At 67.2% G+C, this 55022-nt stretch carries 57 protein-coding genes (2 of these 57 only partly in view); 35 read left to right on the top strand and 22 right to left on the bottom strand.

Annotation, left to right across the window (positions count from 1 at the left end; all coding sequences use genetic code 11):
- Positions 1-855: the 5' portion of a COX15/CtaA family protein gene (locus H9Q09_RS08310; protein ID WP_187390633.1), read on the bottom strand. The gene continues 234 nt to the left of window position 1, outside the view; only the first 855 of its 1089 coding nucleotides appear in the window; it begins with the start codon at positions 853-855; its stop codon lies off the left edge, out of view.
- 176 nt (positions 856-1031) lie between these two features.
- Here H9Q09_RS08310 and H9Q09_RS08305 point away from each other — a divergent pair, with 176 nt between their 5' ends.
- The gene (locus tag H9Q09_RS08305) at positions 1032-1271 is read left to right on the top strand and encodes a DUF2842 domain-containing protein (RefSeq protein ID WP_024351313.1); all 240 of its coding nucleotides are present in this window, start codon (positions 1032-1034) and stop codon (positions 1269-1271) included.
- A gap of 10 nt (positions 1272-1281) precedes the next feature.
- Here the strand turns inward: H9Q09_RS08305 and H9Q09_RS08300 are convergent, their stop codons facing one another.
- Positions 1282-2250 (bottom strand): hypothetical protein, encoded by a 969-nt coding sequence (locus tag H9Q09_RS08300; protein WP_187390632.1) that lies wholly within the window; start codon positions 2248-2250, stop codon positions 1282-1284.
- An 86-nt stretch (positions 2251-2336) separates the two neighbouring features.
- On the opposite strand from H9Q09_RS08300, the gene H9Q09_RS08295 reads away from it, so the two are divergent.
- Both H9Q09_RS08295 and H9Q09_RS08290 read left to right on the top strand, forming a co-directional pair.
- Positions 2337-2897 carry a polysaccharide biosynthesis/export family protein gene (locus H9Q09_RS08295; protein WP_024351315.1) on the top strand — a complete coding sequence of 187 codons (561 nt, stop codon included), beginning with the start codon at positions 2337-2339 and terminating at the stop codon, positions 2895-2897.
- A gap of 297 nt (positions 2898-3194) precedes the next feature.
- The gene (locus H9Q09_RS08290; RefSeq protein ID WP_187390631.1) at positions 3195-4724 is read left to right on the top strand and encodes an undecaprenyl-phosphate glucose phosphotransferase; all 1530 of its coding nucleotides are present in this window, start codon (positions 3195-3197) and stop codon (positions 4722-4724) included.
- Here the strand turns inward: H9Q09_RS08290 and H9Q09_RS08285 are convergent.
- Positions 4718-5536: an inositol monophosphatase family protein gene (locus H9Q09_RS08285; protein WP_187390630.1), complete on the bottom strand. Its 819-nt coding sequence runs from the start codon at positions 5534-5536 to the stop codon at positions 4718-4720. The genes H9Q09_RS08290 and H9Q09_RS08285 overlap by 7 nt on opposite strands.
- 206 nt (positions 5537-5742) lie before the next feature.
- On the opposite strand from H9Q09_RS08285, the gene H9Q09_RS08280 reads away from it, so the two are divergent.
- Positions 5743-6309: a TadE/TadG family type IV pilus assembly protein gene (locus H9Q09_RS08280; RefSeq protein ID WP_187390629.1), complete on the top strand. Its 567-nt coding sequence runs from the start codon at positions 5743-5745 to the stop codon at positions 6307-6309.
- Positions 6310-6316: 7 nt separating this feature from the next.
- Positions 6317-6886, top strand: a complete 570-nt coding sequence (locus tag H9Q09_RS08275; protein ID WP_024351319.1) for a TadE/TadG family type IV pilus assembly protein — start codon at positions 6317-6319, stop codon at positions 6884-6886.
- A gap of 15 nt (positions 6887-6901) precedes the next feature.
- Here H9Q09_RS08275 and H9Q09_RS08270 read toward each other — a convergent pair whose 3' ends face one another.
- Positions 6902-7768, bottom strand: a complete 867-nt coding sequence (locus H9Q09_RS08270; protein WP_187390628.1) for a DMT family transporter — start codon at positions 7766-7768, stop codon at positions 6902-6904.
- A gap of 175 nt (positions 7769-7943) precedes the next feature.
- A complete protein-coding gene (locus tag H9Q09_RS08265) occupies positions 7944-8705 on the bottom strand; it encodes an SDR family oxidoreductase (protein WP_187390627.1) in 762 nt (253 codons plus the stop codon).
- Between the two features lie 374 nt (positions 8706-9079).
- Here H9Q09_RS08265 and H9Q09_RS08260 point away from each other — a divergent pair, with 374 nt between their 5' ends.
- The 5 genes from H9Q09_RS08260 (at position 9080) to H9Q09_RS08240 (ending at position 14729) form a co-directional block, all read left to right on the top strand.
- A complete protein-coding gene (locus H9Q09_RS08260) occupies positions 9080-10444 on the top strand; it encodes a PLP-dependent aminotransferase family protein (RefSeq protein WP_187390626.1) in 1365 nt (454 codons plus the stop codon).
- Positions 10445-10601: 157 nt separating this feature from the next.
- Positions 10602-11996 carry a circularly permuted type 2 ATP-grasp protein gene (locus tag H9Q09_RS08255; protein ID WP_024351323.1) on the top strand — a complete coding sequence of 465 codons (1395 nt, stop codon included), beginning with the start codon at positions 10602-10604 and terminating at the stop codon, positions 11994-11996.
- Positions 11997-12006: 10 nt separating this feature from the next.
- The gene (locus H9Q09_RS08250) at positions 12007-12957 is read left to right on the top strand and encodes an alpha-E domain-containing protein (RefSeq protein WP_187390625.1); all 951 of its coding nucleotides are present in this window, start codon (positions 12007-12009) and stop codon (positions 12955-12957) included.
- 142 nt (positions 12958-13099) lie between these two features.
- Positions 13100-13831: a proteasome-type protease gene (locus tag H9Q09_RS08245; protein ID WP_187390624.1), complete on the top strand. Its 732-nt coding sequence runs from the start codon at positions 13100-13102 to the stop codon at positions 13829-13831.
- Between the two features lie 136 nt (positions 13832-13967).
- Positions 13968-14729, top strand: coding sequence for a diguanylate cyclase (locus H9Q09_RS08240; RefSeq protein WP_187390623.1), 762 nt, complete (start codon positions 13968-13970; stop codon positions 14727-14729).
- A gap of 17 nt (positions 14730-14746) precedes the next feature.
- Here the strand turns inward: H9Q09_RS08240 and H9Q09_RS08235 are convergent, their stop codons facing one another.
- Positions 14747-15112 (bottom strand): DUF971 domain-containing protein, encoded by a 366-nt coding sequence (locus tag H9Q09_RS08235; RefSeq protein ID WP_187390622.1) that lies wholly within the window; start codon positions 15110-15112, stop codon positions 14747-14749.
- A 209-nt stretch (positions 15113-15321) separates the two neighbouring features.
- Here H9Q09_RS08235 and moaA point away from each other — a divergent pair, with 209 nt between their 5' ends.
- Both moaA and H9Q09_RS08225 read left to right on the top strand, forming a co-directional pair.
- Positions 15322-16311: a GTP 3',8-cyclase MoaA gene (gene moaA, locus H9Q09_RS08230; protein WP_024351327.1), complete on the top strand. Its 990-nt coding sequence runs from the start codon at positions 15322-15324 to the stop codon at positions 16309-16311.
- On the top strand, positions 16311-16793 hold the full coding sequence (locus H9Q09_RS08225; protein ID WP_187390621.1) for a hypothetical protein: 483 nt from the start codon (positions 16311-16313) through the stop codon (positions 16791-16793). Before moaA ends, H9Q09_RS08225 begins: the two co-directional genes overlap by 1 nt.
- Positions 16794-16831: 38 nt before the next feature.
- Here H9Q09_RS08225 and H9Q09_RS08220 read toward each other — a convergent pair whose 3' ends face one another.
- On the bottom strand, positions 16832-17086 hold the full coding sequence (locus tag H9Q09_RS08220) for a hypothetical protein (protein ID WP_187390620.1): 255 nt from the start codon (positions 17084-17086) through the stop codon (positions 16832-16834).
- A gap of 40 nt (positions 17087-17126) precedes the next feature.
- Here H9Q09_RS08220 and H9Q09_RS08215 point away from each other — a divergent pair, with 40 nt between their 5' ends.
- From H9Q09_RS08215 to H9Q09_RS08200, 4 genes are all read left to right on the top strand, one after another.
- A complete protein-coding gene (locus H9Q09_RS08215) occupies positions 17127-17450 on the top strand; it encodes a hypothetical protein (RefSeq protein WP_187390619.1) in 324 nt (107 codons plus the stop codon).
- 135 nt (positions 17451-17585) lie between these two features.
- Positions 17586-18446 (top strand): DMT family transporter, encoded by an 861-nt coding sequence (locus H9Q09_RS08210; protein ID WP_051141616.1) that lies wholly within the window; start codon positions 17586-17588, stop codon positions 18444-18446.
- The gene (locus tag H9Q09_RS08205) at positions 18446-19711 is read left to right on the top strand and encodes a multidrug effflux MFS transporter (RefSeq protein ID WP_246716055.1); all 1266 of its coding nucleotides are present in this window, start codon (positions 18446-18448) and stop codon (positions 19709-19711) included. Before H9Q09_RS08210 ends, H9Q09_RS08205 begins: the two co-directional genes overlap by 1 nt.
- A gap of 137 nt (positions 19712-19848) precedes the next feature.
- Positions 19849-20646 carry an ABC transporter substrate-binding protein gene (locus tag H9Q09_RS08200; protein ID WP_187390618.1) on the top strand — a complete coding sequence of 266 codons (798 nt, stop codon included), beginning with the start codon at positions 19849-19851 and terminating at the stop codon, positions 20644-20646.
- 75 nt (positions 20647-20721) lie between these two features.
- On the opposite strand, the gene H9Q09_RS08195 is transcribed toward H9Q09_RS08200, so the two are convergent.
- Positions 20722-21690 (bottom strand): MBL fold metallo-hydrolase, encoded by a 969-nt coding sequence (locus H9Q09_RS08195; protein WP_187390617.1) that lies wholly within the window; start codon positions 21688-21690, stop codon positions 20722-20724.
- Positions 21691-21807: 117 nt separating this feature from the next.
- On the opposite strand from H9Q09_RS08195, the gene H9Q09_RS08190 reads away from it, so the two are divergent.
- From H9Q09_RS08190 to H9Q09_RS08180, 3 genes are read left to right on the top strand one after another with little or no spacing between them, the layout of a single operon-like run.
- Positions 21808-22518 (top strand): ABC transporter permease, encoded by a 711-nt coding sequence (locus H9Q09_RS08190; RefSeq protein WP_024351334.1) that lies wholly within the window; start codon positions 21808-21810, stop codon positions 22516-22518.
- A complete protein-coding gene (locus H9Q09_RS08185; protein WP_246716054.1) occupies positions 22515-23321 on the top strand; it encodes an ABC transporter permease in 807 nt (268 codons plus the stop codon). The genes H9Q09_RS08190 and H9Q09_RS08185 overlap by 4 nt, the downstream gene beginning before the upstream one ends.
- Positions 23322-23345: 24 nt before the next feature.
- Positions 23346-24281, top strand: coding sequence for an NAD(P)-dependent oxidoreductase (locus H9Q09_RS08180; protein ID WP_338083207.1), 936 nt, complete (start codon positions 23346-23348; stop codon positions 24279-24281).
- Positions 24282-24367: 86 nt separating this feature from the next.
- Here the strand turns inward: H9Q09_RS08180 and H9Q09_RS08175 are convergent, their stop codons facing one another.
- The 3 genes from H9Q09_RS08175 to H9Q09_RS08165 all read right to left on the bottom strand — a co-directional run bounded on the left by H9Q09_RS08175 (position 24368) and on the right by H9Q09_RS08165 (position 26182).
- A complete protein-coding gene (locus H9Q09_RS08175) occupies positions 24368-24853 on the bottom strand; it encodes an Lrp/AsnC family transcriptional regulator (RefSeq protein ID WP_009210047.1) in 486 nt (161 codons plus the stop codon).
- Between the two features lie 80 nt (positions 24854-24933).
- The gene (locus tag H9Q09_RS08170; RefSeq protein ID WP_187390616.1) at positions 24934-25563 is read right to left on the bottom strand and encodes a uracil-DNA glycosylase family protein; all 630 of its coding nucleotides are present in this window, start codon (positions 25561-25563) and stop codon (positions 24934-24936) included.
- Between the two features lie 7 nt (positions 25564-25570).
- The gene (locus H9Q09_RS08165) at positions 25571-26182 is read right to left on the bottom strand and encodes a glutathione S-transferase (RefSeq protein ID WP_187390615.1); all 612 of its coding nucleotides are present in this window, start codon (positions 26180-26182) and stop codon (positions 25571-25573) included.
- A 229-nt stretch (positions 26183-26411) separates the two neighbouring features.
- On the opposite strand from H9Q09_RS08165, the gene H9Q09_RS08160 reads away from it, so the two are divergent.
- From H9Q09_RS08160 to H9Q09_RS08150, 3 genes are all read left to right on the top strand, one after another.
- A complete protein-coding gene (locus H9Q09_RS08160; protein ID WP_187390614.1) occupies positions 26412-27917 on the top strand; it encodes a HAMP domain-containing sensor histidine kinase in 1506 nt (501 codons plus the stop codon).
- 148 nt (positions 27918-28065) lie between these two features.
- Positions 28066-28311, top strand: a complete 246-nt coding sequence (locus tag H9Q09_RS08155; protein ID WP_187390613.1) for a DUF1289 domain-containing protein — start codon at positions 28066-28068, stop codon at positions 28309-28311.
- Positions 28304-29014: a TIGR02281 family clan AA aspartic protease gene (locus tag H9Q09_RS08150; protein ID WP_187390612.1), complete on the top strand. Its 711-nt coding sequence runs from the start codon at positions 28304-28306 to the stop codon at positions 29012-29014. The genes H9Q09_RS08155 and H9Q09_RS08150 overlap by 8 nt, the downstream gene beginning before the upstream one ends.
- A gap of 9 nt (positions 29015-29023) precedes the next feature.
- Here H9Q09_RS08150 and H9Q09_RS08145 read toward each other — a convergent pair whose 3' ends face one another.
- The 4 genes from H9Q09_RS08145 to H9Q09_RS08130 form a co-directional block, all read right to left on the bottom strand.
- Positions 29024-29848: a sulfite exporter TauE/SafE family protein gene (locus tag H9Q09_RS08145; RefSeq protein WP_009210052.1), complete on the bottom strand. Its 825-nt coding sequence runs from the start codon at positions 29846-29848 to the stop codon at positions 29024-29026.
- Between the two features lie 90 nt (positions 29849-29938).
- Positions 29939-31354, bottom strand: coding sequence for an aldehyde dehydrogenase family protein (locus H9Q09_RS08140; protein WP_187390611.1), 1416 nt, complete (start codon positions 31352-31354; stop codon positions 29939-29941).
- A gap of 52 nt (positions 31355-31406) precedes the next feature.
- Positions 31407-32423 carry a tRNA dihydrouridine(20/20a) synthase DusA gene (dusA, locus tag H9Q09_RS08135; protein ID WP_187390610.1) on the bottom strand — a complete coding sequence of 339 codons (1017 nt, stop codon included), beginning with the start codon at positions 32421-32423 and terminating at the stop codon, positions 31407-31409.
- 75 nt (positions 32424-32498) lie between these two features.
- Entirely contained in the window at positions 32499-32975 is a 477-nt protein-coding gene (locus tag H9Q09_RS08130; protein WP_187390609.1) for a MarR family transcriptional regulator, read from the bottom strand.
- A 312-nt stretch (positions 32976-33287) separates the two neighbouring features.
- On the opposite strand from H9Q09_RS08130, the gene H9Q09_RS08125 reads away from it, so the two are divergent.
- The 5 genes from H9Q09_RS08125 to H9Q09_RS08105 all read left to right on the top strand — a co-directional run bounded on the left by H9Q09_RS08125 (position 33288) and on the right by H9Q09_RS08105 (position 38311).
- Positions 33288-33569, top strand: coding sequence for an acyl carrier protein (locus H9Q09_RS08125; RefSeq protein WP_024351348.1), 282 nt, complete (start codon positions 33288-33290; stop codon positions 33567-33569).
- Between the two features lie 95 nt (positions 33570-33664).
- Positions 33665-34876 (top strand): beta-ketoacyl-ACP synthase, encoded by a 1212-nt coding sequence (locus tag H9Q09_RS08120; protein ID WP_187390608.1) that lies wholly within the window; start codon positions 33665-33667, stop codon positions 34874-34876.
- A 7-nt stretch (positions 34877-34883) separates the two neighbouring features.
- Positions 34884-36185, top strand: a complete 1302-nt coding sequence (locus H9Q09_RS08115; RefSeq protein ID WP_187390607.1) for a beta-ketoacyl-ACP synthase — start codon at positions 34884-34886, stop codon at positions 36183-36185.
- A gap of 105 nt (positions 36186-36290) precedes the next feature.
- Positions 36291-37358, top strand: coding sequence for a zinc-binding dehydrogenase (locus H9Q09_RS08110; RefSeq protein WP_187390606.1), 1068 nt, complete (start codon positions 36291-36293; stop codon positions 37356-37358).
- Entirely contained in the window at positions 37355-38311 is a 957-nt protein-coding gene (locus tag H9Q09_RS08105; RefSeq protein ID WP_187390605.1) for a lipid A biosynthesis lauroyl acyltransferase, read from the top strand. Before H9Q09_RS08110 ends, H9Q09_RS08105 begins: the two co-directional genes overlap by 4 nt.
- A gap of 48 nt (positions 38312-38359) precedes the next feature.
- Here the strand turns inward: H9Q09_RS08105 and H9Q09_RS08100 are convergent, their stop codons facing one another.
- Positions 38360-38788, bottom strand: coding sequence for a L,D-transpeptidase (locus tag H9Q09_RS08100; RefSeq protein ID WP_187390604.1), 429 nt, complete (start codon positions 38786-38788; stop codon positions 38360-38362).
- 288 nt (positions 38789-39076) lie between these two features.
- On the opposite strand from H9Q09_RS08100, the gene H9Q09_RS08095 reads away from it, so the two are divergent.
- The 4 genes from H9Q09_RS08095 to H9Q09_RS08080 all read left to right on the top strand — a co-directional run bounded on the left by H9Q09_RS08095 (position 39077) and on the right by H9Q09_RS08080 (position 44602).
- A complete protein-coding gene (locus tag H9Q09_RS08095; protein WP_246716053.1) occupies positions 39077-41056 on the top strand; it encodes a bifunctional diguanylate cyclase/phosphodiesterase in 1980 nt (659 codons plus the stop codon).
- A gap of 354 nt (positions 41057-41410) precedes the next feature.
- Positions 41411-42409 carry an ABC transporter substrate-binding protein gene (locus tag H9Q09_RS08090; protein WP_024351355.1) on the top strand — a complete coding sequence of 333 codons (999 nt, stop codon included), beginning with the start codon at positions 41411-41413 and terminating at the stop codon, positions 42407-42409.
- A gap of 245 nt (positions 42410-42654) precedes the next feature.
- Positions 42655-43542: a proline/glycine betaine ABC transporter permease gene (locus H9Q09_RS08085; protein WP_187390603.1), complete on the top strand. Its 888-nt coding sequence runs from the start codon at positions 42655-42657 to the stop codon at positions 43540-43542.
- Entirely contained in the window at positions 43535-44602 is a 1068-nt protein-coding gene (locus tag H9Q09_RS08080; protein WP_187390602.1) for a glycine betaine/L-proline ABC transporter ATP-binding protein, read from the top strand. Before H9Q09_RS08085 ends, H9Q09_RS08080 begins: the two co-directional genes overlap by 8 nt.
- Before the next feature lie 120 nt (positions 44603-44722).
- Here the strand turns inward: H9Q09_RS08080 and H9Q09_RS08075 are convergent, their stop codons facing one another.
- Positions 44723-44932: a hypothetical protein gene (locus H9Q09_RS08075; RefSeq protein WP_187390601.1), complete on the bottom strand. Its 210-nt coding sequence runs from the start codon at positions 44930-44932 to the stop codon at positions 44723-44725.
- Between the two features lie 415 nt (positions 44933-45347).
- Between H9Q09_RS08075 and bmt the strand changes: the two genes are divergently transcribed.
- On the top strand, positions 45348-46358 hold the full coding sequence (gene bmt / locus H9Q09_RS08070) for a betaine--homocysteine S-methyltransferase (protein WP_187390600.1): 1011 nt from the start codon (positions 45348-45350) through the stop codon (positions 46356-46358).
- Between the two features lie 21 nt (positions 46359-46379).
- Here bmt and H9Q09_RS08065 read toward each other — a convergent pair whose 3' ends face one another.
- From H9Q09_RS08065 to H9Q09_RS08050, 4 genes are all read right to left on the bottom strand, one after another.
- On the bottom strand, positions 46380-47960 hold the full coding sequence (locus H9Q09_RS08065) for an alanine/glycine:cation symporter family protein (protein ID WP_187390599.1): 1581 nt from the start codon (positions 47958-47960) through the stop codon (positions 46380-46382).
- A 50-nt stretch (positions 47961-48010) separates the two neighbouring features.
- Positions 48011-48442, bottom strand: coding sequence for a universal stress protein (locus H9Q09_RS08060; RefSeq protein WP_024351360.1), 432 nt, complete (start codon positions 48440-48442; stop codon positions 48011-48013).
- 314 nt (positions 48443-48756) lie between these two features.
- Entirely contained in the window at positions 48757-50316 is a 1560-nt protein-coding gene (locus H9Q09_RS08055; RefSeq protein ID WP_230785384.1) for an adenylate/guanylate cyclase domain-containing protein, read from the bottom strand.
- Between the two features lie 276 nt (positions 50317-50592).
- Positions 50593-52176: a trimethylamine methyltransferase family protein gene (locus H9Q09_RS08050; protein WP_187390597.1), complete on the bottom strand. Its 1584-nt coding sequence runs from the start codon at positions 52174-52176 to the stop codon at positions 50593-50595.
- A gap of 348 nt (positions 52177-52524) precedes the next feature.
- Here H9Q09_RS08050 and H9Q09_RS08045 point away from each other — a divergent pair, with 348 nt between their 5' ends.
- Complete coding sequence (locus tag H9Q09_RS08045) at positions 52525-53217, top strand: B12-binding domain-containing protein (RefSeq protein ID WP_187390596.1); 693 nt, start codon at positions 52525-52527, stop codon at positions 53215-53217.
- Between the two features lie 103 nt (positions 53218-53320).
- On the opposite strand, the gene H9Q09_RS08040 is transcribed toward H9Q09_RS08045, so the two are convergent.
- Positions 53321-53467, bottom strand: a complete 147-nt coding sequence (locus tag H9Q09_RS08040) for a hypothetical protein (RefSeq protein ID WP_169513634.1) — start codon at positions 53465-53467, stop codon at positions 53321-53323.
- Between the two features lie 108 nt (positions 53468-53575).
- Here H9Q09_RS08040 and H9Q09_RS08035 point away from each other — a divergent pair, with 108 nt between their 5' ends.
- A complete protein-coding gene (locus H9Q09_RS08035) occupies positions 53576-54238 on the top strand; it encodes a DUF1638 domain-containing protein (RefSeq protein ID WP_187390595.1) in 663 nt (220 codons plus the stop codon).
- A 261-nt stretch (positions 54239-54499) separates the two neighbouring features.
- Positions 54500-55022 carry the 5' portion of an exopolysaccharide biosynthesis protein gene (locus tag H9Q09_RS08030; RefSeq protein WP_187390594.1) on the top strand. It continues 122 nt past the right edge of the window, so 523 of the gene's 645 nt are visible here — the first part of the coding sequence; the start codon lies at positions 54500-54502; the stop codon falls past the right edge of the window.

The following is a 55022-nucleotide window of genomic DNA, read 5'->3' as shown; positions in this document are numbered from 1 at the left end:
AATCGCGACCACCACGAACAGCACATAGGCGCCGATCCGGTGCATGAACTGCACCGTCATGACGTTCTCGAAGAAATTCCGCCAGGCCGGGTCCATGACGAACAGGCCGCCGGGGATCAGGACGCCGTCCATCAGCGGCCAGGTGTTGAAGGTCAGGCCGGCATTCAGGCCGGCGACCAGGCCGCCCATGTAGATCTGGACGAGCGCCAGCAGCGCGATCAGCGCCGCAACGCCTGCCGACCCGCGCGACGGCGGCATGTCGAAGCGTTTCGACGCTAGCCCGCGCGCCACCCAGATGATTGCGGCGAAGATCACGCAGGCGATCGTCAGATGCGTTGCGAGCCGGTACTGGCTGACATCGGTGCGTTCGGTCAGGCCCGAGGCGACCATCCACCAGCCAACCGCGCCCTGCAGGCCGCCAAGGGCGAGAATGCCGACGAGACGGGGTTTCAGGAACGGCTCGATGCGGCCGGTCAGCCAGAAGAAGGCCAGCGGGATCGCGAAGACGAAGCCGATCGCGCGGGCCAGGAAGCGATGCGCCCACTCCCACCAGAAGATCGTCTTGAACTCGTCGAGGCTCATGCCGAGGTTGAGCTGCTGATATTGCGGAATGCGCTTGTAGAGCTCGAATTCCTCATCCCATTCGGCGGCAGAAAGCGGCGGGACGATGCCGTGGATCGGCTTCCATTCGGTGATCGACAGGCCGGACTCGGTCAGCCGGGTGGCACCGCCGACGAGGACCAGCGCGAAGATCAGGAGCGCGGTGACATAGAGCCACCAGCGGATCGCGGCGCGGTCGCGCAGACGGGGAGATCGGGCCACAGGGCCGGCGGCGGAATGGGAGATCGTCGTCATGTCGCGTGCCATGTGCACCGAAAGCGCCAGGCGATCAAGCGCAGGAAAGTCGCAGGGGCGAGGCTGGCATTGGCGGCCCGGCCGGCCTAGAGGTCGGGCACGGCGACGGCCGGCCGATGGCAGCGCGGGACGACACCCTGCCCTCGGCGCAAAGGCGCGAACAGGAGAGGCGGATCATGCCGGTCAGAACCAGAAAGCTCATCGGCGCGGTCGTGCTGATCGTTCTCGTCATCGTCTATGCCGTCGTCGCGACGGCGGTGGCGACGCTCTATCTGCCCACCGCCAGCGGCTGGGTGCATCTGGCGTATTTCTTCTTCACCGGAATTCTCTGGGTGGTGCCGGCGATGTTCATCATCTCCTGGATGGAGCGGGTGCCGCGCAAGGATCGGGCGGACGGCGACGGGACGCGCGGCTGAACGCCCCGCCTCAGTCCGGTTGATCCGGGGCGCGACGCCCCGCCCGCCGCGTGGCCGCGCACTGCATGAAAATCAGGTCGTCGACGCCCAGCGCCCGCAAGTCACCGGCGATCGTCGCGTAGCCGTCCGGCGTTGCCGCCTGCCCGGCCACCACGATGGCGGTTTCCTCGTCGAGGAGTGACGGCAGGTCGTCCATGCGCCGGGCATCGAGCGCGACGATTGTGCAGTCATAGGCCTCGGCGCAGGCGGCCAGCACCAGCGTGACGTCGGGCGAATCCGGCTCCGGCGCCGCGCCCGTCGCCAGCACCACATGGCAGCCGCCGCGGCTGTCGCGATGGATGATCTCGCCGAGCGGCGCCAGGTTCTCGGCAAATTCGTGCAGGCCGGGACTGCCCGGCGCAATTCCCGTCTCCGCGGCGATCCGCTCCTCGCCGGTCAGATCGATCAGGATGCAGGACATGCCGGCGCGCGCGATGGCACGGCCGAGTTCGACGCCGCCGAGCCCTCCCTCCCCGCCATCGGCCGACAGCATCACCAGGCGGCCGATGGCGCTGCGATGCAGGGCCATGACGAGTTCGCGGCTGGTGACCACCTCGTCGCCATGGCGCGGCGCGGCGGGAGCGTCGGCAGGGATGTCGTGCGGCATGAGAGCAGCGCTCGCTGTGCGTGATGGGACCGTCCGGTTCGCGAACCGCGCCGACGGGCGGGCAAGGCCACGGGCGACGAAATCGCTGAGCGAGGCGCCGAGGGCATGGATGCCGGCGCCCATCATCGCCGGGTCCTCGCACCGGGGCAACGGCGGCCGGGACGCATCGCGGCCGGCATGCCGGCGCGCGGCGTAAGGAGGATCGTCTGGAAACAGGGCGACATGCGCACTCCGGTGCCTGAGCTTCGCCTGCAGCCTGCCATTGGCCGGTAACTGTGCCGTTAAGGGACAGTTCGGCAGCGCTCGCCAATTCCCGCTCCCGGCGCCCGGCATTTTACGGTCGATTAACCCTAACCGTCTAACAACAGGTCATGACGGTGCGATGCCAATTGGGCCGAAGTGCCACGGGAACCTTGACCATGAAGCCGAGACTGGCCTTCATCCTCGCGATCGTGATCAGCGCCCTCGCCGGCTGCGCGTCCTACAAGCCGGTGTCGCCGGCGTTCCATGCGGCGCTCAACCAGTCCTATCGCCTGGACAGCGGCGACGTCCTGCGTGTCACGGTCTTCGAACAGTCCGGGCTCACCAATGCCTATCCGGTGGACAAGGCCGGCTACGTCTCGTTCCCGCTGGTCGGCTCGGTCCCGGCCCGCGGCCGCACCACCACCCAGCTCGAAGCCGAGATCGCCAATCGCCTGCGCGACGGCTATCTCAACGATCCCGACGTCACCGTGCAGGTCGAGACCTACCGGCCCTTCTTCATCATGGGCGAAGTCGCGACCGGCGGGCAGTACGCTTATTTCCCCGGGATGACGGTCCAGAAGGCGATCGCGGTCGCCGGCGGCTTCAGCCCCCGGGCCGAACAGGGCACCGTCGACATCACCCGCCAGGTCGGCAAGCGAATCCTGACCGGCCGGGTGCTGGTCTCCGATCCGATCCTGCCCGGCGACACGGTCTATGTCCGGGAGCGCTGGTTCTGACACGACCCGACTGCGCCGCTGCGGGGCGATCCCGCACCGGTCCGGTGAGGCTAATGGCGGTCGCCGTTCGCGGGTCACACATGCGAAACCGAGGCATCGGTTTCAGCGCGAGAAGCGGGATCAGGTATTGCGTCCCCGCCCCTCGCCGCATTTCCAGGCAGGGCTCAAGCATATCTTAGCCCTTTGCCTCCATTCTGCGCGGCCGAGAGATCAGGCGCGGCCCACAGAGGTGGGCGTGTCGGCCGCCGACCTTGCGGTCGCGGCCCGAACTGCCGGCGGAATGGGAGTCGACCAGACATGGCGAAGATCGAGTCCAGCCTGCCTTTGAACGACGTAACGGTCGTCAGCTTCCCCGAGCCCGATGCGCCGGTCGAGCTGAACGCCTTCGCGGCGCGGGCGGCGGCCCAGTACAAGGACGATTTCATCACCCCGCGGATGCTGTCGGGCATCTGGCGCGGCGTCGAGTTCGTGCTGCTGACGCTGCTCGGGCTGGCTCTCTTCGTCGGCTATGTCGGCGTTTCCACGCATCTGTGGGAATCCTACGTCGTCCTGTCGCTGGTCGGCGCGGCGCTCGGCGTCCTCGCGATCAATCTGGCCGACGGCTACGAGATCTCGGTCCTGAAGGGTCGGGCCGCCCAGCTCTGGCGGATCGCCATCGCCTGGGGCCTGACGCTCTGCTTCCTCACTGTCGGCCTGTTCTTCCTGTTCAACGACGCGGCCTATTCCCGGTTCTGGATGGGCAGCTGGTTCGTCTGCGGCCTGGTGCTCCTGTCGCTCGGCCGCCTGGCGCTGGCCGCCAAGATCCGCCGCTGGCTGCGCAACGGCCGCATGGAGCGGCGCGCCATCATCGTCGGCGGTGGCCGCGGCGCCGAAAGCCTGATCCGCAGCCTCGAGGGCCAGCCCGACAGCGACATCCGCATCTGCGGCATCTTCGACGACCGCGACGACCGGCGTTCGCCACCCATCGTCGCCGGCTATCCCAAGCTCGGCAATATCAGCGAGCTGGTGGAATTCGCCCGCCGCACCCGCATCGACATGCTCATCGTCACCCTGCCGCTGTCGGCCGAGCAGCGCGTCCTGTCCCTCCTGAAGCGCCTCTGGGTGCTGCCGCTTGACATCCGGCTGTCGGCGCATTCGGCCGAGCTGCGGTTCCGCCCGCGTACCTATTCCTTCGTCGGCGACGTACCGCTGATCGACGTCTTCGACCGGCCGCTGGCGGACTGGGACTGGATCGCCAAGCGCGTCTTCGACGTGGTCTTCGCCAGCGTGGCCATCGTCCTTCTGTCGCCGGTCTTCCTTCTCACCGCCCTCGCCGTGAAGCTGGACTCCAGGGGTCCGGTGATCTTCCGACAGAAGAGGCACGGCTTCAACAATCACATCGTCGACGTGTTCAAGTTCCGCTCGCTCTATGCCGAGATGTCGGATCCGCTGGCCCGGCAGATCGTGACCAAGGGCGACAAGCGCGTCACCCGCGTCGGCCGCTTCATCCGCAAGACCTCGCTCGACGAGCTGCCGCAGCTCTTCAACGTGCTGCGCGGCGACCTGTCGCTGGTCGGCCCGCGGCCCCATGCCGTCCACGCCATTTCCAGCGGCAACGAGGCGTTCGTGGCCATCGTCGACGGCTATTTCGGCCGGCACAAGGTCAAGCCGGGGATCACCGGCTGGGCGCAGATCAAGGGCTGGCGCGGCGAGATCGACCAGCCCGACAAGCTGCAGAAGCGCTTCGAGCACGACCTCTACTACATCGAGAACTGGTCGCTGCTGCTCGACCTCTACATCCTCGCCATGACGCCGATCAGCTTGTTGCGGACGAAGTCGGCCTACTGACGCTCGGCCGGCTGCGGCACGATCCCCGGCCGATCGAGCAAAGCGCGATCGCCGAGCGCGATGAAATGCGGATTGCCGAAGACGTCCTCGCCCGGTGCATGGGTGCGGCCATAGGCCAGGGGTGTCCCGTCCATGGTGATCGTCAGGCCGCCGGCTGCGCGCAGCACCGCGTCGCCGGCCGCCGTATCCCACTGCATCGTCCGGCCGAAGCGCGGATAGAGATCAGCTTCAGCTTCGGCCAGAAGGCAGAATTTCAGCGAGGATCCGATGGACTTCCGCTCGGCCACGTCGAGGCGGCCGATATAGTCGCGGGTCGCATCGTCGAGGTGGTTGCGGCTTGCAACGACATCCAGCGCTGCGCCCGCCTTGCGGCAGGCCAGCGGCGTCGCGGCCCCGTCGCGCTCGACCATGGCAGGCGTCCCTGCCCCGCCATGGTAGATCGTCCCGGTCTCGGGAATGCCGACGCAGCCGAAGACCGGGGCCCCGTCCTCGATCACCGCGACATTGACGGTGTAGTCGGGCGTGCCGGCGATGTAGCTCTTGGTGCCGTCCAGCGGATCGACCAGCAGGAAGCGCCGGCCGACGGCCGGGATCTCGCCGTCCGAGAAGGCCTCTTCGGCAACGATCGGCAGGGTGCAGCCGCCGCCCTGGATGACCGCGACGATGGCCCGTTCGGCGGCCTTGTCGGCCTCGGTCACGGGCGACCGGTCGGATTTGTAGTCGACGCCGCTGCCGGTCTGGGCGCGGATCGCCGCCATGCCGGCGCGGACCGCATCTATCATCAGCGCCGTGTCGATCCTGTCGTCGCTCATCGCTTTTCGTCCCTTCTGTGCTTCGGGCCCCGGCCGGGCTAATCCGGTTCGGCCGCCCGCCGCAAGGCCCTGCAGCTCGGCATGCGGTCACCTTTGGCTAACCGTGCGGGCGAATAGGCGCACTTGGCGCGACTTTCCTGAGGGAAAAGTAACCCCCGCGGGCGATGATGCCGGCTTGCGAACCAATCCGGGGACACAAGATCACCGTGCCGTTTCGACCCGCCAGTCCGAAGAAGAGCCAGCGCAAGACCTTCGGTCGCGACACGTCCGGCGCGACCGCGGTGGAATTCGCCATGGTCGCCGCCCCGCTCTTCATGCTGATCTTCGCCATCGTCGAGACCTTCGTCATCTCGGCCGCCGGCATCCTGCTCGACACCGCCGTCGACGACGTCGCCCGGCAGGTCTTCACCGGCCAGATCCAGCAGTCCGACATCAAGCCGTCGGTGTTCCGCGAGAAGATCTGCGACAAGGTCGATTTCCTCCTGAGCTGCGACAAGGTGAAACTCGACCTGCGCACCATCCCGGCCTTCGCCGATATCCCCACCGACGTGCCGATGAAGCTGAAGCAGGTGGACGACAGCCAGTTCTGTTTCGACCCCGGCGCGGCCAATTCGATCACCGTGCTGCGCGCCTATTACGAATGGCCGTGGACCGCGTCCTTCCTGCACAAGCTGGCCGCCGAAACCGACGGCAACAGCGTCATGTCCTCCATCGCCGCCTTCATGAACGAGCCTTTCGGGGATCGTCTGAACAGCAATTCCAACTGCGCCTGAGGGATCGATGACCGCCAAATTCTTCGGCCCGCTCCGCCGCGCACGCAACGCCCTTGCCGCCTTTTGTGGCGATCGCGGCGGCGTGGCTGCTCTGGAATTCGCCATCATCCTGCCCGGCCTGCTGCTGATCTATCTCGGCGGCTTCGAAGCATCGAAGGCGCTGGAGGCAAGCCGCAAGGTGGAATCGACGGCGGAGACGGTCGGCAATCTCGTCGCCCGCAACCGCACGATGACCGAGACGGGCCTTGAGAACATCTACAACATCTCCTCGGCGATCATGGTCCCCTTCTCCACCGACGGGTTGAAGATCGTCGTCACCACGGTCAGCGTCGACGACGAGGGCAAGGGCACGGTCGACTGGTCGCAGGCCAATACCGGCCCGGCGCTCGACAAGGGTGCCCGCTACGACGTTCCCTCCGAGCTGGTCTTCGGCGCCGAGACCTATCTCGTCGTGGTCAGCGTCAGCTACCCGTACAAGCCGGTCATGGATTATGGCGGGTTCTTCTCGGGCACCACCATGGCCAAGGAATACACCTTCCGGCCGCGCATCAGCAAAAGCATCGTCTGGGAGAACTGAGCCGGGTCTCGCCGGTCAGCGGCGGGTGCGGTTCTCGCGCCACCAGATCGTCAGTCCGCTGGCGATCAGGATCGCCGCGCCGGCCAGGAAGTTCCAGCTGAGCGGATCGCCGAGCAGCGTCACGCTGTAGATGCTGGCGAAGAAGACCTGCGCGTAGAGGAACGGCGAGAGCGCCGAGGCCGAGGCGTAGGCAAAGCCCTGCACGATGCAGAAATGGCCGAGCGCCCCCAGCGTGCCGATCGTCACCATCATGGCGAAAACCGGCCAGGTCGGCGTTTCCCAGACAAAGGGCACGGCGATGGTCAGGAGCAGCGCGCCGACCGCCGTCGTGTTGAACAAAGTGGCGGCGTTTTCCTCCGGGCCCGACAGGGCGCGGGTCATCAGGAAATAGCCCGACAGGATCACCGCCGACAGAAGCGGCAGCAGGAGATACGGGCTGGTGTCGGCAAAGCCCGGCCGCACGATCAGGAGCACGCCGACGAAGCCGGCGAAGACGGCCGCGATGCGCGGCACGCCGATGCGCTCGCCGAGAAAAATTACCGACAGAACCGTGACGAGGACCGGTGCGAAGAACTGCACCGCCGTCGCGTCGGCCAGCGGCACGTGGGCGAAGGACACATACATCAGCGTCGTCGCGCACAAGAGCGCCGCACCGCGCGCGAGCTGCAGGCCCGGGCGCTTGCTGTGCAGGAAGCTGGTGCCACGCGTCCGGGCGAGCCACGCCGTCATCAGGATCGTGTGGAAGAAATACCGGGCCCAGACGATCTCGAGGACCGGCAGCTCGCCGGTGAGATACTTGCCGAACGTATCCATCGTGGCGAGCAGCAGCCCGGACAGGATCGTCAGCAGGATGCCGGCCAGAACGCCGCTCGGCCGGGTCATCGAAGGCTGCGCGATAAGTGATGCATACGATCACTTCTGCCTTGCCGGCGGCGCGAAAGCGAGCCCGCCGGCATCAGGCCCACCGGTTTGTCCCCCGGCCGATCGGCCCCGCCATGTCCCGAAGCCTTGCCGGCAGCGGGACTGGCGGCCGGGGCTGAGGACACCGGCACGCCGATTAGATCGATCCGGCTTCGACCATGTAGTTGTTGGCGCTGCACATGGCGGCGTCGTCGGAGGCCAGGAACAGCACCATCCGCGCCACATAGACCGGCTCGATCAGGTCCGGCAGGCACTGGCGCGCCTTGTGCTTGTCAAGCGCCTCCGGGTTGGCCCAGAGCTGCTTCTGGCGCTTGGTCATGACCCAGCCCGGCACCACGGTGTTGACGCGGATCCGGTGCGGGCCGAGATCGCGCGCGAACGAGCGGGTCATGCCGTGCACGGCCGACTTGGCGGTGGTGTAGGCGGGCATGTTGCCGGCTGCCTCCCACCAGGAGTTCGACCCCATGTTGATGATCGAGCCCTTGCCGGCCGCGATCATCCCCGGCGCGGCCGCCTGGATGGCGAAGAACATGTGGCGGAGATTGGTGGCGATCCGCTCGTCGAAATAGTCCGGCGTCACGTCTTCCCAGCCGTGGCGATCGTCGCGGGCGGCATTGTTGACCAGCACCGTGGCCGGCCCGTTGGCCTCGGCAAGGGCCGCGAAGGCGCGTTTCAGATCGTCGATGTCGCGCAGGTCGCAGGCCTCGAAGCGGACCTGCCGCCCGGCGCCCGTCAGCTCGCCGGCCAGCGCCGTGCCGGCATCGCGGTCGAGATCGACGAAACCGACGTGGGCGCCCTGTTCGGCGAAGGCCCGGACCATGATCTCCCCGATGCCCGAGGCCCCGCCGGTGACGATGACGCTGGCGTTTTCGAGACTGGGATAGCTGGCAAAGCGCATGGATCGTCCCCTCCGAATCCGGTTGAAGCTCGATAGTGAACTGTTGCGGGGGCTGGTAGCATGCCGGCCATGACCGGGCGAGCCTGCCGGCCGCGCTTTACTGCGGCGCAGGCCCCTGCCGTTCGCGCCGCGCCTCCGGCAGCTGCCCGCCGGATGCTGACGATGACAGATGGCGATTCCGGCCGTGCGAGCCGGATGCGCCGCGTCCGGTCAAGCCGGAAGCCTTTAGCCGGGCGGCTATGTTGCAGTGCTCACTCGACTTTCGGACTATTGCACGTCCGCAAGCCTAGCTTAGGATTAGGCAACCTCGTCATGTGATATAACAAGGTGATTTCGGGCTGTCTGAATTGCCCACCGCACAGGCTCGCAACGTCATGTGGAACGCGCAATACGAACACGGTCTGGACGACGTCGCCAGTATCGTCGAGCGGATCGCGCAGGACATCGAAGCCGGCGTGCTGCGCCCCGGCGACCGTCTGCCGCCCCAGCGCGAGCTGGCGAACGGGCTCGGCGTCAAGCTGTCCACGATCAGCCGCGCCTATCGCGAGGCGGCGCAGCGGCGCCTGATCGGCGGCGAGATCGGTCGCGGCACCTACGTCTTGGCATCCAGCTCCGATTCGCTGCTCTTCGCACCCGACGTGTCGGCCGAGCGGCTGGTGGACCTGTCCACCAACGTGCCGGTCCCCGTGCCGGACGACACGGCAATGGCGTCGCTGATCGACGGCCTGAGTTCCACCGAGCGGGCGCAGATGAGCGGCTATCCCGGCTGCGCCCTCGTCCATCGTGCCGCGGTAGCGGTCGGCGACTGGATGGCCTGGCGCGGCATGACGCGACGACCGGCGACGGTGGTGTCGTGCGCCGGGGCCCATGCGGCGCTGCAGGCGCTGCTGGTGCATGCCACCCGCGAGGGCGACGCGATCCTCGTGGAATCCCTGACATTCCCGGGCCTGAAAGCGCTGGCGCGGCAGTTGCGGCTGCGGCTGATCCCGGTGGAACTGGACGGTGAAGGCGTCACCCCGGAGGGGTTCGACGCGGCTGCGCGCAGTTCCACGGCCAGGCTGGCCGTGCTGATGCCCAACCTTCACAACCCGACCGGCGCGGTCATGGGCGACGACCGGCGCCGGGCAATCGCCGAGATTGCCGAACGCCGCGACCTGACGATCATCGAGGACGACGCCTACGGGGCCCTAGCCGGCCGGCCGCCGCTGGCAGAAGATCTGGGTTCGCGTGGCATCGTCGTCTCCAGCCTGTCCATGACGGTCATGCCGGGACTGCGCTTCGGGTTCGTCGCCGGCGACCATCCGATGCTGGCCGCCCTCAAGCGCAACCTGCACCTCACCTCCTGGATAATGACGCCGCTGTCCCTCCGGGCCGGATCGGCCTGGATCGAGGATGGCACGGCGGCCGCGCGCACCGCTTGGCAGGCCAACGCGGTCCGCGAGCGCTGGCGGCAGATGGGGCAGCATCTGGGCCCGTCCGACGCGGTGGCCGCACCCCATGTCTGGCTCGGTGTCGACGGCGATGCCGAGGAGGCCGCGACGCAGCTGCGCCAATGCGGCGTTGCCGTGGTGCCGGCCGAAACCTTCGCCTCAGGACGCACCTTCCATTCGCGCGTGCGCGCCTCGCTGACCGCCGCCCCCACGCGTGCTGACCTCGACACGGCGCTGGCGATTCTTGCCGATTTCGGCGCGCGCCCCGCCGCGCTGCCGTGGGCCGGCGGTTCCACCCTCGCGCGATAGGCGCCGCCTGCCCGATCGGGCGGCAGCGGCGGAGGCAGATTGCACAAACGCACGTCAATCGACCGCCACGGCCTGCGAGACCCTTGATTTTCCGGCCTGTCGCTTTCTCTTATTCAGAAGACAGGTCTGGAGGGTGCAGGTGACGGCGTTCGACGAAATGCTTCTCGATGACGACAATGTCCGGGAACCCTATGCGCGCTTCAACGAGTGGTTCCGGCAGCAGAACATCGAGGAACTGGCCGCCAAGACCAACGAGGCCGAGGATTTCTTTCGGCGCACGGGCATCACCTTCAACGTCTATGGCGAGGCCGAGGCGGCCGAGCGGCTGATCCCCTTCGATCTCGTGCCGCGGATCATGGCCAAGGCCGAATGGGATCTTCTCGCCGAGGGCATCGAGCAGCGGGTGCAGGCCCTCAACGCGTTTCTCTACGACATCTACCACGACCAAGAGATCGTGAAGGCGGGCAAGGTGCCCGAACGCCTGATCGTCGGCAACGAGGCCTATCTGCCCCAGATGGAAGGCTTCCGGCCGCCCGGCGGGGTCTACACCCACATCATCGGCACCGACATCGTGCGGTGCGGCGAGAACGAATTCTACGTTCTCGAAGACAACGCCCGCACGCCGTCCGGCGTCTCGTACATGATCGAGAACCGCGAAACGATGATGCAGATGTTTCCCGAGCTGTTCGCGCAGAACCGCGTGCGGCCGGTCGAAACCTACCCGCATCACCTGCGCCGCTCGCTCGCCGCGGTCGCGCCGCCCGCCTGCGACGGCCCGCCGACCATTGCCGTGCTGACGCCGGGCATCCACAATTCCGCCTTCTACGAACATGCCTTCCTGGCCGACCAGATGGGTGTGGAACTGATCGAGGGCGCCGACGCCAAGGTGATCGACGGCCGCATCCAGATGCGGACCACCGAGGGCTACAGGCCGATCGACGTCCTCTATCGCCGGGTCGACGACGAATATCTCGATCCCGAGGCGTTCAGGCCCGATTCCATGCTCGGCATTCCCGGCATCATGGAGGTCTACAAGAACGGCGGGATCACCATCGCCAACGCCCCCGGCACAGGCATCGCCGACGACAAGGCGATCTATTCCTACATGCCGGAAATCGTCGAGTTCTATACCGGCAAGCCGGCCCTCCTGCAGAACGTGCCGACCTGGCGCTGCGCCGAGGAAGACAGCCTCGCCTACGTCCTCGACAATCTGAAGGACCTCGTCGTCAAGGAAGTGCACGGCTCGGGCGGCTACGGCATGCTGGTCGGCCCGGCGGCCTCGACAGCCGAACGCGAGGCCTTCGCGGCGAAGCTGCGGGCCAGGCCGCGCAACTACATCGCCCAGCCGACGCTGGCGCTGTCGACCGTGCCGATCCTGGCGGAACACGGCCTTGCCCCGCGGCATGTCGATCTTCGCCCCTTCGTCCTCGTCTCCGACAAGGTCCGGATCATACCCGGCGGACTGACGCGCGTGGCTCTCAAGGAGGGCTCGCTCGTGGTCAATTCCAGCCAGGGCGGCGGCACCAAGGACACCTGGGTACTGAGGGACTGAAGCGAAGCACATGGCACTACTCGGACGCACCGCCAACGGCCTGTTCTGGATGTCCCGCTATATCGAGCGGGCCGAGAACATGGCCCGCCTCGTCGACGCCGGACAGCGGCTGTCGATGACCAACCTCTCCTCGGACGAACCCGACGAATGGCAGTCGGTGCTGGTCTCGGCCGGCGTCGAGGCGGCCTATCTGGCCAAATACACCGAGTACGATACCGCCTCGATCATCGACTTCCTGCTGCGCGACCGGGACAATCCGTCGAGCGTGCGCTCGTCCATCGACACGGCGCGGATGAACGGGCGGATGGTGCGGACCGCCCTCACCCGCGACCTGTGGGAGACGATCAACGAGAGCTGGCTGATCATCAAGAGCCGGCTCGACAAGCCGCTGAACCCGCTCGAACTGACGGCCATCCTGGAGCTGGTGAAACGCCAGACGGCGCTGATCCGTGGCGTCTTCCACGGCACGATGCTGCGCAACGAGATCTTCGACTTCTGCTCTCTCGGCGCCTTCATCGAGCGGGCCGACAACACCGCCCGCATCCTTGACGTGAAATACTGGGTGCTCCTGCCCGAGCACTCCTCGGTCGGCTCGTCGCTCGACAATTTCCAGTGGGCGTCGATCCTGCGCTCGGTCTCGGCGCACCGCGCCTATGCCTGGGAATATGACGGAGAGTACCGGGCGACGAACATCATCGACTTCCTGATGCTGAACCGCAGGCTGCCGCGCTCGCTGGCCTATTGCTACCTCTGCATCGAGGAAAGCCTGAAATATCTGAACCGGAACTACGAGACCCAGCACCCCTGCTCGCGCATCGCCAGCGACATCACACGCAAGCTGTCGGACGCGTCGGTGAAGGAGATCATCGACGGAGGCATGCACGAGTTTCTCGAGAACTTCATCATCGAGAACAACCGGGTGGCCCAGGAGATCGCGGAGAGCTACCGCTTCTACGCCTGATAGTGGCAAGACGGCTTCGCTCGCCTGCGAACCGTCACCCTCACCACGGAAAACCATTGCGGAAGGCGCGCGGCCTGCACAAAGATGCAGCCGCGCGCAGATAGCTGATTCGTCCTGCGCGCCCAGGGGGATGTCAGCCAAAATGACCTATTGCGTGGGGCTCCTCGTCGATCGTGGCCTCGTCTTCATGTCGGATACCCGCACCAATGCGGGCATCGACAACATTTCCGTCGTCTCGAAGATGAAGACGTGGGAGGTGCCGGGCGAGCGCTTTCTGTGCCTGCTCAGCGCCGGCAACCTGGCCACCACCCAGTCGACCGTGTCACTTCTGGAAGAGCGCCTGCTCGCGCCCTCGGAACGCCAGCCGGCGATTCTGACCCAGCCGTCGATGTTTCAGACCGCCAAGCTGGTCGGCGAGACGATCAAGGAGGTCATCTCCTACACGACGCCGGCCGGCCAGTCGGCCGATGCGCTGTTCTCGGGCACCTTCATTCTCGGCGGCCAGATCAAGGGCGGGCGTCCGCGCCTCTTCCTGATCTACCCGGAAGGCAATTTCATCGAGGCCGGACCGGACAATCCCTTCTTCCAGATCGGCGAGCACAAATACGGCCGGCCGATCATCATCCGCACCTATGATCCGCGGATGAGCCTGGAAGACTGCGCCAAGCTGCTGCTGGTCTCCTTCGATTCCACCATCCGCTCGAACCTGTCGGTTGGGGCGCCGATCGACATGCAGTTCTACGAGACCGACACGATGATGGCGGGCTACAAGCGACGCTTCGAACTGTCGGACCCGTATTACCAGGAGATCTCGGGCGGCTGGTCCGATGCACTCAAGGATGCCTTCGATCGCCTGCCACCTTTCCAGCGTTAGAACGCTACAGGTCAAGACACGGACCGTGCATCGGCATTAATCTTGCGGAAAAGATTGTTCGCAATACTGACGGAACACAGGAAACTGTTCCGGCATGACGCGGACACTCACTCAGCAACCCTTGACGACACGCGGCTTGTGCAAGCTGGCGGGCATCACGCTCTGCGGTGTGCTGTCCTGCATGGCGGTCGCGCTCATCTACAACGCGGCGCTGTTCCGCAACGCCGATCCCGAGGCCTTCCGGCTGGCGATGATCTGCGCGGTGGTCGTGCCGACCATCCTCGGCGGGCCGCTCTTCGTCTTCCTGTCGCTGAAGCTGCGCGAGCTGCGCGTCCTGAATCGCCGCCTCGAGATCGTCGCCGCCCATGACGGGCTGACGACATTGCTCAACCGGCGGGCCTTCACCGAGCGGGTCGAGGCGCGGCTGGAATCCATGGCCACGGATGGCCTGGCCGGCGCGCTGTTCCTGATCGATGCGGATTTCTTCAAGTCGATAAATGACCGCTACGGCCACGCCACCGGCGACCGGGCGCTCAAGGCGATCGCGCTGCGGCTGCAGGATTCGGTCCGCGAGGGCGACATCATCGGCCGCCTGGGCGGCGAGGAATTCGGCGTGCTGCTCGCCGATGTGGACCGTCACGCTTCGATGCAGATCGCCGAACGGATGCGCGAAGCTGTGGCGACGATGGAATTGGCGTCGCCGGAGGGCAAGCCCGTGCCGGTGTCCGTCAGTGTCGGCGGCGTCATCTTCGACCGGCCGGTCGGCTACAGCTATCTCTACCAGGAGGCCGACAACCGGCTCTACGAGGCCAAGGCCCGTGGGCGGAACCGCGTCGTCGTGCGCGACACGGCTCCCGCCGCTGCCGCCGCGGCTGCGCCGGATCGGGTCAGCGCCTGACGGCTGCCCCGCCCGCCTCAGCGTTCGCGGCGCAGCCCCTTGGCGTCGAGCTCGGCCAGATAGGTCTGCCAGCGCGCGTCCTTCTCGCGGAACAGCTCCGCAAGGTAGCTCCAGCTGAAAATGCCGGTATCGTGACCGTCGTCGAAGCCGATGCGCACGGCATAGTTTCCGACCGGCGCCACCGAGGCGATGGCCACGTCGATCTTGCCGCCGACGGTCTTGCGCTGGTCCGGCGAATGGCCCTGAACCTCCGCCGACGGAGACATTACCCGCAGCATTTCGGCCGACAGATCGTGACGGGCCCCGCCGGCCTGGACGAGCACCAGCGTGCGCCGGTCGGGCGTGACGCGGATTTCCTGTGGCGGCGCGACGGTGTCGGTCATGGCAGTTTCGCCTCCCGGGCGTGTTTCAATTTGTCTGGCAATGGTTTGTTCGATGCGTCGCGCTTGACCCGCACGCACCACGCTTCCACATTCGCGGGCATGGACATCCACATCACCCTCGCCTGCGAGGCCGCAATCTCATGAGTCTCGTCCCCGACATCAAGACCGCGGTCCCCGAAGGCCGGTCGCGAACCGACGCGTTCCCGGAGATGATCGACCCGTTCGGCCGGGCAGTAACCTATCTGCGCGTGTCGGTCACGGACCGCTGCGATTTTCGCTGTGTCTACTGCATGGCCGAGGACATGACGTTCCTGCCCAAGCGCGACCTGCTGACGCTGGAAGAGCTCGACCGGCTGTCCAGCGCCTTCATCGCCAAGGGCGTGCGCAAGCTGCGCCTGACCGGCGGCGAGCCGCTGGTGCGCAAGAACATCATGCATCTGGTGCGCTCGCTGTCGCGGCATCTGGAATCGGGCGCGCTCGAAGAGCTGACCCTGACCACCAACGGCTCGCAGCTCGCCCGCTTCGCCGACGAACTGGCCGATTGCGGCGTGAAGCGCCTCAACGTCTCGCTGGACACGCTCGATCCCGACAAGTTCAAGCAGATCACCCGCTGGGGCGAACTCGACCGGGTGATGGGCGGCATTCGGGCCGCGCAGGCCGCCGGCATCAAGATCAAGCTCAATGCGGTCGCCCTGAAGGGCTTCAACGAGGACGAGATCCCCGGCATGATCGAGTGGGCCCATGGCCAGGGCATCGACTTCACGCTGATCGAGACGATGCCGCTGGGCGAGATCGACGAGGACCGCACCGACCAGTATCTGCCGCTCAGCCAGGTGCGCCGCGATCTGTCGCAGCGCTGGACCCTGAACGACATCCCCTACAAGACCGGCGGTCCGGCGCGTTACGTGGAAGTGGCCGAGACCGGCGGGCGGCTCGGCTTCATCACGCCGATGACCCACAATTTCTGCGAAAGCTGCAACCGCGTCCGCGTCACCTGCACCGGCACCCTCTTCATGTGCCTCGGTCAGGAAGACGCCGCGGATCTCCGGGCGCCGCTGCGCGCCTCGGAGGGCGACGAATTGCTGTCGAACGCCATCGACGAGGCGATCGGCCGCAAGCCGAAGGGACATGACTTCATCATCGACCGCGACACGAGCAAGCCCTCGGTCTCGCGGCACATGAGCATGACCGGAGGATAATGATGCGCCTTGAAGGATTGTCCGTCGCCGCGCTTACCCTGGCGGCGGCGCTGACCTCTGCCGCGCCGGCCAACGCCGACGACGTCACCTATCGCAACGAACGCTTCGGCACGACGGCGAGCTTTCCCGCCGAAGCCTTTCCGAACCAGCTGCCGGCGCCCACCAATGGCGACGGTCTCGGCTGGAGTTCGCCGGCGGGCGCGGAGATCTTCATCTATGCCCGGCCGCGCGAACCCGGCGAAACGCCGCAGGCGGTGGTGGGGCAGCGCGCCGATACGGACGAGGTCACCTATGACCGGTCCGGCAAGCGCTGGGCCGTCGTCTCGGGCTATCGCGACGGCCGGATTTTCTACGAGCGCTACATCTTCCGCGGCGATCTCGTCCATTCGGTCTCGATCCGCTACCCGGAATCGGAGCGCGCGACCTATGACAAGCTGGTCGGCCCGATCACCATGACGCTGGACGGTCCCGCGCGCGACTGAGCCGCAAAGGGAGGCGCCCGTCGCCGGGCGCCCCGCGATCAGGCCCGTTCGCTCTCGCGATAGGCTTCCTTGACGGTCTCGACCACGGCCTGCGGTGCCTGCTGCGCGGCCTCGCCGACCGGCTCGTCTTCGGTCAGCAGCGTCTTCTGCGTCGCGGACGTCCCTAGATCGTCGATCATGCTCTGCGTGCGCATGGCCTCGAGATTGGCCATCGCGGCTTCGCGCAACTGATCGATCGCGGCGGCGGTCCGCGGCGCGACGGCCAGCGCCCGGGTCGCGGCCGCACCGGTCACCGGCGCGCTGTCGCGGTTCGCCGTCGACGAAGCCGCAGCATTGCTGGACGATGCGCCTGCGCTGGATGAGGACGACGTGCCGGCGGTCCCGGCATTCGCCGACGCCGACTGGGTCTCGTTCGACGAGGTGCCGTTGGCCGGCGGTGCCGAAGCGCCCGAACCGCTGTTCGCTTCGGCCGGCGGGGGCGTCTGCTCGCTGGGCTGGGGCTGGCTGCTGGGCGGCGGCGTCTGCCGACTGCCGGGTGAGACGAGGTCGATCAATCCCATGGGTTACGCTCCTGGATACAAAGAGCCGGAGCCCTACGCCTGCAGGACTTTCCACGGTTTTGCAGAAATCGTTAAAGTTGCAATCACAACGACGTGACGGCTTTTCGCCGGCGGCAATGACGCTTTTCGTATCGCGCCGTCGTCGCCAAAGCGCTAAGGCTGCCTGACACTTCTCCAGCAACCGATCCGGCGGCTCCCTTTGCTCAGCGACAACGCCCGCGCCGCGCTTTTCATGCTCGTTTCCATGGCGGGCTTCGTCGTCAACGACACCTTCGTGAAGCTGGCGGCCGACCACATCTCGCCGCCCCAGATCATGGCCGTGCGCGGCGTCGTCGCATCGCTGCTGCTGTTCCTCCTGGCCTGGCGGATGGGCGCACTGCGCCCGCTCGCCATGGCGATGAAGCCGCGGCTGTTGGTGCGCACCATCGCCGACATCACCGCGACCCTGTCCTACATCACCGCCCTGTCCCACATGCCCATCGCCAACGCCTCGGCGATCTTCCAGGCCCTGCCGCTGACCGTCACGCTGGGCGCGGCGCTGTTTCTCGGCGAGCCCGTCGGCTGGCGGCGGTGGGCGGCGATCGCCGTCGGCTTCGTCGGCGTCCTCGTCATCGTGCGCCCGGGCACCGACGGCTTCACCATCTATTCGCTCGCGGTGCTGGCCTCGGTCGCCGCATCGGCGGTTCGCGACCTAACGACCCGGCGCATGGACCCGAAGGTGCCGTCGCTGTTCATCGCCATGATCACCGCGATCGCGGTCTCGCTGCTCGGCTGGCTGCTGATCCCGCTGGCGGGCGGCTGGCGGCCGATGCCGGCCTTGACGCTGGTCCATTTGAGCTGCGCGGCGGCGTCCATCGCCGTCGGCTACATCTTCATCGTCCAGGCGATGCGGATCGGCGACATGGGCTTCGTCGCGCCCTTCCGCTATGCGGTCCTCGTCTTCGCCCTGATTCTCGGGCTGGTCGTCTTCGGCGACCTGCCATCGCCGCTGACGCTGCTGGGCGCGGCCATCGTGGTGGCGAGCGGACTTTACACCCTATATCGGGAACGGGTCCGGGGCGTCGCCGCACCGGTCAAGACACAGGTGCACTGATGCTGAGGGATACTCCCGGTCACGACGCCGAGCCGACGGTCCTGCCGACGGCCGGAACGCCTCCCGCCGCCGCAACGCTCACGGGCGCCGCCGCGCGCCGCCCGATGCTGGTCACGCTGATGATCGCCTCGGCGCTGTCGCCGCTCGCCATCAACATCTTCATTCCGTCGATGGCTTCGATCGCCGCGGATCTGTCGGCCGACGGCGCGACGGTCGGCCTCGGCCTGTCGCTCTATCTGGTGGCGACGGCGCTGATCCAGCTCGTCGCCGGACCGCTCTCCGACCGCTACGGCCGCCGGCCGATCATTCTCGGCGGCATGGTGCTGTTCCTCGTCGGCACGCTGCTCTGCCTGATGGCCGACGACGTGGCGCTGTTCCTCGTCGGCCGCGTCGTGCAGGCGGCGAGCGCCACCGGCATCGCGCTGTCGCGGGCGATCGTGCGCGACGTCTACAGCCGCGAACGGGCGGCCGCGATGATCGGCTACGTCACCATGGGGCTTGCCGTCGCGCCGATGATCGGGCCGCTGATCGGCGGCGTCCTCGACACCGCCTTCGGCTGGCGCAGCGTCTTCTGGCTGCTGACCGGCATCGGCATCGTCACGATCGTGCTTCTGGCCTTCGACCTGTCGGAGACCAACAGTGAGACCGGGCGGCCGATCCCGCCGCAGCTGCGGGCCTATGGCGAACTCGCCGGCTCATCGGCTTTCTGGATCTATGTCGGCACGTCGTCGCTCACCTCGGCGGTGTTCTTCGGCTTCCTCGGCGGCGCGCCCTTCATCGCCATGACGGTGCTGGGCATGACGCCGGCCGGCTACAGCGTCTGGTTCGCGCTCTGCGCCATCGGCTACATGCTCGGCAATTTCGCCACTGCGCGGCTTTCGGAACGCTTCCGCATCAAGACCATGATGGTCACCGGCGCGGTGATCTCGCTGGCCGCGACCAGCCTGTCGCTGGCGCTGATCGCCGGCGGGCTCCTGTCGCCGCTGACGCTGTTCGCCCCGATGCTCTTTGTCGGCTTCGGCAACGGGCTGGTGCTGCCGACCGCGACCGCCGGCGGCGTCAGCGTGATGCCGCAGGCCGCCGGGGCCGCCGCGGGCATGCTCGGCGCCTGCCAGATCGGCGTCGGGGCCCTCAGCTCGATCCTCGCGGCACTTCTGGCGACCGGCAGCTGCGGCGCCGTCGGCTTGCTCCTGCTGATGACGGGCATCGCCATTGCCGGCCTCGGCGTGGCCCTGTCGGCCAGACGCGTAAACGCCGCCGGCTGAGCCAATGATGGTTTCATCCGAGAGCGCTTGGCGGTTGCCTCACCCGGCAAAAATTGCCAGCATTGGCGCCATAACAGGCATGCCTTCCTGACAGGCCGCACCGGTCCGGGCATGCCGTCCACCCACAAGAGGTTTGCATGCGTCTCACCCGAACTCTCGCCCTTGCCGCCACCGTTGCCGCCCTCGCCCTGGGCCACGCCCAGGCGCAGGAGAGCGACGCCGACAAGGACTGGTCGAAGGTCGTCATCGGCACCGAAGGCGCATATCCGCCGTTCAACTTCCTCGACGCCTCCGGCGAACTGCAGGGCTTCGACGTCGATATCGCCAAGGCGCTGTGCGCCGAGATGAAGGTCGAGTGCAGCTTCGTCACCCAGGATTGGGACGGTATCATCCCGGCGCTGCAGAACGGCAATTTCGACGCGCTCGTCGCCTCGATGTCGATCACGCCGGAGCGTGAGGAGCAGATCGCCTTCACCAACAAGTACTACCAGACCCCGCCGGCCATCGCCGTGCCGAAGGATTCCGACATCACCGAAGCCACCGCCGAGGCGCTGGCCGGCAAGGCGATCGGCGCGCAGACTTCGACCACCCATGCGCGCGCCGCGGAAAGCTACTTCCCCGACGCCGACGTCCGCCAGTACCCGACTGCCGAGGAGTACAAGCTCGACATCGAGAGCGGCCGCGTCGACGCGGTGGTCGACGACGTCGTGGTGCTGGACGAATGGCTGAAGAGCGACGCCGGCGCCTGCTGCAAGCTGCTCGACACGCTGAAGGCCGACCCGGCGATCTACGGCAAGGGCATCGGCATCGGCCTGCGCCAGGGCAGCGACAAGCTGGCCGGCATGTTCAACGACGCGATCGCCGCGATCCGCGAGGACGGCACCTATGACGAGGTGCAGAAGAAGTATTTCGAGTTCGACGTCTACGGCGAGTAAGCCCGGACCCGAGAGATGCGAAGCCGCGGCGGGGCGACCCGCCGCGGCTTTTTCATGCGCGATCGATCGCGGCGGTCAGCCGAGATCGTACTGCCATTCGGACGGCCGGAAGGCATAGGCCGCGTCGCCCGAACCCTTGACCACATGGCCGATGCTGGGAAACGCGATGTGCATGCCGGCAATGCGCGTGCGATTGGCCGCGACATCCGCCAGCAGCGCCTCGCGCGTGGCGATCGCCGCCTGCGGATCGCCGTCAAAGGCGATGCCGACATCCGGCCGGGCGAACTGGATGGCACCGGCGTGGACGATGTCGCCCCAGACCAGGAGGCCATCGGCGCCCTCGCCGATCATGTAGCCGCAATGGCCGGGCGTATGGCCGAACAGCTCGCGCGCGGCGATCCCCGGCACGACGTCGCCGGCCGCCGCGAAGGTCTTCACCTGGTCGCCGGCGACTTCCATGGCGGTGCGGGCCGCGTCGAAGAAGCCCTTGACCGAATCCGGCGCCGCGTCGCGGTTCTCGATGCTGGTCCAGAAATCGTACTCGGCCTTGTGGACATGGACGGTGGCGTTCGGGAAGGCGAGCTTGCCGTCGAGCACCAGGCCGCCGACATGGTCGGGATGCAGATGCGTCAGAAGTACCGCGTCGATGTCCTCGGGCGGGATGCCGGCCGCCGTCAGGCGATCCTGCAGCTTGCCCATCTGCGGGAAGGCGCCGGCGCCGCCGGTGTCGATCAGCACCGTCTGCTCGGGCAGATGCACGACATAGGCGTTGACGCCGGTGGTCACCGGCGGGGCGCCCTTGAAGGCCTCGTCGAGCAGGCGTTCGGCCTCGGACGCCTCGATGTTGGACAGAAGCGTGATGTCGAGGTCGAGATAGCCGTCGGAGACAGCTGTGACGATCGCCTCGCCGACGCGAATCTGCTGGACCGGCAGCACCTGGCTCGTCGGCGCAGGCGCCTTGGCGGCGGCCGGCAGCGCGCCGAGGCGCAACAGGACGGGGGCGCTCAGCGCCCCGGCAACGAAATGGCGGCGGGAAACGGGCATGGCGCGGGCTCCTTGAGGTTGGGAGCGTGGAAATATCGCCGCGTCCGGCCAATGCAATGAAACGGTGTGTCTGCCCGGCTTGATGATCTCGCCGGTGGCGGCTAACCATGGATTTTGATGGATCATTACTGGACGCTCATCGGCTTTGGCCCCACGGGATGGGGAGACGACATCGCCTGGGGCGTCCTCGTCACCGTTTCGCTCGCCCTCGCGACGCTGCCGATCGGCCTCGTCTTCGGCTTCCTTCTGTCGCTGGCGAAACAGTCCGACGACCGCTATCTGAACCTGTCGGCCAACATCTACACCACGATCTTCCGGGGCCTGCCGGAGCTGTTGACGCTGTTCGTGGTGTATTTCGGCGCCAACGGCCTCCTGCGCTCCCTCACCCAGTCGACCGGCCTGCCGGACATCGCCCTGTCGAGCTTCGTGTCCGGCATGATCGCGCTGGGCTTCGTCTTCTCGGCCTTTGCCAGCGAGGTCTTCCTGTCGGCCTTCCGGGCGATTCCCCCCGGTCAGCGCGAGGGCGCGGCGGCGCTCGGCCTCGGTCCGGCGCGGATCATGATTCTCGTCATCCTGCCGCAGATCATCCGCATCGCCCTGCCGGGCCTCGCCAATCTGTGGATGAACCTCCTGAAGGACACGGCGCTGGTCTCGGTCATCGGGCTCGCCGACATCATGCGCCAGACCGGCATCGCGGCGCGCGTGACGCGCGAGCCGTTCTACTTCTTCGGCGTGGCGATCGTGCTCTACCTGGTGCTCACCATGCTGTCCTCGATCGCCATCGGCGGCATCGACCGCTGGACGAAGCGCGGGGACGTGGCGAAATGAGCGATGCCGCCATGGCCGCGCCGCCGGTGGTCAAGCCGAAGCCGAAGATCGGCGGGCTGATCGCGATCGGCATTTGGATCGCCATCTCCATCGGGCTGGCGATCTACATCATCCGCGGCTTCGACCCGACCTTGTTCACGCGGTTCGGCCCGTCCTACCTGTCGGGCCTGTGGATCACCGTCACGCTGGTCGTCGGCTCCTTCGTCTGCGGCGCCGTCGTGTCCCTGCCGGTGGCGCTGGGCCGCATGTCGGCGAACCCGGTGGCGCGCACCCTCGCCTTCGTCTTCGTCTATTTCTTCCGCGGCACGCCGCTGATCGCCCAGATCTTCCTCGTCTATTACGGCTTCGGCCAGTTCCGCGGCGCCTTCGAGACGGTCGGCCTGTGGTGGTTCTTCCGCGAAGCCTGGTACTGCGCGCTGTTCTCGCTGACCCTCAACACGGCGGCCTATCAGGCCGAGATCCTGCGCGGCGCCATCCAGAGCGTCCCGACCGGCCAGTGGGAGGGCGCCCGGTCGCTGGGCATGCCGCGGGCGGTGATCTTCTTCAAGGTGATCCTGCCCCAGGCGATGATCGTGGCGCTCAGGCCCTATGCCAACGAGATCATCCTGATGATCAAGGCCTCGGCGATCGTGGCGATCATCACCGTCTACGATCTCTTCGGCGAGACGCGGCAGGCCTATTCGCGCACCTTCGACTTCCAGACCTATGTCTGGGCGGCGGTGCTGTATCTCGCCATCGTCGAGGGGCTGAGACACGCAACCAACTTCATCGAGCGGCGGCTGACCCGGCATCTGAAGCGTTAGCTTGGGAGCCGGGCGGCCACGGGATTGAAACGCGAGGCGACCGCGCAAGGTCACTCGCATCGCAGAACGACATATTGGGGGAGTGAGAACATGGCGAAAGTTGCATTCATCGGTCTCGGCGTCATGGGATATCCGATGGCCGGACATCTCAAGACGAAGGGCGGCCACGAGGTGACCGTGTTCAACCGGTCCGCCGCCAAAGCGCAGAAATGGGCCGACGAACATGGCGGCGCCCATGCCGCGACGCCGCGCGAAGCCGCCAAGGACGCCGATTTCGTGTTCTGCTGCGTCGGCAATGACGACGACGTGCGCTCGGTGATCTACGGGGACGACGGCGCCTTTGCCGGCATGAAGCCCGGCGCCATGCTGATCGACAACACCACCGCCTCGGCGGAGCTCGCCCGCGAGTTGGCGGAAGCGGCCAGCGCCAAGGGCTTCAAGTTCATCGACGCACCCGTCTCGGGCGGCCAGGCCGGCGCCGAGAACGGCGCCCTCACCGTGATGTGCGGCGGCGAACAGGGCGATTTCGATGCGGCCAAGCCGGTCATCGATGCCTATGCCAAGATGGTCGGCCTGATGGGCCCGGCCGGCGCCGGGCAGCTCACCAAGATGATGAACCAGATCTGCATCGCCGGTCTCGTCCAGGGCCTGTCCGAGGCGATCGCCTTCGGCAAGAAGTCCGGCCTCGACATCGAGAACGTCGTCAGCGTCATCTCCAAGGGCGCCGCCGGCTCCTGGCAGATGGAGAACCGCCACAAGACGATGAATGCCGGCGAGTACGAGCACGGCTTCGCCATCGAATGGATGCGCAAGGATCTCGGCATCTGCCTCGCCGAGGCCAAGCGCAACGGCGCGACCCTGCCGGTCACCGCGCTGGTCGACCAGTTCTACGCCGAGGTCGAGGCGATGGGCGGAAAGCGCTGGGACACCTCGGCCCTGCTCGCCCGCCTGGAGCGCTGAGCGCGCTTCACACGCTGCATGAAGTGGCGGTCAGATCGATTCCGGTCTGGCCGCCAAGCTATTGATATGGCGCGCTGATCGCCGGCTCAGGTCTCGCGCGGTTCCTTGTCGAGGACCATGTAGTCCAGCGGCATCTGGGTCGTGTACTTGATCTGCTCCATGGCGAAGGACGAGGACACGTCGCGGATCTCGATCTTCGAGATCATGCGCTGGTAGAAGGCGTCATAGGCGGCGATGTCGGGCACGACGACGCGCAGCAGGTAATCGACGTCGCCGCTCATGCGGTAGAATTCCATCACTTCGGGAAACTCGCCGATCACCTCGGAGAAGCGCTTCAGCCATTCGTTGGAATGGGAATTGGTGCGGATCGAGACGAAGACGGTGACGCGGGCATTCACCTTGACCGGGTCGAGGATCGCCACGCGGCGGCGGATGACCCCCTCCTCCTCCAGCTTCTGGATGCGGCGCCAGCACGGCGTGGTCGACAGGCCGACGCGCTTGGCGACGTCGGCCACCGCCAGCGTCGCGTCTTCCTGCAGCAGTCTCAGTATCTTCTTGTCCAGCCGGTCCATCGACGTGTCACTCCTGTCCTTGCGCCAGAGGATTACAGGAGCCGGCGGCAAATCGGTAGGGTGGCCGAACAATCGCCCGCTCAGACAAGCTCCCCGACGCGCCGGCGCAGTTCCGGCAGCAATTCCTCCCCGAACCAGGGATGCCGCTTCAGCCAGCCGCTGTTGCGCCAGGACGGATGCGGCAGCGGCAGGACGGGAGCAAAGCGCCCGCCCTCGGCGAGGATCGTCCGCCAGTTGGCCACCGTCTCGGTCAGGGTCCGCCCGGCGCCGGAGGCGATGTGGAAGCGCTGGGCATGCTGGCCGATCGCCAGGATCAGCTCGATCTGCGGCATGGCCGCCATCGCCCGGTCGTGCCACGTGGCGCGGCATTCGACACGCGGCGGGCGGTCGCCGCCCTTCGGATCGGTGCCGGGAAAGCAGAAACCCATGGGCAGGATCGCCACCCGTGCCGGATCGTAGAAGACCTCCGGCGACAGCCCCAGCCAGTCGCGCAGCCGGACGCCCGACGGATCGTTGAACGGCGTCGTCGAGCGGTCGGCGAGATTGCCGGGCGCCTGGCCGGCGATCAGCAGCCGGGCCGTGCCGGAGAGGGCCAGCACCGGATTGGGCTCAACCGGCAGCGGCGGCCCGACCGGCGCATCGCGGCAGATCCGGCAGGCGCGGATCGTGTCGTAGAGCGCCGCCGGGTCCTCGGCCGCTGCCGACGTCAAGGTGGCGTCAGGCCTTCGCGCTGGGCCGTGCCGAGATCTCGGCGTACCAGCGCGCGACGTTGGAAAGGTTGTCCGGCAGGTCGATCTTCGCCGGTTTCATGAAGTCCATGGCGACGAGGCCGGTGATGTCGGCGATGCTGAAGTCGGCGCCGGCGGCGAAGCAGTTGTCGGCCAGATGCTGGTCGAGAAGGGCGAGGAAGTCGAGCGCCTTGGGGCGGTTCGCCGCGCCCCATTCGGCGATCTGCGGCACTTCCCATTCGGCCATCGCCGGATGGGTGTGGCGGAAGGCAGCGGCGACGCAGGCGTAGAAGCCGAGCTCGATGCGGCGGTTCCACATCTCGACCAGGGCGCGGCCGAGAGCGCCGGTGCCGAACAGCGCCGGCTCGGGATGCAGTTCCTCGAAATAGCGGCAGATGGCGACGGATTCGGTCAGGATCGTGCCGTCGTCGAGTTCGAGGACGGGAAGCCGCTGCAGCGGATTGCGACGGCTGATCTCCTCGGACCGATGGCCGAGCTTGGCCATGTCCACCGCCTCGGTCGGCACCGACAGGCCCTTCTCGGCCAGGAAGATCCGCACCCGGCGCGGATTGGGTGCGCGGCCACCGTCGAACAGCTTCATCGTAGAGGTCCTCCCACTCTTTTTTCGCCCCGAGCATTAGGCACGCGCCCGTCCGGCGGCAAGCCCGCGTGCCCCGCCATGGGGGCGCCGGCGCCGTGCGGCGGCGGGTCCGCGCCGGCGCTTTTCCCCAGACAAACTCGACATTTCGCGATTCCTTAAGAGAGTTTCTTAATCTCCTCGAAACATCATGGGCGCTCCGGCAAGCGTATGCAGGCGATCGATCGCGTTCATGACAATCGCAGCTCCCCACTCCTACGACCACACGGTCATCGCCAGACGACGGGCCGCCCGCAATGGTGACCTGACCCGGACGCTGAAGGCCGCGCGGGAACGTCTGTCGGCGCGTGGCGGGCTGCAGCCGAACTTCGAACGCGAGCTCCTGGTCCAGCATGCCGCGGCGATCCAGGCGGCGGCGATCGTGCTTCCCCTGCCGGTCATTCTCACCGGATTCGGCCTGTCGATCTTCACCGGTCCGCTGCCGGCGATCCTGTGGACGGGCTTCGCCCTGCTCGGCCATTTCGCCCTGGTCGTCGTGTCGCGGCGGTTTCCGGCCGACAATCTGACCCGCGCCGGCATCACCCGCTGGTCGCGGATCTTCCTCGCCGGCCATGTGGCGGCCGGCCTGTCCTGGGCGTATCTGGCGACGCTGGCCTGCGCCGAATGCCAGCCCCTGCGCTTCGAGCTCTTCCAGTTCACGGTGATCTTCCTCGCCATCGCGATGATCGCCATGGTCTCCTCGACGCTGCGCGCCGTCGTCCCGCTCACCTTCCTGCCGACCATCCTGGTGCTCGGCTACGGCATCGTCACCACGGCCCAGCCCATGGCCTCGGCGATGTACGGCGTCCTGATCGGCGCCGTGCCGTTCTTCGCCTTCGTCGCCGAGATGCTGCGCCGCGCCAGCATCGCCCGGCTGAAGCACCAGAGCGAGAAGGACGAGCTGATCGCCGAGCTGGAAATGGCGAAGATCATGTCCGACGAGGCCCGCAGCCGGGCCGAAGAGGCCAACCTCGCCAAGTCGCGCTTCCTGGCGACGATGAGCCACGAGCTGCGTACGCCGCTGAACGCCATCCTCGGCTTCTCCGAAGTGATGAGCAACGAGATCCTCGGCCCCATCGGCAACGAATCCTACAAGGACTACATCGCCGACATCCACGCCTCGGGGCAGCATCTGCTCGGCCTGATCAACGAGATCCTCGATCTGTCGCGGGTCGAGGCCGGGCGCTACGCCCTGAGCGAGGAAGCCGTCGACATCGTCGCGATCGCTCGCGACTGCCTCGGCTATGTCAGGGTGAAGGCGGAAGCCAAGGACCTGGTGATCGGCGCGGAGTTCGAAGCCGGCCTGCCGGCCATGTGGGCCGACGAGCGCTCGCTGCGCCAGATCATCCTCAACCTCCTGTCGAACGCGGTGAAGTTCACCCCGCGCGGCGGCGAGATCACCCTGCGCGTCGGCTGGACCGCCGGCGGCGGCCAGTACCTGGCGGTCAAGGACAACGGTCCGGGCATCCCCGAGGAGGAGATCCCGATCGTCCTGTCTTCCTTCGGCCAGGGCTCCATCGCCATCAAGAGCGCCGAACAGGGCACCGGCCTCGGCCTGCCGATCGTCCAGGCGCTGATGAAGATGCATGACGGCTCGTTCGAGCTGCGCTCGCGGCTGCGCGAGGGCACCGAGGCGATCGCGATCTTCCCCAATTCCCGCGTCCTGGAAGTCATGCCGGCCCTCGACGAATACGCCTGAGGCCTGTCCACCGTGGCGGTTTTGCGGTCGGACGCAACGACGCGGCGCGCTTGTACGCCGCTGCCCGAAAGGCCATATCCGGGTGACAACACGCGGTGCGACGACGCCCGCCGACGCCCCGATTGTGACACCGACGCGCCGCGGACCCATGAGCATCGAAAGCCCCTGCATCTCCCTGTGCGCGATCGATCCGCGGTCCGGCTATTGCTTCGGTTGCGGCCGCACGGGCGAAGAGATCGGCGCGTGGATCGCCTTCTCACCCGAACAGCGCCGCGCCGTGATGGACACCCTGCCGGCGCGCATGGCGACGATCGAGCGCCCGGCCCGGCGCGAAACCAGGCGCCGGCGGCTGGAACGCGAGCGGACCGAAGCGCAAGGAGCGGACGATGCGTAGAGGCAGCCTCCTCTGGATCATCCTCGCCATTCTCGGCGTAGCGTGCCTGGCCCTCGTCCTCAACCAGGATGGCACCATTGCCGGCCTGCCGGACAACCAGTTCGCCAGCCTCGCCTATTATGGCGTCTGGGGTCTGGCGCTGGCCTCGGGTGCGATCCTGTTCCTGCGGACCAATCTGGCCGGCGCGCTGAAGGGCGCGGCGATCTGGGGCCTCGCCTTCCTCGTGCTGATCGTCGCCTATGGCTTTGCGCCGGAACTCTCGGCTGTGAAGGACCGGGTCGTCGCCGTTCTCGTGCCCGGCACGCTGGTTTCGCTCGGCGACGGTACCGAGGGCAGCCGCTTCATGTCGCTGCGCGGGGCCGACGACCATTTCCATCTCGACGGCGAGATCGACGGCAGGCCCATCTCCTTCATGGTCGACACCGGCGCCTCGATGGTCGCGCTCGACCGCTCGACGGCCGAATCCGTCGGCATCGACACCACGCAGCTGCGCTATTCGCAGCAGGTGATGACGGCCAACGGCGTCGTCGGCGCGGCGCCGGTGCGGCTCGACGAGGTGCGCGTCGGCGATATCGTACGGCACGGCGTGGCGGCGGCGGTGACGGAGAGCGACGGCCTCGGCGTCGCGCTGCTTGGCATGAGCTTCCTCAACACCTTGACATCTTTCGACTTTCGCGGCGACCGGCTTATTCTGACCGACTGAGCGACCGTCTCAGAGCAGCGAATAGGCGAAGCGCGCGGCGACGATCAGCAGGAAGGCGCCGAAGCCCAGCTCGAGCTGACGGCGGGTCAGCCGATGCGCCAGCGCGGCCCCCAGCGGCACCGCCAGGATCGAGGCCGGCGCGATCAGAAGCACCGCGGCCAAGCTGACGAAGCCGATGCTGTAGGCCGGCAGCAGCGGATCGCCCCAGCCGCCGATGGCGTAGGAGAGCAGGCCGGGAACCGAGATCAGCACGCCGACGCCGGCGCTGGTGGCCACCGCCTCGATCATCGGCCGGTTGTAGAGGGTCATGAAGGTGTTGTTCAGGACACCGCCGCCGATCCCCATCAGCGAGGACAGGAGGCCGATCAGGAAGCCGGCGACCGAGCGACCGGCAAGGCCGGGCAACTGCTTGCCGAAGGACATCGGCACCTTGCCGAAGACCAGCTTCAGCCCGAGCACCAGCGCCAGCGCCGCGAAGATGCCGCGCAACTCGCCCGACGAGGCCGCGGCGGCCACCATGGCCCCGGCGATCGCCCCGAGCGGGATCGCCACCACCCACTCCTTCAGGAGCCGCCAGTCGACGACGCCGCGCCGCCAGTGCGAGACCAGCGAGCGGATCGAGGTGGGCACGATGATCGCCAGGGACGAGCCGATGGCCAGGTGCATCGAGACTTCGTGGCTGACGCCGAGTTCCTCGAAGGTCTGGTAGAGCACCGGCACGAAGATCGCGCCGCCGCCGATGCCGAACAGGCCGGCGAGGAAGCCCGCGGCGGCCGCCGCTCCGAAGAGCGGCAGGAGGTAGGGAATCAGAGCGGACGCTTCGATCGGCTGCATGGTTCCTCATAGGGGGGAACAGTCGCGAATGCATCCGTTATGTTGCACCGCGCAAAAACCGGCGCGGCTACGCTGAGGTTCGGCGGGAGATCAGCGCCGCAGCATCAGCTGCGACACCATGCGGGCCAGCCGGCCCCAGGGCGGGCCCAGCCGCTCGAAGACGTTGATCGCCCCGACCTTGTAGACCGCCCGGGCATGGCTGAAGCGCAGGAAGCCGTCACGCCCGTGATAGGCGCCCATGCCGCTGGGGCCGATCCCGCCGAAGGGCAGATTGTCCTGGGCGATGTGCAGGAGCGTGCCGTTCACCGTCACGCCGCCGGAAATCGCCCCGTCGAGAACCCGCGTCTCCGCCCGCTTGTCGCCGGTGAAGCAATAAAGCGCCAGCGGCCGCTCGCGGGAATTGACGATGGCCAGCGCCTCGTCGAGATCGCGATAGGGCACGACCGGCAGGATCGGGCCGAAGATCTCCTCGCGCATTAGGACACTGTCGTCGGGGGCGCCGACGACGATGGCCGGCGCCATCCGTCCCGCGCCCTCCCCCATCTCGCTCGTCGCCGCCGCGTCGGAATGGCGATGCACGGTGGCGCCGGCGGCCTCGGCCTCCTCCAGCGCGGCCGTCAGCCGCGCATGGTGCCGCTCGCTGATGATGCTGGTGTAGTCGGCATTCGCCGCCGGTTCCGGATAGGCGGATCGCGCTTGCGCCAACGCTGCGGCAATGAAGGCGTCGAGGGATGCGGCGGGCACCAGCACGTAGTCCGGTGCAATGCAGGTCTGGCCGGCATTCAGCCATTTGCCGAAGGCGATCGACCGCGCCGCCGCGTCGATGGAATAGTCCGGGCAGATGATTGCCGGCGACTTGCCGCCGAGTTCCAGCGTCACCGGCGTCAGGTTCTCGGCCGCCGCGCGCATCACCTCGCGGCCGACATGGGTCGAGCCGGTGAACAGCAGATGGTCGAAGGGCAGCGCCGAGAACGCCTTGGCGACCGGTACGTCGCCGACAACGACCGTGACCTGGTCGGCGGCGAAATGCTCGGCGACCAGGCGCTGCAGCAGCTCGGAGAAGCGCGGCGTCAGTTCCGATGGCTTCAGCAAGGCGCGGTTGCCGGCCGCCAGCGCATCGGCCAGCGGCGCCAGCGTCAGGATCAGCGGATAGTTCCAGGGCGCCATGATGCCGACGACGCCGAGCGGCTCGTGGCGCACCCAGGCCCGGCCCGGCTGGAAGGTGATCTCGATACCGCGGCGCTGCGGCTTCATCCATCCGGCAAGCGATTTGGAGGCGTGGCGGATGGCATTGAGGGTCGGGCCGACCTCCAGGAGTTCGGTCTCGGTCTTCGAGCGCTGGCCGAAATCGGCGGAGATCGCCGCGGCGATGGCATCGACATTGCCGACGATCAGCTGGCGGAGACGCGCGAGTGCGTCGCGGCGCGCAGCGGCATCCGGCGCCGGCTGGGTGCGCGAGGCCGCATGCTGGCGGTCGAACCGCGCCTGCAGAGTGTCGTCGTTCATGGCGCGATCCGTTCGTGCTGTCGGGTGATGGTCATCGGCGTGGTCGCCGGCGTCAGGCGGCGCGGCGCTTGTCGCCATCCAGCCGCACGGCGGCGAAGGCCTCGCGTAGCAGCTGCGGCCCGGCGTCCGGGCGCACCGCGCCGTCCGACAGGATCTGGCGCCACCGCCGCGCACCGGGCATGCCGTTGAACAGCCCAAGCATGTGCCGGGTCACCTGCCCCAGCCGGCCGCCGCGCTCCAGATGCCGCGCCGCGTAATCCGCCATGGTGTCGATCAGCGCGGCATACTCCACCGGCTGCGGCGCCGCACCGAAGATGCGGGCGTCCACCTCGGCCAGTCGGTCCGGCGTCTGGTAGGCCGCGCGGCCCATCATCACCCCGTCGACGCGGTCGAGCTCCTCGACGGCGGCATCCAGCGTCGTCAGCCCGCCATTGAGGCCGATGAACGCCTCCGGCAGCCGCTGCTTCAGGCGGTGGACGCGGTCGTAGTCGAGCGGCGGGATGTCCCGGTTCTCCTTCGGGCTCAGTCCCTGCAGCCAGGCTTTTCGCGCATGCACCCAGATCGTCGTCACGCCGGCGGCGATCGCGGCATCGGCGAGATCGTCGAGCCCCGGCTCCGGGTCCTGCTCGTCGACGCCGATCCGGCACTTCACCGTCACCGGCACGTCGCTCGCCTCGGCCATGGCCGCGAGGCAGCGGCCGACGAGGTCAGGCTCGCGCATCAGGCAGGCGCCGAACGCCCCGGACTGCACCCGGTCGGACGGGCAGCCGACATTCAGATTGATCTCGTCATAGCCGAAATCCGCCGCGATCCGGCAGGCTTCCGCCAGCTTCTGCGGCTCCGAGCCACCGATCTGCAACGCCACCGGGCTCTCGACCGCATCATGGCCGAGCAACCGGTCCCGGTCGCCATGCAGGATCGCGTCGGCGACGACCATCTCGGTATAGAGCAGCGCATGCCGGGTGAGCTGCCGATGGAAGAACCGGCAATGCCGATCGGTCCAGTCGATCATCGGCGCAACGGCGAAGCGGCGCGACAGGGCGGCGGAGGGGGATAAAGACGTCTGCATCGCGGAGAGGTAGCCATTTGCCGCCCCGCTGCCAAGCGCCGGGGCGTCGAGAAGGTCCGTCAAACCCGCCGCGCGCTACTGGCCGAAGGCGCGGTCGAGGCCGTCGAGGCCGCGTTCCAGCCCGTCGCGCTCCTCGGCGGTCAGCAGCGCCAGCACGTTGCTCTCGGCCTTTTCCACCTTGGGCATCAGCTCGGCATAGACCCTGGAGCCCTCTGCCGTCAGGGCGAGATATTCGAAGCGCCGGTCGGCGGTCGCGCGGGTGCGATGCAGCCAGCCCCGCTCGTCGAGGGCGGAGACGGCGCGGCTGACCTTGGTCTTGTCCATCTCGGTGGCCTCGACGATATGCGACGACGTCACCGTCTCGCCGTCAGCACTGCCGAGAATGACCAGCACGCTGAATTCGGGGGCGGACAGCCGGTGCTCCCGCTTGTGGACCTGCGCGGCGACGCGGCCCAGAACCGTGGCCGCACGGATCAGGCGACTGGTCAGGAACAGGTCGGACCGGCGGTCGGCCGACCGGGATTTTCTTGCCGTGATCTGGCGCGCGGTCATCGTTCTTGTTCCCGGTGGCCGGAGGGGTCGCGGGGAAACAGCCGTGGCGATTGCCGTGCCGACACTTGCACCGCCAATCGTTGGAAACTGATCCGGTCTTGTCCTACGAACGTCACATGAGCGCCGTGCGTTCCCGACCACCGACCGCTATTCGCCATGCCTTTGCCACAGGAAGGCGCCACGAGGGCCGCCGGCGACGCGCCGCAAGCGCGTCGGCCAAGGCATCACCACAGTCCTCGCTTTGCTTTTTCGGGCGAATTCCCTATAGCTTCGCGCCCAAATCGCTCTTCCAGACATGACAAGGATAATTCATTGTCTTCTACCTTCGACCGGGTCGCGGATATCATCGCCGAGACCAGCGAGATCGACCGCGCCGAGATCACGCCGGAAAGCCACACGATCGACGATCTGGGCATCGATTCGCTCGACTTCCTCGACATCGTCTTCGCGATCGACAAGGAATTCGGCATCAAGATCCCGCTCGAGAAATGGACCCAGGCGGTCAATGACGGCGAGGCGCCGACCGAGGAATACTTCGTCCTGAAGAACCTCTGCGCCAAGATCGACGAACTGCGCGCCGCCAAGGCCGGCTGACACAGCGGAACGGCGCCCGGCGCCGTTCGCCAGCGGGAGGCCCTCGGGAACCGATCGCCGGGCGGGACGGACGATTGGGATAGTGGAACGATTGCATGACACAGAATGCCAGAGACGTGGTGATCACCGGGATCGGGCTGGTGTCCTCGCTCGGCGAGGGCATCGCCACCCATCTCGACGCCATGGGCCGCTCGCCGGCACCGCAGCCGCGGATCGATGCCGAAACCTACGCGCCCTATTTCGTGCACCCGTTGCCGCCCATCGACTGGTCCAGCCAGATCCCCAAGCGGGGTGACCAGCGGCAGATGGAGACCTGGCAGAAGCTGGGCACCTATGCGGCCGGACTGGCGCTCGCCGATGCCGGCATCCCGGCCGACGAGGCCGTGCGCGCCAAGATCGACATGGTCGTGGCCGCCGGCGGCGGCGAACGCGACACCGCTGTCGACGCACTGGTCATGGACAAGGCGCGCGGCGCCAACGACCGCGACCGGATCGTCAACGAGACGCTGGGCAGCGAACTGCGCCCGACCCTGTTCCTGGCGCAGCTCTCCAACCTTCTCGCCGGCAACATCTCCATCGTCCACAAGGTGACGGGCTCCTCGCGCACCTTCATGGGCGAGGAAGCGGCCGGCATCTCGGCCATCGCCTCGGCGCGGGCACGGATCGCCGCCGGCCAGAGCGACATCTGCCTCGTCGGCGGCTCGTTCTCGGCCGAGCGCAAGGACCTGATCCTGAACTTCGACCTCGCCGGCCTGATGCTGCGCGACGACTGGCGGCCGGTCTCCTCGCGCACCGAAGGCCATGACGGCATTACGGTGGGCAGCGTCGGGGCGTTCCTCATCCTGGAATCGGCCGAGCACGCCGCAGCCCGTTCGGCCCTCGCCTATGCGCGGCTGGTCAGCGCTTCCGGCGACCGCGGCAAGCGCGACGCCGAGCGCACCGCGGCGCGTTTCGAGGCGCTGCTGCCGCAGGGCGGATCGGCGAGCGACGAGACGCTGATCCTCAGCGGCGCCGCCGGCATCAAGCCGTTGCTGGATGTGGAACGCAGCGTCCTGAACAAACGGTTTCCCGATGCCCCGGTCAGGGCGTATGGGACGATGCTCGGCCATGCCTTCGAGGCGCAGGTCCCGGCCGGCGTGGCGCTGGCCGCCGGCGCGCTGTCTCGCGGTGCGGTGATCCCGCCCTTCGATGTCGGCGAGGAACGCCCGGCTTCCGCGGCCCCGCGGCGCGCCATCGTGACCGCGATCGGTCACCTTCATGCCGAGGGTGCCTGCGAACTGGAAGCCGTGGACGGACGCAGACTGTAAGGATCGGATGATGAGCGCGAACGGCAACACCGCAGAGCTGGACTTTCTCGGGCGCCCGGTGATCGCGATCACCGGGCTCGGCCTCGTCTCGTCGCTGGGCCGCGGCGTCGACGACAATTGGGACGCTTTGTCCTCGGGCCGCTCGGGCATCCACCGGATCGAGCGCTTCTCGACCGACAGCCTGCGCACCACGATCTCCGGCTCGGTGGACTTCATGGGCCCCGGCTCGGAGACCTCGACGGGTCTCTCCTACATGATGGCCGAAGCCGCCGGCTCGGAAGCCGTGCGCATGGCCGGCTTCGCCGACGACGATTTCGGCGGTCCGCTGTTCCTCGCCGCCCCGCCGGTGGAGATGGAGTGGCAGCATCGCCTCGCCCTCGACGCGATGGACGGCGCCACCATCGAGGAGGCCGGCTACGACCGCCTGTTGCAGATTGCGCGCAGCCGCCCCGACAAGGCGATCTACAACCTGACCCAGTGCAGCCGCATTTCCGAGCTCCTGGCCGACCGGCTGGGCACGCGCGGCCTACCGATCACCCTGTCGACCGCCTGCGCATCCGGTGCCTCGGCGATCCAGCTCGGCGTCGAGGCGATCCGCCGCGGCGAGACCGACCGCGCCATCGCCATCGGCACCGACGGTTCGATCACCCAGGAATCGCTGATCCGCTTCTCGCTGCTGTCGGCCCTGTCGACCAACAACGAGTATCCGGAAAAGGCCTCCAAGCCCTTCTCCAAGGATCGCGAAGGCTTCGTCATGGCCGAGGGCGCCGGCGCGCTGGTGCTGGAATCGCTGAGCGCCGCCAAGGCACGCGGCGCCAAGATCCTCGGCGTCATCCATGGCTGCGGCGAGCGCGCCGACGACTTCCACCGCACCCGCTCCAAGCCGGACGGCTCGCCGATCATCGCGACCATCGCGGCCGGCATCGCCGACGCCGGCATGGAGCCGTCGGACATCGACTACATCAACGCCCATGGCACCTCGACGCCGGAGAACGACCGCATGGAGGCCACCGGCCTTGCCGCGGTGTTCGGCGAGGCGCTGAAGACGACGCCGATCTCCTCGAACAAGTCGATGATCGGCCACACGCTGACCGCGGCCGGCGCGATCGAGGCGGTGTTCTCGGTGCTGTCGATCCAGAACGGCCTGCTGCCGCCGACGATCAATTACGAGGTGCCGGACCCGGCGATCGAGCTGGACACCGTGCCGAACAAGGCCCGTCCGGCCGAGATCGCCACGGTGCTGTCGAACTCCTTCGGCTTCGGCGGGCAGAACGCCTGCCTCGTCATCGGGCGCGAACCGCGCCACTGAATGCCAGGGCCGCGGCGGGATCGACCCGCCCGGCCGGCCATCGGCGTCGCGCGGCCTTCGGGGCCGCACGGCAACGCCGTCATTCTCCAGTCTGAGGATCTTCCCATGCGGGCATTGCAACTCGTCGGCGACCGCGAACTCAAGCAGGTGGACCTGCCGCCGCCGCCGCCGCCCGGCCCCGGCGAGGTCACCGTCGACATTGCCGCGGTCGCGCTGAACCATATCGACGTCTGGGGCTGGCGCGGCATGGCCTTCGCCAAGCGCAAGATGCCGCTGGTCGTCGGCGCCGAAGCCTCGGGCGTCGTCTCGGCGATCGGACCCGGCGTCGCCTCGGTGCTGCCCGGCCAGCTCGTGGCGATCTACGGTGCGCAGACCTGTGGCCTGTGCCGCCCCTGCCGCGAAGGCCGCGACAATCTCTGCGAGCACGTCTCGGGCGTGCACGGCTTCCATCTCGACGGCTTCGCCCAGGAGAAGGTCAATCTGCCGGCGCGCCTGCTGGTCCCCGCCCCTCCCGGCTGCGACGCCATCGGCGCGGCGCTGGCGCCGGTGACCTTCGGCACGGTCGAGCACATGCTGTTCGACAATGCCAAGCTGGAACCGGGCGAGACCATTCTCGTCCATGCCGGCGGCTCCGGCATCGGCTCGGCCGCGATCCAGCTTGCCAAGCGGCACGGCGCGACGGTGATCACCACCGTCGGCTCCGACGACAAGGCCGAACGCGCCCGGGCGCTGGGTGCCGACCATGTCATCAACTACCGCGTCGACCGCTTCGAGGGCGTCACCCGCAAGCTGACCAAGAAGAAGGGCGTCGACGTCGCCTTCGAGCATGTCGGCGCCGACACCTGGGCGGGCTCCATGCTGTGCATGAAGCGCGGCGGCCGACTGGTCACCTGCGGCTCGACCTCGGGCGTCTCCACCCAGATGAACCTGATGCAGCTCTTCCAGCAGCAGCTGAAGCTGTTCGGCTCCTTCGGCTGCCGCATGGAGAACATGCGCGACGCCATGCAGAAGATGGCCCGCGGCATCGTCCATCCGGTGATCGACGCGGAGATCGGCTTCGACCAGATCGACATCGCGCTGAAGCGGATGGAGGCGCGCGAAGTGTTCGGCAAGATCGTGCTGCGCGTCGCCGACGAGGCCGGCAGCGAGAGCGCAAACCCGCGCGCCGCATGAACCTCTTCGTCGCGCGCTATGCGCTGCGGGCCAAGCGCGCCGCGGACTTCGTCATTGCCCAGGTGCTGTTTGCCGCGCTGCGGACCATCCGGCTGCTGCCGGCCGATGTCGGCCTGTCCTTCGCCGACCGCACGGCGCGGCTGCTGGGCCCGTGGACGAGCCGCCACCGGCTGGCCGTCGACAATCTGCAGCAGGCCTATCCGGAAAAGGACGCGGCCTGGGTCGAGCAGGTGGCGCGGGACAATTGGGGCCAGATGGGCCGGCTCGCCGCCGAGTTCGTGTTCCTCGACGATCTCTTCGATTTCGACCCGGAGAACCCCGAGGCCGGGCGCATCGAGGTCGAGGGCGCCGAAATCTTCGCCGAACTGCGCGAGCGCAAGGGCCCGTTCATCTTCTTCACCGGCCATCTCGGCTGCTTCGAGCTGCTGCCGATCGCGGCGGCCGCCTTCGACCTGGAGTTCACCGCCCTCTTCCGGCAGCCCAACAACCGCTACATCGCCAAGGAAGTGCAGGCCGCACGGCGGACCAGCGGCGGCCACATGGTGCCCTCCAAGGCCGGCGCGGCGTGGTCGCTGGCCGGTATCCTGCAGCGTTCCGGCTCGGTCGGCATGCTGGTGGACCAGAAATTCCGCAAGGGCGAACCGACGACCTTTTTCGGCCGGGAATGCCGCACCAACCCGCTTTTGCCGAAGCTGGCGCGCCAGTTCGATTGCGAGATCTACCCGGCGCGGTCGATCCGCCTGCCGGGCGGGCGCTACCGGCTCGAGCTGCAGCCGCGTCTGGAGCTGCCACGGGCCGACAGCGGCGAGATCGACGTCACCGCCACCTGCCAGCTGCTCAACGACGTGGTCGAGGGCTGGGTGCGCGAGCATCCCGAACAATGGATGTGGTTTCACGACCGCTGGAAGAGCGGCAAGGCCCGCCGCAAGTCCGCGCAGCCGAAGCCTGCTTGAAGGCTCGCCGTAGCGACCCGGCCGCTTGCGTGGCCGGGCGCCGGTCCTTCAGCGCTGGACGACGACCCTCGTGTTGCGCATGCCCATCTTGCGGACCATCGTATAGAAGATCTTGGCATTGGCGGTGTGCAGGCGCACGCAGCCATGCGAGGCGGGGCGGCCGAGGCGGCTGACGGCACCGGTGCCGTGAATGGCGTAGCCGCGGTGATAGAAGACCGAATAGGGCATCGGCGACATGTCGTATTTGCGCGAATGCCACATGCGGTGGATGCGCTTGGCCCGCCAGCTTCCCGTCGGCGTGACATAGCCGCGGCGGGCCGTCGAGACCGGCCAGCGATACATCACCCGGCCGTTCTTGATCACCGTCATCGTCTGGGCAGACAGGTCCACCTTGGCGACCAGGCCGGCGGATGCTGTCGAGATGCCGCAGCCGAGCACGCCCGCGATCATCACGATCGCGACCAGTAGTTTCTTCATGTTTTTGCCTCCGACCCAAGAACTCCACATTCCCGCCGCAGAAAAACCTAGTTTCAATTTTGCCGCGCGGTCAACTGCCAAAAACGTGAACAGATTAACACGGTCTGGGGACGCGATATTCCGGCAACTGCGCCCCCTCCTCCGCTTCCCGCTGGGTAAGGGTTTGCACGCCATCAAGACGGCTTCGCGTCTCTTCTGCCGACGCCACCGATCAGCCCCTCGGCCAATGTTCGATAAATCTTTACGTCTTGGACATACGGTCGCAGCGAAATCGGCGCGGAATGGGCGATGGTGCTCAAGTTTTTTTACAGGAATGGACTGACTGTTCTCGGCGGGCTGGCGATCGCCGGCGTCGTCGTGTTCGGCGCGCTGTCCATCGGTGGCGCCACCGTCGGCGGTCTCGTCGAGACCGAGATGCGGACCAAGGGCGAGAACTTCGCCCGGCTCCTCACCCAGCCCGGCGGCAATGTCGATGCCTTCCTCACCGGCCTGTCCCGCGACCCCGACGCCGAAACCGACATCCGCCGGCTGGCCGACCTCGCCAATATCGAGAGTTTCGCGATCTTCGATCGCAACGGCGAAGAGGTCTATCGCACGCGCTCCGACCGCTATGAATGGCTGCTGCGCGACCGTCCGGGCGGCATGCAGTCGGGCGACCGGCTGTCCGAGAGCGTCCTGGCGCGCGAGGGCGACTGGCAGGTCGTCGAGGATGACGGCTTCACCAATCCGACGGTGATCATGCCGCTGATCCGGAACGACCAGACGATCGGCTATGTCTCGATGGTCGGCAACATGGTCGCCAACCGCAGCGCGTTCAAAACGACGCTGGCGAACGCCTCCGCCCTGTTGCTGGTGCTGATCTTCTTCGCCACCGCGGTGCCGCTGCTTCTCTATATCCGCCGCAAGCGCAAGATCGCCGAGGCCGACGAGCGCATCATCTTCCTGGCCAATCACGACGCCCTGACCAAGCTGCTCAACCGGCATCGCATGCAGGAGGAGAGCGACCGGGTACTGGCCACCGTGCGCGCCACCCGCGAGCGCATGGCCTATCTGTATATCGACATCGACGAGATGTCCGAGATCAACGACCGGCTGGGCCAGGCCGCCGGCGACGAACTCCTGCGCGTGGTCGCCGACCGCCTGATCGGCGTCGTTGACCGCAACGACCTGCTGGCCCGCCTCGGCGCCGACGATTTCGCCGTCCTGCAGCGCCGCGTCGCCTCGCAGGAAGATGTCGCGGCGCTTTGCAAGCGGATCGTCGACGCGGTGACAGAGCCGGTCGAGATCGAGGGCACCACGGTGACCCCGAGCGTCTCCATCGGCTGCGCGCTCGCGCCCCAGGACGGACGCACCCATTCGGAACTGGTCAAGCATGCCGAGCTCGCGCATCTGCAGCACAAGACCGACAAATCCCGCAACCTGATCTATTTCGAACCGTCCATGGACGAGGCGATGCATCATCGCCGGCATATCGAAGGTCTGGTGCGTCGGGCTCTGGAGAACCAGAGCTTCGAGCTGTTCTACCAGCCGATCGTCAATGGCGACGGATCGCGGCTGCTCGGATTCGAGGCGCTGATCCGCATGCGCGACGAAGAGGGCAACCAGATCTCGCCGGCGGTCTTCATCCCGATCGCCGAGGCGCGCGGCTACATCAAGACCATCGGCACCTGGGTGATCGGCGAGGCCGTCCGCCAGATCGCGCTGTGGCCGGAGCATCTCTTCGTCTCGGTCAATCTGAGTCCGGTGCAGTTCGGCGACGGCGACCTCGTCTCGATCGTCAAGTCGGCCCTCGACAAGGCCGGCGTCGACGGCAGCCGCCTCGAGATCGAGGTGGTCGAGTCGCTGGTCCTGGAGCGCTCCGACGAGATCCTCGCCCAGCTGCGCGAGCTCAAGGCCCTCGGCATCTCCATCGACATGGACGATTTCGGCACCGGCTATTCCTCGCTCGGCTATCTCTGGCGCTTCCCGTTCGACAAGCTGAAGATCGACCAGTCCTTCATGGTGGCCTACGAGAATGGCGAGCCCAGCGTGCCGCAGATTCTCGACACCATCGTCTCGATGGCCCACCACATGAACATGAAGGTCACCGCCGAGGGCATCGAGACCCGCGAGCAGGTCGACCTGCTCAAGAGCCTGGGCTGCGACCAGCTCCAGGGCTTCTATTTCGGCAAGCCGATGCCGGCCGAACGGGTGGCCAGCGAAGCGCTGGCGCGGTTCCGCCACGGGCCGTCCGACGACAGCGCGGTGCGTCCGTCGGCGACCGCATAGAGGCGTCGCCGCATTCGCGGGGACCTGCCGCCGTGGCGGCGCAATTTCCCGCCCTTCTCAAATCCCCGCGGCGGCCTGTCGCTGCCAGCCCGCCGGACGCCCGTCTGCAGCGGCCGAACAGGCCGTGAATTTTGCCGCGCGCAGCCCTGCCCGCCTGCCCCAAGAGCGCCATATTTGAGAAAACAGGTTGGATTCCGGCCGTTAGCAGGCTAGCCTCTCCAAGAACGTTCAAAGAGATGCCTGCCGTCCGGCAGCAACGAGCCGTATGCGGGAGACATGGGCACAATCACCCCGTGTTCGCGTCGCCATTCCTGCGTACGATACTCGCCTCGCACAAAGAAGTAAGGATTACGCATGAAATTTCTTCTCGCCTCAACCTGTCTCGCAGCGGCCCTGTTCGGGTTCAGCGCCACCGCCTCGGCGCAGGAGAACTGTGAACTGAGCGTGTCGAACATGAACTGGGCGTCGGCAGAGGTTCTGGCGGCGATCGACAAAATCATCCTCGAAGAGGGCTATGGCTGCACCGTGCGCCTCCTGCCGGGCGACACCATGCCGACCTTCGCCTCGATGACCGAGAAGCAGGAGCCGGACGTCGCGCCCGAGATGTGGGTCAACCAGTTCCGCGACCAGATCGACAAGGCCGCCGAGGAAGGCACCATCGCCTTCGGCGCCGAGGTCCTGTCGGACGGCGGCGAGGAAGGCTGGTGGGTCCCGACCTACTTCGCCGAGGCCCATCCCGAGATCAAGACCGTCGGCGACGCGCTGGAGCATCCCGAGCTGTTCCCGGCGAACGAGGATCCGTCCAAGGGCGCCGTCTACAACTGCCCGGCCGGCTGGGGCTGCCAGATCACCACGGCGAACCTGTTCAAGGCCTATGACGGCGAGGAGAAGGGCTTCACCCTGATCGACACCGGCTCGGCCGCCGGGCTCGACGGCTCGATCGCCAAGGCCTACGAGAACAAGGAGCCGTGGCTCGGCTATTACTGGGCGCCGACCGCCATTCTCGGCAAGTACCCGATGAAGAAGCTGCCCTTCGACGCCGAGCACGATCCCAAGGAATGGGCCGAGTGCACGACCCAGGTCGATTGCGCCGAGCCGAAGATCAACGCCTGGACCAAGTCCGAGGTCTTCACCGTCCTGACGCCGAAGGTGCAGGAACAGTCGCCCGAGGTGGCCGAGTATCTGAACACCCGCGCCTGGGGCAACGACACGGTCAACAAGCTCCTCGCCTGGAAGGAAGAGCAGCAGGCGACCGGCGAGGACACCGCCTACTACTTCCTCGAGAACAACCCGGACCTGTGGACCGGCTGGGTCTCCGAGGACGCGGCCGAGAAGATCAAGTCGGCGCTCTGATCCGGGCCGGCTGACACGATGACGACGGGCCTGCCGGTGGTCACACCACCGGCAGGTCATTCTCGCCCCTGCCCGGTTCCGGGCAATGCGCTTGGCGGGCGCTTGACGGCCGATCCCGGCCGACGCGCCCTGCCCCACGGTTGCGACCGGCACCACGGCCCCCTCGCGGGTCCATCGCCGGCCGTGCGACCGCAGGCCCGCCCCGGGCCCCATGATCCAGAAAACATGCCAAGGAGACCTCGACTGTGGATTGGTTGGCCGAATTTCCACAACTGGCGGGGCGAGACCTGCGCTTGATGTCGCGCACGATCGACCAGTACTACCGCTCGTTCTCGCGCGCCTATGGCGACACGATCGAAGCGATCTTCCGCCCGTTGCTCGAGTTCCTCCTGTGGTTCGAACGGCTTCTGATCCAGACCCCGTGGTGGATCATCCTGCTGGTCATCGTCGGCATCGTCTGGCTGGCCAGCCGGTCGAAGGCGATCACCGTCGGCACCTTCGTGGCCCTGATCCTCATCGGCGTGTTCGGCATGTGGGAAGACACCATGCGAACCCTGTCGATCATCGTCGTCTGCACGCTGATGTCGATCATCATCGGCATGCCGATCGGCATCATCATGTCGCGCTCCAACAAGGTGCAGGCGGTCATCAATCCGATCCTCGACGTGATGCAGACGATGCCGTCCTTCGTCTATCTCATCCCGATCGTCATGCTGCTCGGCATCGGCCTCATTCCGGGTCTGCTGGTGGTGGTGATCTACGCCATGCCGCCGATCATCCGGCTGACCAATCTCGGCATCCGGCTGGTCGACAAGGAAGTGCTGGAGGCCGCCAACGCCTTCGGCTCCTCGGGCTGGCAGAAGCTGACACAGGTGCAGCTGCCGCTCGCCCTGCCGACCATCATGGCCGGCATCAACCAGACCATCATGATGGCCCTCGCCATGGTCGTCGTCGCCTCGCTGATCGGCGTGCGCGGCCTCGGCCAGCCGGTGCTGCAGGCCATCACCAATCAGTATTTCACGCAGGGCGTCCTGAATGGCCTGGCGATCGTCGCCATCGCCATCATCTTCGACCGCTCCAGCCAGGCCTACGGCAAGCGCCTGCAGCGTCACCGGGAGGCCGCCCATGGCTGATGAGATCGCCATCAAGATCCGCAAGCTTTACAAGATCTTCGGCCCCGAAGACAAAGCGATGGTGGATCTCGTACGCCAGGGCATGTCGAAGACCGAGCTCCTCGCCGAGCACAGCCACGTGCTCGGGCTGAAGGACATCAACATCGACATCCCGGCCTCCGGCATCCAGGTGGTGATGGGGCTCTCGGGCTCGGGCAAGTCCACCCTGATCCGCCACATCAACCGGCTGATCGAACCGTCCGCCGGCGAGATCCTGATCGACGACGAAGATGTCCTCGCCATGACGGACACGCGCCTGCGCGATTTCCGGCGCCACAAGATCTCGATGGTCTTCCAGCGCTTCGGCCTCCTGCCCCACAAGACCGTCATCGACAACGTCGCCTACGGGCTGGAGGTGATGGGCAAGTCGCGCAAGGAGCAGCGCGACGGCGCGATGCGCTGGATCGAGCGCGTCGGGCTGAAGGGCTACGAGGACAATTATCCGGCCCAGCTCTCCGGCGGCATGCAGCAGCGCGTCGGCCTGGCGCGGGCGCTGGCGACGGACGCCGACATCCTGTTGATGGACGAGGCCTTCTCGGCGCTCGATCCGCTGATCCGCACGGACATGCAGAGCGTGCTCCTGGATCTGCAGACCGAACTGCACAAGACCATCGTGTTCATCACCCACGATCTCGACGAGGCGCTGCGGCTCGGCGAGCAGATCGCCATCCTGCGGGCCGGCGAGATCGTCCAGCAGGGCACCGCGCAGGACATCGTGCTGCGCCCGGCCGACGACTACATCTCGTCCTTCGTGCGCGAGGTGAACCGTGGCCGGGTGATTCAGGTCGAGACGGTGATGGAGCCGATCGCGCCCGGCGAGGCGCCGGCGCCGGAAAGCGTGCCGATCCAGCGGGGCACGATCCTGGAGGAGGCTGCGCGCCGCATGACCGGCGACGGCGTCACCAAGGCGCATGTGGTCAACGGAACCGGCATGCCGATGGGCACCCTGACCATGCGCGGCCTGATGGCGGCCATGGTCACGCCGGTCCTGAAAGACGCGCTGGACGCCAGCGAACTGTAATCCTGCAAGGATGGCCGGCGGCGCAGGGCGTCGCCGGTCGCCGCAGCGATCTCATCCGGCCCGCGACGCCCCCACGTCGCGGGTTTCGTGCGATCGGCGACGGCCGCGCCGCCGCGGCAATCAGGCGGCGATGCGATCCGGCAGCGCGGAGGCGCCAGCCCCGCCGAAGATGCGCTCGCAGCATTCGGCCAGAAGGTCGAGATCGACCGGCGCCTGGCGGATCAGCGCCTGCTCGATCCGGGCGCGGTCGTAGCCCTCACGGGCGAGCGCGCGAATGGCGGCGGTGACGATGTCGACCTCGTCCAGTCGCTTCGGCAATCGCTCGAACATGCAAAATCCCCCTGCTTCGTCCCTCTGCGGCGATTCCCCTCGCGCGCTGCCGCGCGAATCGCCATGGTCAAATTATTAACAGAACCTTGCCGGAACTTTGCGGCAACCCCGTTTGCCGCTACGGAAGGCCATCTGCCGTCCGGTGCGTGGGTTCCCTCTTGGCCGCCGATTGTGGCGGTTGCACCGCACAATCCGACTTGTCCCCAAGACATTGTGTCTCAGGCCCCCCGCGTCTTCCGCTGCGTGCGCCGCTTGCCGCGGGCTGACTGCGCGATGACGCGTTCGGAAGATCGCAGCCGCCGCGGGGCCGGCATCATCCGCCAGACGCACACGGGCCGCACGTCGCGAGGACCCGTGCCGCCGTCACATCATCATCAGGCGTCGCCGCGACGCCGCTCGAACCGGAGGCCACCCGATGCCGCATTCGCTGACCCAGCTCCTGGACGCGAAGGGCGTCCTCCTCGCGGACGGGGCCACCGGGACCAATCTGTTCGAGGTGGGGCTGGAGGCCGGCGAAGCGCCGGAGATGTGGCTGGAGAGCCATCCCGACCGGATCACGGCGCTGCACCAGGCCTTCGTCGACAACGGCGCCGACATCATCCTGAGCTGCTCCTTCGGCGCCAATCGCCACCGGCTGAAGCTGCACCAGGCCGAAGGCCGTACCCACGCGCTCAACCGGATCGCCGCCGAACTGGCGCGGGCGGTGGCCGATGCGGCAGGTCGTCCCGTCGTGGTCGGCGGATCGGTCGGCCCGACCGGCGAGCTGCTGCAGCCGCTGGGCGCCCTTTCCTATGCCGAAACCGTCGAGGCCTTCCGCGAGCAGATCGCCGGCCTCAAGGAAGGCGGCGTCGACGTGGTGTGGATCGAGACCATGTCGGCGGCCGAAGAGGTGCGCGCGGCGGCCGAGGCGGCGCTCGCCTGCAACATGCCCTATGTCGTCACCGGCTCCTTCGACAGCGCCGGCCGGACCATGATGGGCATTCACCCCTGCGACTTCCACAAGGCGGTCGACGGCCTGTCGCCGCGCCCCGTCGCGGTCGGCGCGAATTGCGGCGTCGGCGCGTCGGACATGCTGGCGACGGCTCTGGAGCTGGAAACGGGTTCGCCGGACTCCGCCCTGGTCGTGAAGGCCAATTGCGGCATTCCGCGCTTCGTCGACGGCGGCACGGTCTATTCCGGCACGCCCGAGCAGATGGCCGATTACGCCCGGCTGGCGATCGATGCGGGCGCCCGGATCATCGGCGGTTGCTGCGGAACCTCGCCGCATCATCTCGGCGCCATGCGCCACGCCATCGATACCCATGTCCGCCGTCAGCGGCCGAGCATCGCCGAAATCGTCGAGGCCGTCGGCCCGCTGGTCAACAAGGCGGCGTCGGCCGTCGGCGAAACGGCGCCGCGCACGGGCCGCCGGCGAAGCCGGGACTGAGCCGGCTTCGCGCTTTTCCGGTCAGTGGTAGCGCGGGATCTTGCCGGCCCGCAGCTTGGCGAGATAGCCGGTCATCTCCCGCTTCACCACCGGCATCAGGAAGTACAGGCCGATGATGTTGGCGATGCCCATGGCGAACAGCGAGGCGTCGGAGAAGTCTAGCACTGCGCCGAGGCTGACGGAGGCGCCGAGAACGACGAACAGGCAGAACAGGACCTTGAAGAACAGGTCCGAGGTCTTGGAATCGCCGAACAGGAACAGCCACGCCTTCAGCCCGTAATAGGACCAGGAGATCATGGTCGAGAAGGCGAAGAGCACCACGGCGAGCCCCAGCACGTAGGGGAACCACGGGATCGCCGTGCCGAAGGCCGCCGAGGTCAGTTCGACGCCGCTGAGCGAGCCTTCCGTGGCGATCTGGCCGAGGCCCTGATCCCAGACATACAGGCCGGTCGCCGGGTCCTGCTGCATGACGCCGCTGATGGTGATCACCAGCGCCGTCGCCGTGCAGATCACCACGGTGTCGATGAACGGCTCCAGCATCGACACGAAACCCTCGGTAACCGGATGGTCGGTCTGCACCGCCGCATGGGCGATCGCCGCCGAGCCGATGCCGGCCTCGTTGGAGAAGGTCGCACGGCGCAGGCCCTGGATCAGCGCGCCGACAATGCCGCCGGCGACCCCCAGCCCGGTGAAGGCGCCGGCGAAGATCTGGCCGACCGCCCAGCCGATCCGGTCGTATTCGACGCCGATGATCACCAGAGCGGCGCCCAGATAGAGCAGTCCCATGAACGGCACCAGCTTCTCGGTGACGCGTGCGATCGACTTGATGCCGCCGACGATGACCATGAAGACGATGATCGCCATGACGACGCCGGTGATCCAGCCACGGCCGTTCAGGAAGCTCTCCTCGCCGCCGGTGATGACGACCAGCTGCGCATGGGCCTGGTTGGCCTGGAACATGTTGCCGCCGCCCCAGGAGGCGAAGACGCAAAAGATCGCGAAGAGCACGGCAAGGAACCGGCCGAGCTTGGCGTAGCCGAGTTCCGCCATGCCCTTGCGCAGATAATGCATCGGTCCGCCGGAGACGCGCCCGTCGGGGTATTCCTCGCGGTATTTCACGCCGAGGGTGCATTCGGTGAATTTCGAGGCCATGCCGAGAAGACCGGCGAGGATCATCCAGAAGGTTGCGCCCGGGCCGCCGATCGAGACCGCGACGGCGACGCCGGCGATATTGCCGAGGCCGACCGTGCCCGAGACCGCCGTCGCCAGCGCCTGGAAATGGGTGACCTCACCCGCCGCATCCGGCGAGGTGTACTGGCCGCGCACGAGCTGGATGGCATGGCCGACCAGACGGAACTGCACGAAGCCGAAATAGACCGTGAAGATCGCCGCCGCCGTGATCAGCCACAGGACGATCCAGGGCAGTTCGGTGCCCGGCAGCGGCGCGAAGATGAAGCTCACGAAGGGGGTCGTGACCGGCTCCATGATCGCCGAAAGGGTCGCATCGATGGAAAAGCCCGGCTCGGCGTCCTGCGCTGCGGCGGGCCCGGTCAGGAGAAGGCTGGCGCCCGCCAGCGGCAGGAGAGCGGCGGTCTTCGGCATGACGCAACCTCTGTCTGGATCGAAATTCCGTGCGGCGGATGCAAGGCGGCTCATGGCACGATCACGGTCGGGATGCGGGCAACCTGCGCCAGTCCCAGGGTGACGCTGCCGAAGATCTTGTTCTGGACCGGGCCCCTGCCCGTGCGCCCGACGAAGATCATCGCCGCCTTCTGATGCTCGGCAACCGCGAGGATGATCTCGGTCGGTGCGCCGAAGCGGATTTCGCAATCGACGGTGACCCCTTCGGCCGAAATCTCGGCGACGAGCGGATCGAGCAGCGTGGTCCTGGCGCGTTCGAGCTCCTGGCGCCGGCGCATCTTGCGCTCGTCGAGTTCCTCGGCGGTCAGGAAGCTGTAGGGCGACCATTGCAGGACGTGGACGATGTGGAGGGCCGCCCCGCTCGCCTTGGCCCGCACCACCGCGTAGTCGACGACGCTGCGATCATGCCCGTCATAGGCAACGACAAAGATCTCGGTCGCCATGGGCGATCACCCCTCTATCGGTCGGTCGGGCAGCAAGACGATCTGAGCCAAACCATCAATATTGGTTATGGTAGGTTCAATTCCGGTGATGGCAAACGCTTTTCGCGCCATGCGTGTTACCGCCGAAGGCCGCAGCGCACGGCGCAGCCACCGTCACCCGGTCTCGAAAGGCGGGAAATCCTTCGTGTTTCCAGAGGGCTGGGCTCCGGCCGCGGTCACGCGCCCGGCCGCCGGATGCGCCTCCACCGCCGAAGATAATCCTGGGCTTTCGACGCGATCCGAAGGCGTGCAATGCCGCTGGGGCAGCGCTCCGGTCAGGATGTCAGCGGCCGGCGTCGCTTCAGCGCTTCCACGGCGTCGGTCAGGACGGCGTGCAGGCGGTCCCGCTCGACCTCGGTCAGCCGTTCGAGATCGAGGAAGATGCGGGCGCCCTCGGCATATTCATTGATCACGCCGGGCGCCGCGTCCGTAGCCTCGTCGTGGATGCCCTCGACCACATAGGGGATCACCTCGCGGCTGATCCCCTTCAGCGAGATCGGCGCCAGCGGCCGGGCCCGCACGTCGTCCTCCACATGGGCATAGGTCTCGTAGCTCATCACGATGCCGCCGGGCTCGGCGATCTGCTCAAGCCGGGCGGCGAGGTTCGCCTCGGCCCCGATGATCGTGTAATCCATGCGGTCGGCGCTGCCGAAATTGCCGACATTGCAGAAGCCGGTATTGATGCCCATCCGGGCCTGGAACGGCTTCTCGATGCCGCGGCGACGCCATTCGGCGTTGAGCTCGACCATCCGCCGCTGCATGGCGATCGCCATGGCGAGGCACGCCTTGGCATCCTCGCGCGGGCCCATCGTTTCGGGATCGCCGAAGAAGGCGAGGATCGCGTCGCCAATGAATTTGTCGACCGTGGCGCCGTGCTCCTGCGCGATCTTCGACATCTCGGTGAAATACTCGTTCAGAAGCTGGGTCAGTTCCTCCGGCTGCAGCCGCTCGGAGGTGACGGTGAAATCCTTGATGTCGGAGAAGAAGATCGTCAGCTTCTTGCGCTCGGTCGAGATGGTGACGTCGCGCTCGCCGCTGAAGATGCTGCGATAGACCTGCGGCGACAGATATTTGGAAATCTTCATGGAGACCGAGGCTAGGAAGGAATTGGCCTCTTCCAGTTCGGTGTTCATGCGCCCGAAGGTGCGGGCCTGGCGCCATTGCAGCGCGGCAAAGCAGACGCCGAACAGGCCGGCACCGACGAAATAGGCGAGGAGATACTTGAAGGAGAGGAGATTGGCGGCGATCGGCTGCTCGATCTCCACCTCCTGGATGCCGCGGATGTCGCCGACCTGCCAGTCCCGCTTCGGGCTCTCGGGATGGGCGTTGTGGCAGGCGACGCAGGCCTCCCCCATGACCACCGGCGCCGCCAGCCGGATATTGCGATCGAGCAGCGAACCGTTGACCTGCGTGATCAGCGGATGGTCGGCGCCGTTGGTTCGGAAGGTCTGCAGCGCATCGCGCTCGAAGGCGTCGAGGACGTGCGGCGCGCGCTTGGCGAAGACCAGATCGGAGGCGAAGCGGTAGCGGATATTCTCGCCGCGCCGACCGATCACCTCGCCCAGCTCCAGCGACAGGGTGGCCGGGATCGGGATCGCGCCGGGCACTTCCAGATAATTATGGGCGGCGATGGTCCGGCCCTCGGGATTGGCCAGCACCCGGCCGACGACATTGCGCGCATAATAGCTGCGGATATCGGTGATCATGGAATTCAGGCTGTTCGCCTGGGCGTTCAGCGCCGTGTCGGAGAGATGGCGCATATCCATCCAGACCGCCACCGGCAGAAGCGCCAGCGCCAGCGCCACCGTGATGGCAAAGTAGATCGGCCGTGCCATCAGATACCGGAAGATCGCGCCCATCGTTCTCTCCTCGAACGGGTGGCGCAAATATAACGACAAAACGCGGCAGATGTCTTTGCGTCATTTTCCGGGACGCCGCGAGCGGTGGGGAGAGCGCCTGGCCGCGCAGCCGGCGGCCGGGCGGCCGGCGCGTTCGGCGTAACTTAGCCGTCAGCTTTCGTCGTGGCCGCGCCAGACCGCGCGGTGGATCGTCCGGGCGATCCTCGCCGCCGACGTGGTTTCGGGCTGGGCGGCCGGGTCCGCCTCTCCCTTTCAGGCGAAGGCGTCGGCCTCGGCGGCCTTGCGCTTGGCAACGAACGCCGTCAGCGCCTCGGCGATGGCGGGATCGAGCGCCGGCGCCTCGTAGGATTCCAGCCAGCGCCGGCAGAGCTGCCCGGCGCGGTTCTCGGCCCGCAACGCGCCTTCCGCCGACCATTGCTCGAAGGAATTGTTGTCGGCGATGGCCGAGCGGTAGAACGCCGTCTGGAAATTGTCCTGGGTGTGCTGGCAGCCGAGGAAGTGGCTGCCCGGACCGACCTCGCGGATCGCCGACATGGCCTGCCCGTTCTCCGACAGATCGACGCCGCGCGAGAAGGCCTGCATCATGCCAAGCTGGTCGCAATCCATCACGAATTTCTCGAAGCAGACGGCCAGCCCGCCCTCCAGCCAGCCGGCCGCATGCAGGACGAAATTGGTGCCCGCCAGCATGGTGGAGTTCAGCGTGTTGGCGCTCTCATAGGCGGCCTGGGCGTCGGGCACCTTGGAGGCACAGAGCGACCCGCCGGTGCGGAACGGCAGGCCGAGCCGGCGCGCCAGCTGGGCCGCGCCGTAGGACACCAGCGCCGGCTCGGGCGTGCCGAAGGTCGGCGCCCCGGACTGCATGGAGATCGACGAGGCGAAGGTGCCGAAGACCACCGGCGCGCCCGGCCGGCAGAGCTGGGTGAAGGCGGCCCCGGCCAGCGCCTCGGCCAAAACCTGCGCCAGCGTGCCGGCGACCGTGACCGGGCTCATCGCGCCGGCGAGGATGAAGGGCGTGACGATGCAGGCCTGGTTGGCGCGGGCATAGACCTTCAGCGCGCCCAGCATGGTGCCGTCGAAGGTCATCGGCGAATTGGCGTTGATCAGGTTGATGACCACGCAATTCTCGTCGACGAACTTCTCGCCGAACAGGATGCGGCACATCTCCACCGTGTCGCGGGCTCGCTCCGGCGCCGTCACCGAGCCCATGAACGGCTTGTCCGACAGGGTCATGTGGGCCAGCAGCATGTCGAGATGCCGCTTGTTGACCGGGATGTCGACGGGCTCGCAGACGGTGCCGCCGGAATGGTGCAGCGACGGCGCCAGATAGGCCAGCTTCACGATATTGCGGAAATCCTCGATGGTCGCATAGCGCCGCACGCCGTCGAGATCGCGGACGAAGGGCGGGCCGTAGACCGGCGCGAAGACCGTCGCCTTGCCGCCGATCTCGACCGAGTTCTCCGGGTTGCGCGCATGCTGGACGAAGGTCCGCGGCGCCGTCTTCAGAAGCTCGCGGCACAGGCCCTTGGGAAACCGGACGCGCTCGCCCGAGACCCCGGCCCCGGCCGCCTTCCACATCTCCAGCGCCTCGGCGTCGTCGCGGAACTCGATGCCGATCTCTTCGAGGATGGTGTCGGCATTCGCCTCGATGATGGCGAGTCCCGCCTCGTCGAGGAGCTCGTATTCCGGCACGTTGCGGCGGATGTAGCTCAGCTTCGTCCCGGAAGCGCTCTGGACGCGGGCCGCGCGCCGGGCCGTCGCCCCGCCGCCGGTGCCGCGGCCGCGCCGGCCGCCTTCGGTGCGCGGCGTCTCGCTCAGATGTCCGGTTTCGTCGCTCATCGTCAGGTCTCCGGCCAAAGCGGCAGCCCGCGCGGGCTCAAGCCGCACGGGCGTTCGATCTGCCCCGATACTAGGAGCAGCGCCGGCCGCTGCCGTCTTACCTGCGAAGGCCGGTGACGCGCCGAGAACAATGACGGCGCCGGCCCGCATCGGCCGGCCCCTGGCGGGCGCTTCGGCCTGCGTCGCGCGGCGGCGCGCACGTCGCTTTCGCAATGGCGGATGTCGCAGCAAAGAGATTGCGCGGCTGCGGCTGCCCTAGAGTGAAGGCTGCGGACGGACGAGGCGGCGCAGTCGCTGAAAGTCGCGTTCGGGGCAGTTCCGGGTTCCTCCCGCCACAAGGAATGCGCCATGGCCGATGCCGACGACATCATTCTGGCCGAACTGTCGGACGACGATCTCGTCGCCCAGATGAAGGACGACCTCTATGACGGACTGCGCGAGGAGATCGAGGAGGGAACGCAGATCCTCCTCGAACGCGGATGGACGCCCTATGACGTCCTGACCAAGGCGCTGGTCGGCGGCATGCAGATCGTCGGCGAGGATTTTCGCGACGGCATCCTGTTCGTGCCCGAGGTGCTTCTGTCGGCCAATGCAATGAAGGCCGGCATGGCCATCCTGCGGCCGCTGCTCGCCGAGACCGGCGCGCCGAAGCAGGGCAAGATGGTCATCGGCACGGTGAAGGGCGACATCCACGACATCGGCAAGAATCTCGTCGGCATGATGATGGAAGGCGCCGGCTTCGAGATCGTCGATCTCGGCATCAATATCGACGTCGACAAATATCTCGCGGCGATCGAGGACCACCAGCCGGAATTCCTCGGCATGTCGGCGCTGCTGACGACGACCATGCCCTACATGAAGGTCGTCATCGACACGCTCGTCCAGAAGGGCATTCGCGACGACGTCATCGTCCTGGTCGGCGGCGCGCCGCTGAACGAGGATTTCGCCAACCAGGTCGGCGCCGACGCCTATTGCCGCGACGCTGCAGTCACGGTGGAGACCGCCCGGAACCTGATGGAACGGCGGCACAACCAACTGTGACGCCGGCCCTGCCCGCCCGTCCGGCCGCACGCCGGGCCCCGGATACGCAAAAGGCGCGGCGACCGTCGGTCACCACGCCTTTTCGAACTGCTGACGCGCGCGTTTACCGGGCGACGTCGTTCACAGCGGCGCCGGTGGCATCCACCGTGTTGCCCACGTCGCGACCGACGCCGCGCACGGTGTTGGCGCAGGCCGAAAGCGCCAGGGCTCCGGCGAGAAGAGTGGACACGATGGCGATGCGCTTGGTCATTGTGGGGTCTCCGGTTGGCAAATGTGACCGAAAAACGGTGCAGTGCCCCGCTGGTTCCCACCACGCGCCGGTTTTTGACAGGCGTGGTGAATGTCAGGTCACCGGGCAATGAATCCCCTGCCGCATGACGGCGTGTCGAGGTCGGCTCCGCCCGCCCCCGAAACGCTGACGGTCATCGCCTGCGGCGCCATCGCCCGCGAGGTTCTGGCCGTCCTGTCGGCCAACGGGCTGGCCCATGTCACAGTCACTTGCCTGCCGGCAGACCTGCATAACGCGCCGCAGAAGATCGCGCCGGCCGTCGAGGCCGCCATCATCGCGGCCCGCGCAGACGGCGCCGGGCGGATTTTCATCGCCTATGCCGATTGCGGCACCGGCGGCCTCCTCGACGCGGTCTGCCAGCGACACGGCGTCGACCGCATTGCCGGACCGCACTGCTACGCGTTCTTTGCCGGCAATGATCGCTTTGCCGCCGATGCGGAGGCGCAGATGACGACCTTCTGGCTGACCGACTTTCTCGCCCGCCAGTTCGACGCCTTCGTCACCCGGCCGATGAAGCTCGACCGTCATCCCGAACTGATCGGCATGCTCTTCGGCCACTACGAACGCGTCGTCTATCTCGCCCAGACCGACGCCCCGGATCTCGACCGGCGCGGACGTCAGATCGCGGCGAAACTGGGGCTCGGCTACGAGCGCCGTTTCGTCGGCTACGGCGATCTGAGCGACGCCATCATCGCGGCCGCCGCGCCCGTGCCGGAACACGCGCCCGCCTGAGTCCCCTGCCGCCGGCCCGTTTGCGCGGTTCGCCCCCGCGGACGGCGGGCGGCACGATCATGGCCCCTGCGACCTTCGCAGGGCCCGCGGGGATCACGTCTTGATCTTTACAGGGAAAACCCCGATTTAACGCCTTCAAGGGCACAGTGGATCGACGAAGCCCGGTCAGGCGGCAGCGTCGTTCGCGGACCGTTCCTCACACGCGACGGAACAGGCCGCATCATGAGCTTTTCCGAAGTCCCCGTTCCCAGAGCGTCCTCCGTGTCACCTGCCGTCTTCTCCAGCCTCCGACAATCGCTCCGGCGGCGTGGTGCCAAGCGGCAGAAGCGGATTTCGGCGATCCTGCGCGGCCTGTCCCACCGCAACCGCGCCGGCGCGACGATCGGCGAGCTCTCCCAGGCTTTCGACACCCGCTCCTTCGGCGCCTTCTTCATCCTGTTCGGCGGCCTGAACCTGGTGCCGCTGCCGCCCGGCGCCTCGATCTTTCTTGGCCTGCCGCTGGTGCTGTTCACGCTGCAGCTGGCGGTCGGCCGGCATCGGCTGTGGCTGCCCGAGCGCATCCGCAAGATCCGGATCACCTCCGAGATGCTGGCGCGCGTCGTCACCCGCATCGGACCGATGCTCCGCCGGATCGAGCGTCTCGCCCGGCATCGCTACTGGCCCGAGCCCGAATGGCTGCTGCTGTCGGGCATCGGCTGGTTCTGCTTCGTCATGTCGATCCTGATCGCCATTCCGTTTCCGCTGACCAACATGTTTCCGGGCGTCTCCGTCGCCATCGCCGGCA

This window comes from Aurantimonas sp. DM33-3, assembly GCF_014334315.1.
In the GTDB taxonomy this organism is placed as follows: Bacteria; Pseudomonadota; Alphaproteobacteria; order Rhizobiales; family Rhizobiaceae; genus Aurantimonas; species Aurantimonas coralicida.
Note: the sequence above shows the minus strand (reverse complement) of the source record. Positions and strands in the feature narration are given on the sequence as shown.

Excerpts from the sequence above, each read along its gene's own strand:
- H9Q09_RS08075 (WP_187390601.1), bottom strand. The coding sequence starts at position 44,932 with ATGTTCGAGCGATTGCCGAAGCGACTGGACGAGGTCGACATCGTCACC.
- bmt (WP_187390600.1), top strand. The coding sequence starts at position 45,348 with ATGCCGCATTCGCTGACCCAGCTCCTGGACGCGAAGGGCGTCCTCCTC.
- H9Q09_RS08275 (WP_024351319.1), top strand. The coding sequence starts at position 6,317 with ATGACCGCCAAATTCTTCGGCCCGCTCCGCCGCGCACGCAACGCCCTT.
- H9Q09_RS08045 (WP_187390596.1), top strand. The coding sequence starts at position 52,525 with ATGGCCGATGCCGACGACATCATTCTGGCCGAACTGTCGGACGACGAT.
- H9Q09_RS08235 (WP_187390622.1), bottom strand. The coding sequence starts at position 15,112 with ATGACCGACACCGTCGCGCCGCCACAGGAAATCCGCGTCACGCCCGAC.
- H9Q09_RS08285 (WP_187390630.1), bottom strand. The coding sequence starts at position 5,536 with ATGAGCGACGACAGGATCGACACGGCGCTGATGATAGATGCGGTCCGC.
- H9Q09_RS08100 (WP_187390604.1), bottom strand. The coding sequence starts at position 38,788 with ATGAAGAAACTACTGGTCGCGATCGTGATGATCGCGGGCGTGCTCGGC.
- H9Q09_RS08095 (WP_246716053.1), top strand. The coding sequence starts at position 39,077 with ATGGTGCTCAAGTTTTTTTACAGGAATGGACTGACTGTTCTCGGCGGG.
- H9Q09_RS08260 (WP_187390626.1), top strand. The coding sequence starts at position 9,080 with ATGTGGAACGCGCAATACGAACACGGTCTGGACGACGTCGCCAGTATC.
- H9Q09_RS08165 (WP_187390615.1), bottom strand. The coding sequence starts at position 26,182 with ATGAAGCTGTTCGACGGTGGCCGCGCACCCAATCCGCGCCGGGTGCGG.
- H9Q09_RS08200 (WP_187390618.1), top strand. The coding sequence starts at position 19,849 with ATGCGTCTCACCCGAACTCTCGCCCTTGCCGCCACCGTTGCCGCCCTC.
- H9Q09_RS08130 (WP_187390609.1), bottom strand. The coding sequence starts at position 32,975 with ATGACCGCGCGCCAGATCACGGCAAGAAAATCCCGGTCGGCCGACCGC.
- H9Q09_RS08065 (WP_187390599.1), bottom strand. The coding sequence starts at position 47,960 with ATGCCGAAGACCGCCGCTCTCCTGCCGCTGGCGGGCGCCAGCCTTCTC.
- H9Q09_RS08195 (WP_187390617.1), bottom strand. The coding sequence starts at position 21,690 with ATGCCCGTTTCCCGCCGCCATTTCGTTGCCGGGGCGCTGAGCGCCCCC.
- H9Q09_RS08305 (WP_024351313.1), top strand. The coding sequence starts at position 1,032 with ATGCCGGTCAGAACCAGAAAGCTCATCGGCGCGGTCGTGCTGATCGTT.
- H9Q09_RS08270 (WP_187390628.1), bottom strand. The coding sequence starts at position 7,768 with ATGACCCGGCCGAGCGGCGTTCTGGCCGGCATCCTGCTGACGATCCTG.
- dusA (WP_187390610.1), bottom strand. The coding sequence starts at position 32,423 with ATGCAGACGTCTTTATCCCCCTCCGCCGCCCTGTCGCGCCGCTTCGCC.
- H9Q09_RS08040 (WP_169513634.1), bottom strand. The coding sequence starts at position 53,467 with ATGACCAAGCGCATCGCCATCGTGTCCACTCTTCTCGCCGGAGCCCTG.
- H9Q09_RS08265 (WP_187390627.1), bottom strand. The coding sequence starts at position 8,705 with ATGCGCTTTGCCAGCTATCCCAGTCTCGAAAACGCCAGCGTCATCGTC.
- H9Q09_RS08210 (WP_051141616.1), top strand. The coding sequence starts at position 17,586 with ATGCTCGTTTCCATGGCGGGCTTCGTCGTCAACGACACCTTCGTGAAG.
- H9Q09_RS08300 (WP_187390632.1), bottom strand. The coding sequence starts at position 2,250 with ATGCCGGGCGCCGGGAGCGGGAATTGGCGAGCGCTGCCGAACTGTCCC.
- H9Q09_RS08090 (WP_024351355.1), top strand. The coding sequence starts at position 41,411 with ATGAAATTTCTTCTCGCCTCAACCTGTCTCGCAGCGGCCCTGTTCGGG.
- H9Q09_RS08080 (WP_187390602.1), top strand. The coding sequence starts at position 43,535 with ATGGCTGATGAGATCGCCATCAAGATCCGCAAGCTTTACAAGATCTTC.
- H9Q09_RS08060 (WP_024351360.1), bottom strand. The coding sequence starts at position 48,442 with ATGGCGACCGAGATCTTTGTCGTTGCCTATGACGGGCATGATCGCAGC.
- H9Q09_RS08185 (WP_246716054.1), top strand. The coding sequence starts at position 22,515 with ATGAGCGATGCCGCCATGGCCGCGCCGCCGGTGGTCAAGCCGAAGCCG.
- H9Q09_RS08150 (WP_187390612.1), top strand. The coding sequence starts at position 28,304 with ATGCGTAGAGGCAGCCTCCTCTGGATCATCCTCGCCATTCTCGGCGTA.
- H9Q09_RS08295 (WP_024351315.1), top strand. The coding sequence starts at position 2,337 with ATGAAGCCGAGACTGGCCTTCATCCTCGCGATCGTGATCAGCGCCCTC.
- H9Q09_RS08160 (WP_187390614.1), top strand. The coding sequence starts at position 26,412 with ATGACAATCGCAGCTCCCCACTCCTACGACCACACGGTCATCGCCAGA.
- H9Q09_RS08250 (WP_187390625.1), top strand. The coding sequence starts at position 12,007 with ATGGCACTACTCGGACGCACCGCCAACGGCCTGTTCTGGATGTCCCGC.
- H9Q09_RS08255 (WP_024351323.1), top strand. The coding sequence starts at position 10,602 with ATGCTTCTCGATGACGACAATGTCCGGGAACCCTATGCGCGCTTCAAC.
- H9Q09_RS08110 (WP_187390606.1), top strand. The coding sequence starts at position 36,291 with ATGCGGGCATTGCAACTCGTCGGCGACCGCGAACTCAAGCAGGTGGAC.
- H9Q09_RS08190 (WP_024351334.1), top strand. The coding sequence starts at position 21,808 with ATGGATCATTACTGGACGCTCATCGGCTTTGGCCCCACGGGATGGGGA.
- H9Q09_RS08175 (WP_009210047.1), bottom strand. The coding sequence starts at position 24,853 with ATGGACCGGCTGGACAAGAAGATACTGAGACTGCTGCAGGAAGACGCG.
- H9Q09_RS08205 (WP_246716055.1), top strand. The coding sequence starts at position 18,446 with ATGCTGAGGGATACTCCCGGTCACGACGCCGAGCCGACGGTCCTGCCG.
- H9Q09_RS08155 (WP_187390613.1), top strand. The coding sequence starts at position 28,066 with ATGAGCATCGAAAGCCCCTGCATCTCCCTGTGCGCGATCGATCCGCGG.
- H9Q09_RS08115 (WP_187390607.1), top strand. The coding sequence starts at position 34,884 with ATGATGAGCGCGAACGGCAACACCGCAGAGCTGGACTTTCTCGGGCGC.
- H9Q09_RS08035 (WP_187390595.1), top strand. The coding sequence starts at position 53,576 with ATGAATCCCCTGCCGCATGACGGCGTGTCGAGGTCGGCTCCGCCCGCC.
- H9Q09_RS08055 (WP_230785384.1), bottom strand. The coding sequence starts at position 50,316 with ATGGCACGGCCGATCTACTTTGCCATCACGGTGGCGCTGGCGCTGGCG.
- H9Q09_RS08245 (WP_187390624.1), top strand. The coding sequence starts at position 13,100 with ATGACCTATTGCGTGGGGCTCCTCGTCGATCGTGGCCTCGTCTTCATG.
- H9Q09_RS08105 (WP_187390605.1), top strand. The coding sequence starts at position 37,355 with ATGAACCTCTTCGTCGCGCGCTATGCGCTGCGGGCCAAGCGCGCCGCG.
- H9Q09_RS08290 (WP_187390631.1), top strand. The coding sequence starts at position 3,195 with ATGGCGAAGATCGAGTCCAGCCTGCCTTTGAACGACGTAACGGTCGTC.
- H9Q09_RS08120 (WP_187390608.1), top strand. The coding sequence starts at position 33,665 with ATGACACAGAATGCCAGAGACGTGGTGATCACCGGGATCGGGCTGGTG.
- H9Q09_RS08145 (WP_009210052.1), bottom strand. The coding sequence starts at position 29,848 with ATGCAGCCGATCGAAGCGTCCGCTCTGATTCCCTACCTCCTGCCGCTC.
- H9Q09_RS08225 (WP_187390621.1), top strand. The coding sequence starts at position 16,311 with ATGATGCGCCTTGAAGGATTGTCCGTCGCCGCGCTTACCCTGGCGGCG.
- moaA (WP_024351327.1), top strand. The coding sequence starts at position 15,322 with ATGATCGACCCGTTCGGCCGGGCAGTAACCTATCTGCGCGTGTCGGTC.
- H9Q09_RS08050 (WP_187390597.1), bottom strand. The coding sequence starts at position 52,176 with ATGAGCGACGAAACCGGACATCTGAGCGAGACGCCGCGCACCGAAGGC.
- H9Q09_RS08140 (WP_187390611.1), bottom strand. The coding sequence starts at position 31,354 with ATGAACGACGACACTCTGCAGGCGCGGTTCGACCGCCAGCATGCGGCC.